Source organism: Streptomyces glomeratus, assembly GCF_021462825.1.
In the GTDB taxonomy this organism is placed as follows: domain Bacteria; phylum Actinomycetota; class Actinomycetes; order Streptomycetales; family Streptomycetaceae; genus Streptomyces; species Streptomyces glomeratus.
In genome coordinates this window covers 1-57,671 of record NZ_JAKEEB010000031.1, presented here as the reverse complement: position 1 = coordinate 57,671, position 57,671 = coordinate 1, and the positions used below count along the sequence as shown (strand labels likewise).

Annotated in this window: 50 protein-coding genes and 1 riboswitch (1 of these 51 running past the window's edge); of the genes, 36 read left to right on the top strand and 14 right to left on the bottom strand. The window is 71.0% G+C overall.

All coding sequences use genetic code 11. The features are described from left to right. From LZ604_RS27585 to LZ604_RS27575, 3 genes are all read left to right on the top strand, one after another. On the top strand, positions 1-796 hold the end of the coding sequence (locus tag LZ604_RS27585; RefSeq protein ID WP_234518307.1) for an AMP-dependent synthetase/ligase. 1,142 nt of this gene lie to the left of the window's left edge; the window shows 796 of its 1,938 coding nt (coding positions 1,143-1,938); its start codon lies beyond the left edge, outside the window; the stop codon is at positions 794-796. 111 nt (positions 797-907) lie between these two features. After that, on the top strand, positions 908-1,924 hold the full coding sequence (locus LZ604_RS27580) for a DUF1259 domain-containing protein (RefSeq protein WP_234518305.1): 1,017 nt from the start codon (positions 908-910) through the stop codon (positions 1,922-1,924). 47 nt (positions 1,925-1,971) lie between these two features. Then, positions 1,972-3,177: a cytochrome P450 gene (locus LZ604_RS27575; RefSeq protein WP_234518303.1), complete on the top strand. Its 1,206-nt coding sequence runs from the start codon at positions 1,972-1,974 to the stop codon at positions 3,175-3,177. Between the two features lie 26 nt (positions 3,178-3,203). On the opposite strand, the gene LZ604_RS35840 is transcribed toward LZ604_RS27575, so the two are convergent. Beyond that, positions 3,204-6,008 carry an AAA family ATPase gene (locus tag LZ604_RS35840; protein ID WP_267971896.1) on the bottom strand — a complete coding sequence of 935 codons (2,805 nt, stop codon included), beginning with the start codon at positions 6,006-6,008 and terminating at the stop codon, positions 3,204-3,206. A 185-nt stretch (positions 6,009-6,193) separates the two neighbouring features. Between LZ604_RS35840 and LZ604_RS27560 the strand changes: the two genes are divergently transcribed. Continuing rightward, positions 6,194-6,976 carry a hypothetical protein gene (locus LZ604_RS27560; protein WP_234518301.1) on the top strand — a complete coding sequence of 261 codons (783 nt, stop codon included), beginning with the start codon at positions 6,194-6,196 and terminating at the stop codon, positions 6,974-6,976. Between the two features lie 284 nt (positions 6,977-7,260). Here the strand turns inward: LZ604_RS27560 and LZ604_RS27555 are convergent, their stop codons facing one another. Continuing rightward, on the bottom strand, positions 7,261-7,464 hold the full coding sequence (locus LZ604_RS27555; RefSeq protein ID WP_043442843.1) for a cold-shock protein: 204 nt from the start codon (positions 7,462-7,464) through the stop codon (positions 7,261-7,263). A gap of 354 nt (positions 7,465-7,818) precedes the next feature. On the opposite strand from LZ604_RS27555, the gene LZ604_RS27550 reads away from it, so the two are divergent. The 6 genes from LZ604_RS27550 to LZ604_RS27525 all read left to right on the top strand — a co-directional run bounded on the left by LZ604_RS27550 (position 7,819) and on the right by LZ604_RS27525 (position 13,883). Beyond that, on the top strand, positions 7,819-8,667 hold the full coding sequence (locus LZ604_RS27550) for a menaquinone biosynthetic enzyme MqnA/MqnD family protein (RefSeq protein WP_234518300.1): 849 nt from the start codon (positions 7,819-7,821) through the stop codon (positions 8,665-8,667). 56 nt (positions 8,668-8,723) lie between these two features. Continuing rightward, complete coding sequence (locus tag LZ604_RS27545; protein WP_234518299.1) at positions 8,724-10,466, top strand: serine/threonine-protein kinase; 1,743 nt, start codon at positions 8,724-8,726, stop codon at positions 10,464-10,466. Positions 10,467-10,515: 49 nt separating this feature from the next. Beyond that, positions 10,516-11,241, top strand: a complete 726-nt coding sequence (locus LZ604_RS27540) for a prepilin peptidase (protein ID WP_234518298.1) — start codon at positions 10,516-10,518, stop codon at positions 11,239-11,241. A gap of 70 nt (positions 11,242-11,311) precedes the next feature. Continuing rightward, complete coding sequence (mqnC, locus tag LZ604_RS27535; protein WP_234518297.1) at positions 11,312-12,526, top strand: cyclic dehypoxanthinyl futalosine synthase; 1,215 nt, start codon at positions 11,312-11,314, stop codon at positions 12,524-12,526. A gap of 7 nt (positions 12,527-12,533) precedes the next feature. Further along, positions 12,534-13,139, top strand: a complete 606-nt coding sequence (locus tag LZ604_RS27530; RefSeq protein WP_234518296.1) for an amidohydrolase family protein — start codon at positions 12,534-12,536, stop codon at positions 13,137-13,139. A 48-nt stretch (positions 13,140-13,187) separates the two neighbouring features. After that, positions 13,188-13,883, top strand: coding sequence for a demethylmenaquinone methyltransferase (locus LZ604_RS27525; protein WP_234518295.1), 696 nt, complete (start codon positions 13,188-13,190; stop codon positions 13,881-13,883). A 74-nt stretch (positions 13,884-13,957) separates the two neighbouring features. Here LZ604_RS27525 and LZ604_RS27520 read toward each other — a convergent pair whose 3' ends face one another. Next, positions 13,958-14,296, bottom strand: a complete 339-nt coding sequence (locus LZ604_RS27520; RefSeq protein WP_234518294.1) for a PASTA domain-containing protein — start codon at positions 14,294-14,296, stop codon at positions 13,958-13,960. 93 nt (positions 14,297-14,389) lie between these two features. Beyond that, positions 14,390-14,896 carry a GNAT family N-acetyltransferase gene (locus LZ604_RS27515; protein ID WP_234518292.1) on the bottom strand — a complete coding sequence of 169 codons (507 nt, stop codon included), beginning with the start codon at positions 14,894-14,896 and terminating at the stop codon, positions 14,390-14,392. A 49-nt stretch (positions 14,897-14,945) separates the two neighbouring features. Here LZ604_RS27515 and LZ604_RS27510 point away from each other — a divergent pair, with 49 nt between their 5' ends. Continuing rightward, positions 14,946-16,280 carry a geranylgeranyl reductase family protein gene (locus LZ604_RS27510; RefSeq protein ID WP_234518290.1) on the top strand — a complete coding sequence of 445 codons (1,335 nt, stop codon included), beginning with the start codon at positions 14,946-14,948 and terminating at the stop codon, positions 16,278-16,280. A gap of 104 nt (positions 16,281-16,384) precedes the next feature. Further along, entirely contained in the window at positions 16,385-18,169 is a 1,785-nt protein-coding gene (locus tag LZ604_RS27505; protein WP_234518289.1) for a hydroxysqualene dehydroxylase, read from the top strand. A 164-nt stretch (positions 18,170-18,333) separates the two neighbouring features. Here LZ604_RS27505 and LZ604_RS27500 read toward each other — a convergent pair whose 3' ends face one another. Continuing rightward, entirely contained in the window at positions 18,334-19,143 is an 810-nt protein-coding gene (locus LZ604_RS27500) for a C40 family peptidase (protein ID WP_234518288.1), read from the bottom strand. Positions 19,144-19,924: 781 nt separating this feature from the next. Between LZ604_RS27500 and LZ604_RS27495 the strand changes: the two genes are divergently transcribed. Genes LZ604_RS27495 through nuoN form a run of 14 tightly spaced genes read left to right on the top strand, consistent with a single transcriptional unit; the run spans position 19,925 to position 36,080 of the window. Then, a complete protein-coding gene (locus tag LZ604_RS27495) occupies positions 19,925-20,284 on the top strand; it encodes an NADH-quinone oxidoreductase subunit A (protein WP_003992243.1) in 360 nt (119 codons plus the stop codon). 13 nt (positions 20,285-20,297) lie between these two features. Continuing rightward, positions 20,298-20,852, top strand: a complete 555-nt coding sequence (locus LZ604_RS27490; protein ID WP_023547484.1) for a NuoB/complex I 20 kDa subunit family protein — start codon at positions 20,298-20,300, stop codon at positions 20,850-20,852. After that, positions 20,849-21,661, top strand: a complete 813-nt coding sequence (locus LZ604_RS27485) for an NADH-quinone oxidoreductase subunit C (RefSeq protein ID WP_234518287.1) — start codon at positions 20,849-20,851, stop codon at positions 21,659-21,661. Before LZ604_RS27490 ends, LZ604_RS27485 begins: the two co-directional genes overlap by 4 nt. Then, entirely contained in the window at positions 21,658-22,989 is a 1,332-nt protein-coding gene (locus tag LZ604_RS27480; protein WP_234518286.1) for an NADH-quinone oxidoreductase subunit D, read from the top strand. The genes LZ604_RS27485 and LZ604_RS27480 overlap by 4 nt, the downstream gene beginning before the upstream one ends. After that, on the top strand, positions 22,986-23,921 hold the full coding sequence (gene nuoE / locus LZ604_RS27475) for an NADH-quinone oxidoreductase subunit NuoE (RefSeq protein WP_234518285.1): 936 nt from the start codon (positions 22,986-22,988) through the stop codon (positions 23,919-23,921). The genes LZ604_RS27480 and nuoE overlap by 4 nt, the downstream gene beginning before the upstream one ends. Positions 23,922-23,923: 2 nt before the next feature. Next, positions 23,924-25,273, top strand: coding sequence for an NADH-quinone oxidoreductase subunit NuoF (gene nuoF / locus LZ604_RS27470; RefSeq protein WP_234518284.1), 1,350 nt, complete (start codon positions 23,924-23,926; stop codon positions 25,271-25,273). Beyond that, a complete protein-coding gene (locus LZ604_RS27465) occupies positions 25,270-27,774 on the top strand; it encodes an NADH-quinone oxidoreductase subunit G (protein ID WP_234518283.1) in 2,505 nt (834 codons plus the stop codon). Before nuoF ends, LZ604_RS27465 begins: the two co-directional genes overlap by 4 nt. Next, positions 27,771-29,138, top strand: coding sequence for an NADH-quinone oxidoreductase subunit NuoH (gene nuoH / locus LZ604_RS27460; RefSeq protein ID WP_234518281.1), 1,368 nt, complete (start codon positions 27,771-27,773; stop codon positions 29,136-29,138). Before LZ604_RS27465 ends, nuoH begins: the two co-directional genes overlap by 4 nt. Next, a complete protein-coding gene (gene nuoI / locus LZ604_RS27455) occupies positions 29,131-29,760 on the top strand; it encodes an NADH-quinone oxidoreductase subunit NuoI (protein ID WP_234518280.1) in 630 nt (209 codons plus the stop codon). The genes nuoH and nuoI overlap by 8 nt, the downstream gene beginning before the upstream one ends. Then, positions 29,757-30,599, top strand: a complete 843-nt coding sequence (locus tag LZ604_RS27450; protein ID WP_234518279.1) for an NADH-quinone oxidoreductase subunit J — start codon at positions 29,757-29,759, stop codon at positions 30,597-30,599. The genes nuoI and LZ604_RS27450 overlap by 4 nt, the downstream gene beginning before the upstream one ends. Beyond that, positions 30,596-30,895, top strand: coding sequence for an NADH-quinone oxidoreductase subunit NuoK (nuoK, locus tag LZ604_RS27445; RefSeq protein ID WP_023547474.1), 300 nt, complete (start codon positions 30,596-30,598; stop codon positions 30,893-30,895). Before LZ604_RS27450 ends, nuoK begins: the two co-directional genes overlap by 4 nt. 15 nt (positions 30,896-30,910) lie before the next feature. Next, positions 30,911-32,857, top strand: coding sequence for an NADH-quinone oxidoreductase subunit L (nuoL, locus tag LZ604_RS27440; protein WP_234518277.1), 1,947 nt, complete (start codon positions 30,911-30,913; stop codon positions 32,855-32,857). Positions 32,858-32,862: 5 nt separating this feature from the next. Continuing rightward, positions 32,863-34,434 (top strand): NADH-quinone oxidoreductase subunit M, encoded by a 1,572-nt coding sequence (locus LZ604_RS27435; protein ID WP_234518276.1) that lies wholly within the window; start codon positions 32,863-32,865, stop codon positions 34,432-34,434. Next, positions 34,431-36,080 (top strand): NADH-quinone oxidoreductase subunit NuoN, encoded by a 1,650-nt coding sequence (gene nuoN / locus LZ604_RS27430; protein WP_234518275.1) that lies wholly within the window; start codon positions 34,431-34,433, stop codon positions 36,078-36,080. The genes LZ604_RS27435 and nuoN overlap by 4 nt, the downstream gene beginning before the upstream one ends. Before the next feature lie 67 nt (positions 36,081-36,147). Here the strand turns inward: nuoN and LZ604_RS27425 are convergent, their stop codons facing one another. Then, positions 36,148-36,750: a Uma2 family endonuclease gene (locus LZ604_RS27425; RefSeq protein ID WP_234518346.1), complete on the bottom strand. Its 603-nt coding sequence runs from the start codon at positions 36,748-36,750 to the stop codon at positions 36,148-36,150. Between the two features lie 199 nt (positions 36,751-36,949). Between LZ604_RS27425 and recQ the strand changes: the two genes are divergently transcribed. Beyond that, the gene (gene recQ, locus LZ604_RS27420; RefSeq protein ID WP_234518274.1) at positions 36,950-38,941 is read left to right on the top strand and encodes a DNA helicase RecQ; all 1,992 of its coding nucleotides are present in this window, start codon (positions 36,950-36,952) and stop codon (positions 38,939-38,941) included. A 43-nt stretch (positions 38,942-38,984) separates the two neighbouring features. Here the strand turns inward: recQ and LZ604_RS27415 are convergent, their stop codons facing one another. From LZ604_RS27415 to fahA, 4 genes are all read right to left on the bottom strand, one after another. Then, on the bottom strand, positions 38,985-39,617 hold the full coding sequence (locus tag LZ604_RS27415; protein WP_372482209.1) for a HEAT repeat domain-containing protein: 633 nt from the start codon (positions 39,615-39,617) through the stop codon (positions 38,985-38,987). Between the two features lie 355 nt (positions 39,618-39,972). Beyond that, positions 39,973-40,200, bottom strand: coding sequence for a 4Fe-4S dicluster domain-containing protein (locus tag LZ604_RS27410; RefSeq protein ID WP_234518273.1), 228 nt, complete (start codon positions 40,198-40,200; stop codon positions 39,973-39,975). Positions 40,201-40,233: 33 nt separating this feature from the next. Continuing rightward, a complete protein-coding gene (locus LZ604_RS27405) occupies positions 40,234-41,010 on the bottom strand; it encodes a GntR family transcriptional regulator (protein WP_234518272.1) in 777 nt (258 codons plus the stop codon). A gap of 254 nt (positions 41,011-41,264) precedes the next feature. After that, a complete protein-coding gene (gene fahA, locus LZ604_RS27400; RefSeq protein ID WP_234518271.1) occupies positions 41,265-42,479 on the bottom strand; it encodes a fumarylacetoacetase in 1,215 nt (404 codons plus the stop codon). A gap of 222 nt (positions 42,480-42,701) precedes the next feature. On the opposite strand from fahA, the gene LZ604_RS27395 reads away from it, so the two are divergent. The 3 genes from LZ604_RS27395 to LZ604_RS27385 all read left to right on the top strand — a co-directional run bounded on the left by LZ604_RS27395 (position 42,702) and on the right by LZ604_RS27385 (position 46,390). Beyond that, complete coding sequence (locus LZ604_RS27395) at positions 42,702-43,964, top strand: carboxylate--amine ligase (protein ID WP_234518270.1); 1,263 nt, start codon at positions 42,702-42,704, stop codon at positions 43,962-43,964. A 52-nt stretch (positions 43,965-44,016) separates the two neighbouring features. Continuing rightward, on the top strand, positions 44,017-45,219 hold the full coding sequence (locus tag LZ604_RS27390) for an FAD-dependent oxidoreductase (RefSeq protein WP_234518269.1): 1,203 nt from the start codon (positions 44,017-44,019) through the stop codon (positions 45,217-45,219). A gap of 301 nt (positions 45,220-45,520) precedes the next feature. Then, on the top strand, positions 45,521-46,390 hold the full coding sequence (locus LZ604_RS27385) for an HAD family hydrolase (RefSeq protein ID WP_234518267.1): 870 nt from the start codon (positions 45,521-45,523) through the stop codon (positions 46,388-46,390). Here the strand turns inward: LZ604_RS27385 and LZ604_RS27380 are convergent. Continuing rightward, positions 46,387-46,911: a transglycosylase SLT domain-containing protein gene (locus LZ604_RS27380; RefSeq protein ID WP_234518265.1), complete on the bottom strand. Its 525-nt coding sequence runs from the start codon at positions 46,909-46,911 to the stop codon at positions 46,387-46,389. The genes LZ604_RS27385 and LZ604_RS27380 overlap by 4 nt on opposite strands. A 2-nt stretch (positions 46,912-46,913) precedes the next feature. Beyond that, a riboswitch (cyclic di-AMP (ydaO/yuaA leader) is annotated at positions 46,914-47,115 on the bottom strand. 738 nt (positions 47,116-47,853) lie between these two features. Here LZ604_RS27380 and LZ604_RS27375 point away from each other — a divergent pair. From LZ604_RS27375 to LZ604_RS27360, 4 genes are all read left to right on the top strand, one after another. Continuing rightward, entirely contained in the window at positions 47,854-48,864 is a 1,011-nt protein-coding gene (locus LZ604_RS27375) for a polyprenyl synthetase family protein (RefSeq protein WP_234518263.1), read from the top strand. A 661-nt stretch (positions 48,865-49,525) separates the two neighbouring features. Further along, complete coding sequence (locus LZ604_RS27370) at positions 49,526-50,788, top strand: LolA family protein (protein WP_234518261.1); 1,263 nt, start codon at positions 49,526-49,528, stop codon at positions 50,786-50,788. A 37-nt stretch (positions 50,789-50,825) separates the two neighbouring features. Further along, positions 50,826-51,821, top strand: coding sequence for an ABC transporter ATP-binding protein (locus tag LZ604_RS27365; RefSeq protein ID WP_234518260.1), 996 nt, complete (start codon positions 50,826-50,828; stop codon positions 51,819-51,821). Further along, complete coding sequence (locus tag LZ604_RS27360) at positions 51,808-52,704, top strand: ABC transporter permease (RefSeq protein ID WP_234518259.1); 897 nt, start codon at positions 51,808-51,810, stop codon at positions 52,702-52,704. Before LZ604_RS27365 ends, LZ604_RS27360 begins: the two co-directional genes overlap by 14 nt. A gap of 93 nt (positions 52,705-52,797) precedes the next feature. Here LZ604_RS27360 and LZ604_RS27355 read toward each other — a convergent pair whose 3' ends face one another. After that, on the bottom strand, positions 52,798-53,388 hold the full coding sequence (locus LZ604_RS27355; RefSeq protein WP_234518258.1) for a flavodoxin family protein: 591 nt from the start codon (positions 53,386-53,388) through the stop codon (positions 52,798-52,800). A 267-nt stretch (positions 53,389-53,655) separates the two neighbouring features. On the opposite strand from LZ604_RS27355, the gene LZ604_RS27350 reads away from it, so the two are divergent. Next, positions 53,656-54,966: a hypothetical protein gene (locus LZ604_RS27350; protein ID WP_234518257.1), complete on the top strand. Its 1,311-nt coding sequence runs from the start codon at positions 53,656-53,658 to the stop codon at positions 54,964-54,966. 48 nt (positions 54,967-55,014) lie between these two features. On the opposite strand, the gene rarD is transcribed toward LZ604_RS27350, so the two are convergent. Together rarD and LZ604_RS27340 are read right to left on the bottom strand one after the other, a co-directional pair. Beyond that, a complete protein-coding gene (rarD, locus tag LZ604_RS27345; RefSeq protein ID WP_234518345.1) occupies positions 55,015-56,037 on the bottom strand; it encodes an EamA family transporter RarD in 1,023 nt (340 codons plus the stop codon). A 141-nt stretch (positions 56,038-56,178) separates the two neighbouring features. Next, positions 56,179-57,033: an SDR family oxidoreductase gene (locus LZ604_RS27340; RefSeq protein ID WP_234518256.1), complete on the bottom strand. Its 855-nt coding sequence runs from the start codon at positions 57,031-57,033 to the stop codon at positions 56,179-56,181. A 90-nt stretch (positions 57,034-57,123) separates the two neighbouring features. On the opposite strand from LZ604_RS27340, the gene LZ604_RS27335 reads away from it, so the two are divergent. Beyond that, positions 57,124-57,564 (top strand): winged helix-turn-helix transcriptional regulator, encoded by a 441-nt coding sequence (locus LZ604_RS27335; RefSeq protein ID WP_372482208.1) that lies wholly within the window; start codon positions 57,124-57,126, stop codon positions 57,562-57,564. Positions 57,565-57,671 lie beyond the last annotated feature (107 nt).

Below are 57,671 nucleotides of genomic sequence, written 5' to 3'. Positions count from 1 at the left end.
CCGCCGCATCCGCAACGCCCTGGGCGGCAGGGTCCGCCATGTCATCTGCGGCGGCTCCCCGCTGGGCCACCGCCTCGCCGCCTTCTACGCGGGCGCCGGCATAGGCATCTACGAGGGGTACGGCCTGACGGAGACGACCGGCGCCGCCACCGTGACCCCACCGCTCAGACCCCGGCTCGGCACGGTGGGCTGGCCGCTGCCCGGCACAAGGGTGCGCATCGCCGCGGACGGTGAGGTGCTGCTCTCCGGCGGCCAGGTCTTCCGCGGCTACTGGGACCCCCGCGCCGGCGGGGTGGTCCCGGCCGGCGCCGACGGCTGGTTCCCCACGGGTGACATCGGCCGCCTGGACGACGAGGGGTACCTCACGATCACGGGCAGGAAGAAGGAGATCCTGATCACCGCGGGCGGCAAGAACGTGGCCCCGGCGCCCCTGGAGAACTGGCTCCGCTCCCACCCCCTGATCTCCCAGTGCCTCGTCCTCGGCGACGGCCGCCCCTATGTCACCGCACTGATCACCCTGGACCCCGACGGGATCGCGCACTGGCGCCAGATGATCGGCAAGCACCCGGTGCCGCCGGAACTCCTCTGCCATGACGAGGAGTTGCACCGCGTCCTGCAACGCGCGGTGGACGAGGCGAACAAGCTGGTCTCCCGCCCCGAGTCCATCCGCCGCTTCGCGGTCCTTCCCGTGGACTTCACGGAGGAGGCGGGCCACCTGACCCCGTCGATGAAGCTCCGCCGGGAGACGATCCTGCGGGAATTCGCCCGGGAGGTGGAAGGGCTGTACGTGCCGTAGGAGCCCCTCACCCGATCCACCGACGACCGCTTAGCCCAGCTGGCCCCGGGCGGCGGCGCCGCTCGCCGGTCTGCTGGGGACTGCGTGCTTCCATCCCGTCAGGAGGCGCGCATGATGGCTGAGCACCGACCCGAAGAGTCCCACGCGGGCACAGGTACGTCACGGCGACGGATCGTGGCCGCGACCACCCTGGCGCCGCTGCTGGCCGGAGCGACCGCCGCCGCCTGCGCCAAGGCCACCGAGACGGCGAAGGGCCGGCTGCGGGAGCCGATTCGTCCCGTGCGCACCGTCCTGTCGGACTGGAAGGGCGTTGCCGGCACGCTCGGCCGGGCGGGCGACATGAAGCGGAACCTGATGTACCACACGGGTTTCCCCCGCCGGGATCTCACCGTCGTCTCCCGCGGCGTCCGCGTCGAACCCGCGCTCGCCCTGGCGTCGCACATGGCCTTCGTCCGCTATTCCGACGGCGGCACGATGGTGATGGGCGACATGGTGGTCACCGAGGGGGAGGTCCAGGGGTTCGCCGACGTCCTGCATCGGCAGGGCATCGAGCAGACCGCGCTCCACAAGCACCTGCTCTCCCAGAGCCCCGACGTCTGGTGGGTGCACGTCCACGGGCACGGCCGTGACCCGGTGGCCCTCGCCCGGGGCCTGCGCGCGGCGCTCGACCGCACCGGCACCCCGCCCCCGGGGCACGCCCCGCCTCCCGCCCGGCCGCGCCCGGTCGACCTGGACACCGCAGGCATCGACGCCGCCCTGGGCGTCAAGGGCAGCGTCGACGACGGGGTCTACAAAAGTCTCTTCGTCCGCCGGGAGACCGTCGTCGACGGCGATCTGGTGCTGCCCCCCGGCCTGGGCTCCACGACCGCGATCAACTGGCAGCCGCTGGGCGGCGGCCGGGCCGCCGTCAGCGGCGACTGCTGCCTGATCGCCGGGGAGGTCCAGGACGCCCTCGTCGCCCTGCGGCGGGCCGGGGCCGAACTCGTCGAACTCCACCACCACGGACTGCGGGACGAACCCCGCCTGTTCTTCGTCCACTTCTGGGCCGTCGGCGACGCCCTGAAACTCGCCCGGGGCCTGCGCGCCGCGGTGGCCGCCACCAACGTCAGGCCGCTGACCGAGGGCTGACGGCACACCACGGCACACCGAAGGCCGCTCGAAACGGAGACCGCACGATGACCCGAGGCAACGAACCCCTCCTGTGCCCGTTCGACTTCAGCGAGGGCCTGGAGTTCGATCCCTCGCTGGCGAAGCTCATGGCCCGCGACTCCCTCACCCGTATCCGGCTGCCGTACGGCGACGGTGACGCCTGGCTGGTCACCGGGTTCGAGGGGGTGCGGCAGGTGACCAGCGACCAGCGGTTCAGCCGGGCGGCGATCATCGGCACCGACTACCCCCGGCTGACGCCCGAGCCGATCGTCTCCCCGGAGTCGATCAATGTGATGGACCCACCGCACAGCAGCCGGCTGCGCCACCTCGCCTCCCAGGCGTTCTCCCAGCGGCAGGTGGAGCGGATGCGGCAGCGCATCACCCGGCTCGCGGACACCCTGCTCGACGAGATGGAGGCGCAGGGGCCGCCGGCGGACCTGGTCGAGCATCTGTCGAACCCGCTGCCCCGGCGCACCATCTTCGACGTCCTCGGCATCCCCGAGGAGGACTGGGAGCGGATGCAGGAGCACGTCCACCAGCTGCTCGCCACCGGTCCGGACAGCCGTGAGAGGGCCGCGGCCGCCAAGGCCGAGCTGCGGGCCTACTTCGGCGAACAGGTCGAACAGCGCCGGCGTGCCCCCGGCCCCGACCTGATCAGCGCGCTCGCCGCGGCGAGAGAGGGACAGGACGCGCTCGACGACCAGGAGCTCGCGGTCATGGCGCTGACGCTGGTGCTCAGCGGGCAGGACACGGCCACCTGCCAGATCAGCGACATCGCCTATCTGCTGCTGACCCGCCCCGCCCTGATGAAGCGTCTGCGCAGCCGGCCGGACACCCTTCCGGCCGTGCTGCACGAAGTCCTGCGCTACATCCCCTTCCGCAAGGGGGTCGGCATTCCCCGGGTGGCGCTGGAGGACGTGGAGATCGACGGCGTACGGATCCGGGCGGGCGACTACGTCCATGTGTCGTATCTGACGGCGAACCGCGACCCGGAGCGCTACCCCGACCCGGACGCCATCGACCCGGACCGCCCTGCCCTGCCCCATATGACCTTCGGCTGGGGCGGCCATCGGTGCATCGCCGTACCGATGGCCATGGCGGAACTGGAAGTGGCCGTCGGACGGCTCCTGGAACGCTTCCCGGAACTGCGGCTCGCGGTACCGCCGGGGGAGATCCGCTGGGACACGGAGACGATCCGCCGCTTCCCGCTGGAGCTGCCGGTGGAGTGGTAGCGGCGACCGCCCACCGCCGGGACGGCTCAGTCGAGCAGGCCGGAGGCCGTCAGCAGGCGGGTCAGATCGGTACGGGAGCGGACCTGCAACTTGCGGTAGATACGGGTGAGGTGCGCCTCCACCGTCTTGCGGGACACGAACAGCGACGCCGCCGCCTCCACGTTGTTCAGTCCCCGGGCCACCGCCCGCGACACCTGGAACTCCTGCGGTGTCAGCAGGGAGAGCGCGTCGCCCGCCGGCTGACGGCCGGCCGTCACCGTGCCGCCCGTGGCGGCCAGTTCGCTCGCCGCCCGCCGCGCCCAGGGCTCCGCTCCCAGCCGCTGGAAGCAGGCCAGGGCGGCCGTCAGGGGGGCGCGGGCGGCGGCCGGGCGGCGGTGGCGGCGCAGTACCTCCGCCTCGCACAGCTGGGTGCGGGCGAGGTCGAAGGGTCCCGTGGTGCGTCCGTGGGCGTCCAGCGCGTGGGCGAAGTGCGCCTCCGCCTCCTCGGCCGTGGCCGCCAGCAGGCCCCGGCAGCGGGCGGCGGCCGCCTCCGCCGATGCCAGGCCCGTCTCCCGGGCCCGCTCCTCCAGCCAGGCCGTCACCTCGTCGGCCCGGTCCGGGCGGCCGGCCCGCAGCTGTGCCTCCGCCAGGTCGGCCGCGAACGGGACGACCTCCGGATTGCCGATGCCCTGTTCCCGTGCCAGTGCGAGGGTCTGTTCCAGTTGGCCGGCGGCCGTCTCGTGGTCACCGTGGGTCAGGGCCGCCAGCCCGAGGACCGCCGTCAGATGGAACTCCTGGCAGCCGATGCCGTGTGTCCCGCACTCCCGGCGCGCGTGCGCCACATGTTCCTCCACGGCCACCCGGTCGCCGCGCAGCGCCTCCAGCCGGGCCAGGCCGTACAGGGTGTAGCTGACGCACGTGAGCTGGCCCAGCTCCTCCGCCCAGCGCAGGGACTCGGTCAGGTCACCGCGCGCCGAGGCCCACTGGCCGATGCGGGTCTCCAGCTCGCCGCGCACCGCCAGGGTGAAGGCCAGCACGCCCACCGCGCTGTGGCGGCGCGCCGACTCCACCGCCGTGTTGAGCAGCCGGCGCCCCCCGGTGAACTCCTCCGCCCTGCTCCACGCCTGCCCGGCGATGGCGTACACCGGCTGGTCGCGTACGGGGTCCCCGGCGCCGTCCCGGTCCGCGGCCCGAAGCATCGCCGTGCCCCGTGCCACCTGCCCGGCCATGACGAGCGCCGCGCCGAGCATGGTCTGGCTCAGCCAGCGGTCCCGCCCCCTCGGCGCGGCGAGCGCCACGGACTGCTCGGCGACCCTGATCGCCGCCGGGACATGCCCGTCCAGGCGGGCGGGGGCGGTCGCCTCGGCCAGCAGTACGCAGGCGCGCGCGGGATCGGTCGCGCGTACGGCGTCCGCGGCGTCCAGCAGCAGGCCGTACGCCCGGGCCGGCTCACCCTTCCAGGTGTACATGCGGCCCAGCAGGGCCTGGATGTCCGCGCGCACCGCCGCGTCGGGCGTGATCCGCAGGGCTTCCTCGCACCACGGCGGGCCGTACGGCGATCCGCTCAGCAGGGCGTCGGAGGCGGCGCGGTGCAGCCGCTCGGCGCGCACCGCGGGCTCGGGGGTCAGCTCGGCGGCACGGCGCCAGGCCAGCGCGGACTCCCCGTACGCGCTGCGGCGGCGCGCCTCCAGGGCCGCCTCGGCCAGCGCCGCCGCGGCCTCCTCGTCGGGGCCCGCGCTGGCCGCCGCCCGGTACCAGGCGTGCAACGCACCCGTGCTCACCGCCGCGAGGGCGTGGAAGGCGGCGAAGCGGTGGGCGAGCGGGGCCCGGGTGAGGACCAGCGGGCGCAGCACGGGGTGGTGGAAGTCCAGGCCGTCGAGGGTGGCCCGGACCAGGCCCGCCTGTTCCGCGGGGGACAGCGCCTCCAGGGACAGGCCCGCCGCCTCCAGGGCCTTGCGCAGGGTGCCGGCGGCCGTGGAGCGGCTCGCGGCGAGCACCGCCAGGGCCCGGCGCGCGCTGTCGGGAAGATCGTCCATCCGGGCCGCCCAGGCCCGTTCGAGATGGCGGCCCAGCGAGGGCGGGGCGGGCAGCGGCTGCTCCCCGCGCACCTGCTCCGGCGTGAGGCCGGACGCCATCTCGCGCAGGGCCAGGGGGTTGCCCCCGCTGATCCGTACGAGCTCGTCGAGGACCGCGGGGGCGACCCGACGGCCCGCCTCCGCCAGCAGCGCCGCGCACTCGGCCGCCGCGAGCCCGCCCACCTGCACGGCGGGGATGCTCCGGCGTTCGCCCGACTCGCCGTGGTCCTCCCGCGAGGTGAGGGAGAGCGCGACCCGTTCGCAGGACAGGCGGCGGGCGACGAACAGCAGGACTCGCTGGGAGGACGGGTCCACCCAGTGCAGGTCGTCGACCAGGACCACCACCGGGCGTCGGTCGCCCAGGGCGGCGAGCACGTTGAGGGCGCCCATGCAGGCCGCGTACGGATTGCCCGGGGACTGGCCGGACAGCGCGAGGGACCCCTCCAGGGCGGAGCGCTGGGCCTCCGGGAGATCCCTGAAAAGGGACGAATGCGGCATGAGCAGATCGCCCAGGACGGCGAACGGCAGAACGGTCTCGGTCTCGATGCCCCGGGCCCGCAGGACGGTCGCCCGCCGGCTCGCCTGTTCGGCCGCGTAGTCCAGCAGGGCCGTCTTGCCGATGCCGGGCTCACCCCACAGCAGCAGGGCCGCCCCACCGTCCGCACCCGCCACGAGCAGGTCGTCCATCAGTCCGCGCTCGCGCTCACGCCCGACGAAACCGGCCGGTGTCCGCTGCGCCGCCGTGCCCTCGACCCGCTGCGGAGATCCCCCTCGCATATGCCACCCCCTGGCGCCCGCCCGCCTCCATCATGAGGCACGACGGGTGGGTCAAGAAGGGTGAACGCGGACACAGGTGCAGGGACTTCCCCGAAGCGGGCGGAGCGGCGTGGGGCTTGAATGGTGCTCGCACCACACCGGAATGAGGCAGGCAGAGACGGATCGCGGAGCAGGGGGAAGGGCCGATGCCGACGGCATCAGCGGGAGCCGGACCGAGGCTCGACTCGATCGAGATCAAGGTGACGTTCTCGGATGCCGGCGCGGCCGCCGCGATCGGGACGCTGGCGCCGGACCACGGGGGAGCCCGGCGCCGCGTCTACTTCTGTGAGGCCCTCGCCCGCTCCCGGGTACCCGGTGAACTGCCGCTGTGGAATGCGGGGGTGATCCTGCGGCTGCGGGACGGGGGCGGGCGAGGCGGTGACGTCACGGCCAGGCTGCGGCCGTGCCGGCGGTCCCGGATCGGCGAACGGTGGCTGGATTTCCGGGCGCAGGGGCCGGATTCCTTCGGCCTGACGGGCGACTGGTCGGGGGAGCACCGGACGCTGTCGGCGTCCTTCACGACCGACTGCGGCAGTGACGCGGTCGAGGCCGTGGCGTCCGGTGCGCAGCCGCCGTCCTGGGCCCTGTCGGAGCGGCAGCGGGCGTTCCTGGCCGACTGCGCGGACGTGCCCCTTGGCTGCGAGCCGCTGAACGTGCTGGGGCCGGTGCACTCCGTGCGCTGGGACGGTGTACGCCTGGACCACCATGAGGTGACCGTGGAGAGCTGGACCCTGGACGGTCCGCGGCCCCTGCGCTGGCTGGAGGTCTCCGAGCGGGTGCCGCCCGAGGGGGCGGAGGTCGTCCAGGCGTCCCTGGGGGCCCTCCTGCGCAGACAGGGCCTGGATCCCGATCCGGGGGAGGGGCCGAAGACCCGGCGGGTCCTGGAGGCCCTGTCACTCGGAGCCCGCCCCGCGCGGCGGATCCTCTAGTCACCGAGCGGAGACGTGGGTGATCCCGCAGAGGCCACTGGGGCCGGTGGGGCCTGTGGGGTCGTCGGCGGGGTCACTGGGGCCGTGGGGCCGCCGAGGAACTTGCGGGGGCTGCGGGGGCCGGGTGGAAAGGGACCGCCGCAAAAAAGCAGGAGCCCCCTGCGCCGGTCGGCGCGCGGGGCTCCTTGGGTACTGCTTCCGTTCCGGATCAAGCATCGGACTCAATGGGCCGCAAGGCCGTGAGCCGGGCCTGGAACCGAAGGCCGAAACTCCGGGTCAGCGACTCAGATGGCCGTGACGTTCTCCGCCTGCGGGCCCTTCGGGCCCTGGGTCACGTCGAAGCTCACCTGCTGGTTCTCCTCAAGCGAGCGGAAGCCGTTCGCGTTGATCGCGGAGTAGTGGACGAAGACGTCGGGGCCGCCGCCTTCCTGGGCGATGAATCCAAAGCCCTTTTCGGCGTTGAACCACTTCACGGTTCCGGTAGCCATAAGCCCTCCTTGGGCCCAAAGGGTTGCCCTGCTCCAGAACCTGCAAGTGTGAAAACTGAAGCGCCGCACAACTGCATGTCTCTGAAAACGACGAGAGCCCGCGGTCACATGCTCCGCAGGCTCTGTACTGCAAGGAAACCAAACTGCAACTTGCGGGCGAGCCTAGCACGCGGGCAGCCGGAAGCAATAGAGGTCAAGATCACTTCACCCAAATGTTTGAACGGGTGTGAGCTGAACTGACGACACGGTGTCGCACGCTGGAAACGGGGGTTGACTCCAGCGGTCCGGGAGGTGTCCGAGCCGCCCGGGGACCCTGAAGCAAGCACCGTACCGCACGGGGTCTAGTCTCGCGATGTGGACAATTCCCGCACCCGGCCGCGCGTCGGCCACATTCAGTTCCTGAACTGCCTGCCCCTGTACTGGGGGCTCGCGAGAACCGGAACGCTCCTGGACCTGGAGCTGACCAAGGACACTCCCGAGAAGCTCAGCGAGCAGCTGGTGCGGGGCGATCTCGACATCGGCCCGATCACCCTGGTCGAGTTCCTCAGGAATGCCGACGACCTGGTCGCCTTCCCCGATATCGCGGTCGGCTGCGACGGCCCCGTGATGTCCTGCGTGATCGTCTCCCAGGTCCCGCTGGACCGGCTCGACGGCGCCCGCGTCGCCCTCGGCTCCACCTCGCGGACCTCCGTGCGCCTCGCCCAGCTGCTGCTCGCCGAGCGGTACGGGGTGACGCCGGACTACTACACGTGCCCGCCCGACCTCAGCCTGATGATGCAGGAGGCGGAGGCCGCGGTCCTGATCGGCGACGCCGCCCTGCGCGCCAACCTCCACGACGCCCCGCACTACGGCCTCGCCGTGCACGACCTCGGCACGCTGTGGAAGGAGTGGACGGGCCTGCCGTTCGTCTTCGCGGTGTGGGCCGCCCGCCGCGACTACCTGGAGCGCGAGCCGGACTCCACCCGGCGGGTGCACGAGGCGTTCCTGGCCTCCCGCAACCTGTCCCTGGAAGAGGTCGGCAAGGTCGCCGAACAGGCGGCCCGCTGGGAGGCCTTCGACGCGCAGGTGCTGGAGCGGTACTTCACGACGCTCGACTTCCGCTTCGGGGGCCCGCAGCTGGAGGCGGTCGCCGAGTTCGCCCGGCGGGTCGGGCCGACCACGGGCTTCCCGGCGGACGTGAAGGTCGACCTCCTGCAGCCGTAGCGGGCTCCCCGCGGGCACTACCCTGCTGGGAGGTCGTACGGGGGAGGAGTGGCGCCATGCAGCCGCTGGAGGCCGGAGAACCCACCGCGGTCGGGCCCTACCGACTGCTCGGCAGGCTCGGCTCGGGCGGGATGGGCCGTGTCTACCTCGGGCGCAGCGCGGGCGGGCGCACGGTCGCGGTCAAGGTCGTGCACCCGCACTTCGCGCTGGACGAGGAGTTCCGTGCCAGGTTCCGCCGCGAGGTGGAGGCCGCGCGGCGGGTCGGCGGGGCCTGGACCGCGCCCGTGCTCGACGCGGACCCCGAGGCGCCGGTGCCGTGGGTCGCGACCGGGTACGCGGCGGGGCCGTCCCTGGCCGCCGCGGTGACGGACGGCGGGCCGCTGCCCCCGCATTCGGTACGTGCGCTGGGAGCGGGCCTCGCGGAAGCGCTGACGGCGGTGCACGGTCTCGGCCTGGTGCACCGGGACGTGAAGCCGTCCAACGTCCTGCTGACCCTCGACGGCCCGCTTCTGATCGACTTCGGTATCGCCCGGGCGACGGACGGTACGGCGTCGCTGACCTCCACGGGCGTCTCGGTCGGCTCGCCCGGCTACATGTCGCCCGAGCAGATCCTCGGCAAGGGCGTCACCGGCGCGGCGGACGTCTTCTCGCTGGGCGCGGTGCTGGCGTATGCGGCCACCGGCCGGTCCCCGTTCCCCGGCGACTCCTCGGCCGCGCTGCTGTACAAGGTCGTCCACGAGGAACCGGAACTCGGCGGTCTCGACGGCGGGTTGCGGGAACTCGTGACCGCCTGCCTCGCCAAGGACCCGGCCGCCCGGCCCGCACCGCGGGAGGTGGCCGGCAGGCTCGCACCGCAGGGCGCGGCCCGTCTGGTGACCGGCGGCTGGCTGCCGGGCCCGCTGGTGGAACAGGTGAGCCGCAAGGCCGTACAGCTGCTGAACCTGGAGGCGTCGGAGCCTGGGCCGTCGGGGCCGGTGGACTTCAGCAGGGCCTCGCTGGGCGAGCCGCCCGCGCCGGCCACGGCCCCGGCGGGTTCGTCCTCCCCGGCGCGCGAAGTACCCGTGTCCGAGGGCGGGTTCGGCCCGCCGCCCTCCGGGGCCTTCGGCCCTCCGCCCGCCATGACCGTCCCTCCGGCCCCCGTCACCCCGGTCGCCCCCGTGCCCGAGGCGCGGCCCGAGGACGCCGTACCCGGCACCGCCGACGGTCCCGGAAAGCTCTCCCTGAGCGTCGCCGCGACGTCCGTGCCCGGCACCGCCGGCCGCGGCCGGCGCCTGAGCTGCACGGTCGCCCTCGCGGTCGCCGGAGCGCTGGCCGCGGTGACGGTCGGGTCGCACTTCGTCTTCGGGCTGTTCGACGGCGGCTCCTCCGGCGGGGGCAACGCCGCCGGAGCGGCTCCCAGCCCGCCGGCCCCCAGGGGCAGCGCGTCGCAGCCGGCGGCCGGGAAAGCCGCCGTGCCCCCCTTCTACCTCGGCACCTGGGAGGGTGACGCCCTCGCGCTCGGCGGCACGCTGCCCGCGGGCACGTTCCGTCTCACCATCCGCCAGGCGGCCGCCGGCGGTGAGATCGGCACCTTCCGGTCCACCGACCAGCTCGGCGGCGTCTGCGACGACGTGCTGTTCCTGAAGCGGGCCTCGGCGCGGCAGCTCGTCGCCACGAGCGTCGCCCGCAAGTCCAATCCCTCGACGTGTACGACCGGAAGCCACGAGGTCCGTCTGACCCCCGCCGGCGCGGACCTTCGGTACGAGACGGACAACGCGGATGCCGGGAACCCGACTTCGCGGATGGGGAAGGTCAAGTAGGCCGCGGGCAAGGCCAGTCGGAGTGTCCTTCGGCGCTTACCCTGAGCGCGTGGATCTGGACCTCTGGGTGGCCGCCGGTGCCGCGGCATGGGGTGCGGGCGCCGGTGTGCTGGTGCCCCGGGCCGCGTACCGGCTCTGCGTCGAGCCCGAGCAGCCGTGGCGGGACCGGTGTCCGGACGGGCACCCGATCGACGGGTGGGTGGGACGGGCCCGGTGCACCGACGGGCGGCCCTACGGCCCCAGGACCGCCCTTGTGTGCGCGGCCACCGCCCTGGTCTGCGGCGCCCTCGCCCTCGCCACCGGCGCCCGTCCCGAGCTCGCCGTCTGGCTGCTGCTCGCCCCGGCCGGTGTGCTGCTGACGCTCGTCGACTTCCGGGTCCGGCGGCTGCCGGACGTGCTCACCCTGCCGCTCGCGGCCGCCGCGCTGGTCCTGCTCGCGGTCGCCGCGGCCCTGCCCGGGCATGCGGGGCACTGGCGTACCGCGCTTCTCGGGGCCCTGGCGCTCGGCGGCGCGTACTGCGTGCTCTTCCTCGTCAACCCGAACGGCATGGGCTTCGGCGACGTCAAGCTCGCCCTCGGGCTCGGCGGGATGCTCGGCTGGTACGGCTGGCCGACCGTGGTCCTCGGCACCTTCGCCGGGTTCCTCTTCGGCGGGCTGTACGGGCTCGGGCTCGTCCTCGCGCGGCGGGCCGGGCGGCGCACCGCGATCCCCTTCGGGCCGTTCCTCATCGCCGGCGCCCTGGTGGGACTGCTGACCGGCGCGTACGCGGCCTGACGTCGGCCCGGGGAAACCCCTGGCGTAGGCTGGCTCGGTCTGTCCACAACCCTTACGAAAGGGACGCCCGGTGACCGAGAAGGCCGACCTCACGCCCATTGATGTCACAGCCGTCCTCGAACGTGCCGCAGCCGGTGGGCGGATCACTCCGGAGGAAGCGCTCGTCCTCTACCGGGACGCCCCGCTGCACGCGCTGGGCTCCGCCGCCGACGCCGTACGCCGCCGTAAGTACGCCGGTGTCGAGCACATCGCGACGTACATCATCGAGCGGAACATCAACTACACGAACGTCTGTGTGACGGCGTGCAGGTTCTGCGCCTTCTACGCGGCTCCCAAGGACACCGCCAAGGGCTGGACCCGGGACCTCGACGACATCCTGCGCCGGTGCGCCGAGACCGTCGAACTCGGCGGCACCCAGGTCATGTTCCAGGGCGGACACCACCCGGACTACGGCGTCGAGTACTACGAGAAGCACTTCCGCGCCATCAAGGAAGCCTTCCCGCAGCTGGTCATCCACAGTCTGGGGGCGTCCGAGGTCGAGCACATGGCCCGTATCTCGGGCGTCGGCGTGGAGGAGGCCATCACCCGGATCCACGCGGCCGGACTCGACTCCTTCGCCGGAGCCGGCGCCGAACTCCTGCCCGAGCGGCCCCGCAAGGCGATCGCGCCCCTGAAGGAGAGCGGCGAGCGCTGGCTGGAGATCATGGAGACCGCGCACAACCTGGGCGTCGAGTCCACGTCCACCATGCTCATGGGCACCGGCGAGACCAACGCCGAGCGCATCGAGCATCTGCGGATGATCCGTGACGTCCAGGACCGCACGGGCGGCTTCCGGGCCTTCATCCCGTACACCTACCAGCCCGAGAACAACCATCTGAAGGGCCGCACCCAGGCGACCCTCTTCGAGTACCTGCGGATGATCGCGATCGCCCGCCTCTTCCTGGACAACGTCCGGCACATCCAGGGCTCGTGGCTGACGACCGGCAAGGAGGTCGGCCAGCTGTCCCTGCACTACGGCGCGGACGACCTCGGCTCGATCATGCTGGAGGAGAACGTCGTCTCCTCGGCCGGGGCCAAGCACCGCTCCAACCGCCAGGAGATCATCGACCTGATCCGCAAGGCGGGACGGGTGCCGGCACAGCGCTCGACGACGTACGAGCACCTCGTCGTCCACGACGACCCGGCGAACGACCCCGTCGACGAGCGGGTCGTGTCCCACATCTCGTCGACGGCGATCGAGGGGGGCACGGCCCATCCCGAGCTGAAGCTGCTCGCCTCCAACTAGGGCCCGGATGCTGACGATCCACGTTGACTCCAGGGGCCGTGCGCTCGCCGTCCGGGGCGAGTGGATCGCGGACGCCGGGCCGCTGGAGGAGGTCGCCGCCGCGCATCCGCCGGCGCGCGTGCGGGAGTGGCCCGGCATCCTCACATCGGGGCTCGTCAACCTCCACGGCACCGAGCTGCTCGAGGAGGCGTACCACCCCGATCCGCGGGAGGCCGACCGGCTGGGCACCGAGCCGCTGACCGGGGACGCGCTGGCGGCGCTGGACCTGGACGACGTCCGCTGGGGTGCGAGTGCCCGGCGCGGTGTGCAGCGGATGCTGGCGCACGGCACGGTCGCGGCGGCCTGTGAGCCGCTGCGCAACCGTGCCGTCCAGGACGCCGTCCGGCGCACCGGACTCGGGATCGTGGGCCGGTTGGGGCGCCCCGCCGGTATTCCCTCCCTCGACCCGTGCGCCTGTGGCCTGCCGCTGGAGTTCCCGCCCGCGCGCGAGCGCGGCTCCGCGGCCCGCTTCGCCGTGTTCGACGTCGCGGACGAGGCGGAGCTGGCGGAGCGCGGATCCGGTACGTGCCTGGCGACCGTCGTGGCCGGCCGCCTGGTCTACCGCCGCCGCTGAACGCCCCGCTGCCATGACGCGGTGCCCCCTGCTGCCACAATGGGGACCGTGACCCGCGCATCCCTGGACAAGCAGCCGCACGAAGTCGCCTCGATGTTCGACGACGTGGCGGAACGGTACGACGTGACGAACGACCTGCTGTCGCTGGGCCAGGACCGGGTGTGGCGCAGGGAGGTCGCGAAGGCGGTCGACGCGCGCCCCGCGCAGAAGGTCCTGGACCTGGCGGCGGGCACGGCGACCTCGTCGCTGCCCTTCACCCGTGCCGGGGCCTATGTGGTGCCCTGCGACTTCTCGCTCGGGATGCTCCGGGTCGGCAAGCGGCGGCACCCCTGGATGCCGCTCACGGCGGGCGACGCCACGCGGCTGCCGTTCCGGGACGACGTCTTCGACGCCGTGACGATCTCCTTCGGGCTGCGCAATGTGCAGGACACCGACGCGGCGCTGCGCGAGCTGTACCGGGTGACCAAGCCGGGCGGTCGCGTCGTGATCTGCGAGTTCTCGCATCCCACGTGGGCGCCCTTCCGCACCGTCTACACCGAGTACCTGATGCGCGCGCTGCCGCCGGTGGCCCGCGCGGTGTCGTCCAACCCGGAGGCGTACGTCTACCTCGCCGAGTCCATCCGCGCCTGGCCCGACCAGCCGGCCCTCGCCGAACGGCTGCGCACGGCAGGCTGGTCCAGCGTGGCCTGGCGCAACCTGACCGGTGGCATCGTCGCGCTGCACCGGGGGTTCAAGACCGGCTGACCGGGAATTCCGGGGCGCTCGGGGACGGCTGACCGGACAGGCCGCCGATGCTCAGGGCCGGCCGGGGGCTGGGTTCACCTGAGCACCTCGAACGCGTCTCCCGGCTGGTCGAGTTCGCGGCGCATTCCGCCCGGCGGCTGAATGGGCAGCCGTGGCTCGCGGACCCCGGCTCCTCCGCCGCCCTCGCCCTCACCGAGGTCGAACCACACGGTGACCACGGCGCCGCGCGGCACCTCGGCGCCGGGCGGGGGATATTGGCGTACGACGTAGTCGACGACGGTGCGGTGGAAGTCCGGCCGGTCGGGAGCGGCGAGGGCCACGCCCTGCTTCTCGGCGGTCTCGCGGGCGTCCATCGCCATCAGACCGACCAGCCGCGGCACGCGCACTTCGGGTGTTTTGGGTGTTATAGGCACGGATGTCACCCCCAGCGGTACTGGAAGGGTAACCGGCTCACGGCGACCACCGGAAGCGTCGCGTCTCTTTCCGTGATAATCGACTACGCAGCGTCACCATTCCAGCCGGTAACAGTGCGCCTCCTGCTGCGACACCGGCGTGGTGAAGACCTCGGCGAGACTCATGCCCAGCCGCCGGGTGACCGCTATCGACCGGGCGTTACGGGCATTGACCATGGCCACCACGCCGCTCACCCCCGCCGCGCGCACCCGCTCCAGGGTCATCCGCGCGGCCGCCGTGACGTACCCCTTGCCCCAGTGCTCCCGCCCCAGCCGCCAGCCGATCTCGATCTCGCCCCGAGGCCCCCACTCCTGCGGCCACGGCTGGGCACCCGTGAAACCGATGACCCGACCGGATTCATCGAGCATGGTCCACAGGCAGAAGCCGTGCTCGGCGTCGTGCCGCCGCTGGCGGGCGGTGAGCTCCTCGTAGAAGGACAGCTCCGCGGACCTGCCGCCGTGGAACTCCATCACGTCCGGGTGGTCGAAGACCCGGTGCCAGGCGACGGCGTCCTCGTCGGTGGGAACGCGCAACCGTACTACGGGGAGAGCTCGGTTCACGGGGGGCAGCCCTTCAGCCGGGTGATCAATTCTGCTGCATAGACTGCCCATGTCCAGTGCCCGTCGGCACGTAGATTTCGAACCTGGGGGAGATCCCGCCGTGACCGAGCCCCTCTCCGACAACACCGCCGATGTGATCGTCGTGGGCGCGGGGCCAGCCGGCTCCACGACCGCGTACCACCTGGCCAGGGCCGGGCTCGACGTCCTCCTGCTGGAGAAGACCGAATTCCCCAGGGAGAAGGTCTGCGGCGACGGTCTCACCCCGCGCGCCGTCAAGCAGCTCGTGGCGATGGGCATCGACATCTCCGAGGAGGCCGGCTGGCTGCACAACAAGGGCCTGAGGATCGTCGGAGGCGGCGTGCGCCTCCAGCTGGACTGGCCGGAACTCGCCTCCTACCCGAACTACGGACTTGTCCGCAAACGCGACGACTTCGACGAGCAGCTGGCCCGGCAGGCGCAGAAGGCGGGCGCGCGCCTGTACGAACGCTGCAATGTCAGCGGCCCGGTCGTCGACGACCGCACCGGCCGCATCACCGGCGTCACCGCCAAGCTGGGCGAGGAGAAGCGCGAGGTCACCTTCCACGCGCCGCTCGTCGTCGCGGCGGACGGCAACTCCACCCGGCTCTCCCTGGCGATGGGCCTGCACCGGCGCGAGGACCGTCCGATGGGCGTCGCGGTCCGTACGTACTTCACCTCCCCGCGCCACGAGGACGACTACCTGGAGTCCTGGCTGGAGCTGTGGGACCGGCGCGGCGGCCAGGAGCGGCTGCTGCCGGGCTACGGCTGGATCTTCGGCATGGGCGACGGCACGAGCAATGTCGGCCTGGGCGTCCTCAACACCTCGGACTCCTTCAAGGAGCTGGACTGGCGCGAGGTGCTCAAGGCGTGGTGCGCCTCGATGCCCGAGGACTGGGGCTACACCCCCGAGAACATGACCGGCCCGATCCGCGGCGCCGCTCTCCCCATGGCCTTCAACCGCCAGCCGCACTACACCAAGGGCCTGCTGCTCGTCGGTGACGCGGGCGGACTGGTGAACCCCTTCAACGGTGAAGGCATCGCGTACGCCATGGAGTCGGGCCAGATCGCCGCGGACGTCATCGCCCAGGCCCTGGCCCGTGCCACCCCCGCCCAGCGCGAACTGGCCCTGCACAACTACCCGAAGATCCTCAAGGACACCTACGGCGGCTACTACACGCTGGGCCGCGCCTTCGTGAAGCTGATCGGCAACCCGAAGGTGATGAAGATCGCGGCGCAGCGCGGACTGACACACCCGATGCTGATGAAGTTCACGCTGAAGCTGCTGGCCAACCTGACGGACCCGACGGGCGGCGACGCGATGGACCGGATCATCAACGGCCTGTCGAAGGTGGCCCCGAAGGCGTAGCCGGAGCCGGCGTGCCGCGCCGGTGGGCGGTGGCGTGAGAGTGCTGTGGGTGACCCGTCCGTGACCTTCCGTCGCGCCGTGCCCTTCCGTACTCTTCCGTGCCCATGACAACCGAGCCTCTCGGAACCACCCGCAGACGCTTTCTCGCAGGAGCCGGAACAGCCGGGGCCCTCTCGTTATGGCCGGCCAGAGCCGCTGCCGCCGTCGGCAGGCGCGTCGCCGTCCTCGGCGGCGGTGTCTCCGGGCTCAGCGCCGCCCAGGAGCTCGCCGAACGCGGGTACGCCGTCACCGTCTACGAGTACTACGACGTGCTCGGCGGTAAGGCCCGCTCGATGGACGTCCCGGGAACCGGAACGGGCGGTCGCAAGCCGCTGCCCGGCGAACACGGCTTCCGCTTCTTCCCGGGCTTCTACCGGAACCTGCCGGACACCATGCGCCGCATCCCCTTCCCCGGCAACGCGAACGGCGTCCACGACAACCTCCGCAGCGGCACCGAGGCCCTCTTCGCACGCGAGGCGGGCCGCCCGGACCTGCACTTCCCGCTGCGCCGGCTCACCACCCCGCCGGCTCCCGGCGACATCACCTTGTCCTGGATCCGCGACCAGATCCTGTCCGTTCTGGACCTCGGCACCCGGCTGCCGGCGCACGAGGCCGCGTACTTCGCCGACCGCCTCCTCGTCCACCTCACCAGCTGCGACGCCCGCCGGGAGGACCAGTGGGAGAAGACCTCCTGGTGGGAGTTCGTCCGCGCCGAGGAGATGAGCGAGGAGTACCGCACGCTCCTCGGCATCGGACAGACCCGCAACCTCGTCGCCACCCGCGCGGAGGTCGCCTCCACCCGCACCGTCGGCCGCGTCATCATCGAGGCGCTGCTGCTGTGGGGCCTGCTCGGCCGCGGCATGGACGGCGACGCGGACATCGACCGGGTGCTCAACGCGCCGACGAGTGAGGCGTGGATCGATCCCTGGGCCGCCCACCTGCGCTCCCTCGGCGTGGAGTTCGTGCTCGGCACCGAGGTACGCGAGGTGCTGTACACGGGAGGGCGGGTCACCGGCGTACGGGTCCTCGACCGAGAGGGAGGCGCCGAACGCACCGTCACCGCCGACCACTACGTCCAGGCCATGCCCGTCGAGCACGCCCGCCGCACCTGGGGCGCCGCGCTGCGTGCCGCGGACCCGCAGCTCGCCCGGTGCGACGCGCTGGAGACGGACTGGATGACCGGTGTGCAGTTCTATCTGCGCACGCCCACGCCCGTCGTGCACGGGCACATCAACTGCCTCGACTCACCGTGGTCGGTGACGGGGATCGGGCAGGCGCAGTTCTGGGATGTACGGAACTTTTCAGAGGATTACGGCGACGGACGTGCCCACGACTGCGTCTCCGCGATCGTCTCGGAGTGGGACAAGCCCGGGATCCTGTACGGCAGGAAAGCCCGTGAGTGCACCCGGGAGGAGATCGTGGAGGAGTGCTGGGCGCAGCTGAAGGACGCCCTGAACGACTCCGGCAAGACGACGCTGACGGACGCCGACCGGCTGGGCTGGTTCATGGACCCGGCCGTGACCGGGCTGGGCGGGCCGGATCCGCAGAACCGCGAGCCGCTCCTGATCCACCCCACGGGCACGCTCTACAACCGTCCGTCGGCGAGGACCGCCGTTCGGAACTTCTTCCTCGCGGGTGATTACATCCGCACCGATGTCGACCTGGCGACCATGGAGGGCGCCAACGAGTCCGCGCGCCGGGCCGTCAACGCACTACTGGACGCGGACGGTTCGGGCGCCGAGCGCTGCCGGATCTGGGAGCTGTACCGCCCGCCGGAGCTGGAGCCCCTCAAACGCGTCGACGAGGTGCGCTATCGCCTCGGCCTGCCGAACACCTTCGACCTCGGGTGACGCGCGGGTGGGTGAAGGGGCGGCATGGGCCGGCGGTTACGCCCTTCGGGTGAGCCCGGGGAGGCGTTCGCCGGGGTGCGCCGGAATGTGACGGAATGCGCCGGAAGGGCCGCTGCCCCCGAGCGGCTGCGGCCCTTCTTCGGCGTGACTGCCGACGGATGTGTTCAGAGCACCCGGACCGCGCCGGTCGGCGGGTCGTACGACAGAGGCTTCTCCACGACACCGCTGGAGGGGTTCTGGGCGCCGACGAACATGCCGTCGCCGACGTACACCGCCACGTGGTACGCGCTGCCCGCGCTGCCCCAGTAGAGGATGTCGCCCGGCTGCAGATTGCTCAGCGAGACCTGGGTGCCGGCCGTCGACTGGTCCTGCGAGACGCGCGGCAGGCTGACGCCGATCTGCTTGAACGCGGTCTGCACGAGGCCCGAGCAGTCCCACGAGTTCGGACCGGTGCCCCCGGAGACGTATGCGTCGCCGAGCTGCGCCTTGACGAAGGCGATGACCGCGGCGGCGGAACCGGTGGCCGTGGACGTGCTCGTCGAGGTGCTGCCGGACGAGGACGGGGCGGACAGGACGGTCCGCTCGGCGCTGCGCGAGGCGGCGGCCGCCGTCTTGCGCGCGGCCTCGGCCTTCCGCTCGGCCTCCGCCGCCTTCTTCTTGGCCTGCGCGAGGTCCGCCTTGGCCTGCTTCGCGGCGTTTGCGGCGGCCGCGTCGCGTTCGGCCTGCAACTGGTAGTCGGCGGCGGCCTGCTGGGTAGCCTCCGCGGACTGCGCGACCTGCGTGGCCATGTCGGCCGTCAGGGTGGGCAGTTCGAGGGTCTGCGTCACAGGCTCGGCGGCGTTCGCCGAGGCCGACGCACCGGCTACGGCCAGCGTGCTGAGGACGCCACCCGCAACTCCGGCCCGCATCGCGATCGTCGACGCGCTGCGGTTGCGGGGCTTCCGGTGGCTGCGTATGTGAGCGGTGTGGGACATGAGTACAACGGGTATCAGGGGCTCCTCCATACCTTCAAGAAACGTGTGGTGCGCCACAGTTGTTCAATCGGTGCTCCAAACCCCGGGTGTGCCGCTCTTTATTGACGCCGTAACGGGCATTGCGGACACTGGTGATCAAGCCTGTGATCACGTGTTTTCGTCGTTACGTCCGGATTGCTCTGCGCCTATCACCGGTTACGGCGCATGGCCAAGCCCGCCTTTTGCGACCCCGCGCAGGTGTGGCGCAGGTCACGGAACGGTCACCGCAGGGGCGGCGTCTCGTGCGCGGATGGCGCCGCTCGGCGCTCGTGAACGCGCACACCTTCACGTATGACCACATCCGCCTCCGCTTGTGAACGTGTGCACGCGTCCACAGGCGACCCGCCCTTCCCTCTCAGGTGTGAACGAGTGCCCCTATCAAGAGATCCGGTCCGGCGCGAATTTGCCTTGAGAAGCTGATCTTTGATAGTGCGAGCCGCCTGCGACCAGCGAAGACGAGCGAAAATGTCACCTCTTGGTGATCGCTCGACTGCTTCGCGTACGAAGATCACCGCTCATCCGACTTCATGATCCTTCGCCGGGTGGTGGAGATCACAAAGTACGTGGGGACCCCCGTGTCGCAGATCACATACCCCCGGGCATAAGATGCGGGGCAGTTGGGCTTGTGACCTGCTTCACATGTCCGCGATCTTCGCCGGGGCCGGCGAGGCTCGTGGGGCTCGTGGGGCGATGTGAGCCCAGCGCGCCAGCAGTCAGTGCCGACTGAGAGGAGCGAGGAGCGGTGAACGCGTATGCGCCCATCCTCGTACTGGGAGCCCTCGGGGCAGGCTTTGCGATCTTCTCCGTGGTCATGGCCACGCTGATCGGTCCGAAGCGGTACAACCGCGCCAAGCTCGAGGCCTACGAGTGCGGCATCGAACCGACCCCCACGCCGGCCGGCGGCGGGCGCTTCCCGATCAAGTACTACCTGACGGCGATGCTCTTCATCGTCTTCGACATCGAGATCGTCTTCCTCTATCCGTGGGCCGTCACCTTCGACGCCCTCGGGATTTTCGGGCTCGTGGAGATGCTGCTCTTCGTGCTCACCGTCTTCGTCGCCTACGCGTACGTATGGCGGCGCGGCGGCCTGGAATGGGACTGAGGGGCCTTTAGTCATGGGACTCGAAGAAAAGCTGCCGAGCGGTTTCCTTCTGACCACCGTCGAGCAGGCCGCGGGCTGGGTGCGCAAGGCGTCGGTCTTCCCCGCCACATTCGGCCTCGCCTGCTGTGCCATCGAGATGATGACCACCGGCGCCGGCCGTTACGACCTGGCGCGCTTCGGCATGGAGGTCTTCCGCGGCTCGCCCCGGCAGGCGGACCTGATGATCGTCGCCGGCCGGGTCAGCCAGAAGATGGCGCCGGTCCTGCGGCAGGTGTACGACCAGATGCCGAACCCCAAGTGGGTGATCTCCATGGGGGTCTGTGCCTCCTCGGGCGGCATGTTCAACAACTACGCGATCGTCCAGGGCGTCGACCACATCGTCCCCGTCGACATCTATCTGCCCGGCTGCCCGCCGCGGCCGGAGATGCTGATGGACGCGATCCTCAAGCTGCACCACAAGATCCAGACCTCGAAGCTCGGCGTCAACGCCGAGGAGGCGGCCCGCGAGGCGGAGGAAGCGGCGCTCAAGGCCCTCCCGACGATCGAGATGAAGGGGCTGCTGCGATGAGCGATGCGAAGAGCGACGGCACGAGCACGCCGGGCAACGGACCGGACGGGCAGGGCAACGGCGTGAACGGGGCCGCGGCGAACGGCAACGGCGTCAACCCGGAGAAGGACCTCGGCGCCGCCAACCTGCCGGGCATGCGCGGCGACCACGGGGAGGAGATCCGCGTCCAGCGCGGCATGTTCGGCGCCAACAACGGCGGCGACACCTCCGGATACGGCGGACTGGTCCGCTCCATCCGGCTCCCGGGCGCGGCCACCCGCCCCTACGGCGGCTGGTTCGACGAGGTCGCCGACGAACTGGAGGGCGCCCTGGAGGAACAGGGACTCGTCCCCGAGAACGCCATCGAGAAGACGGTCGTCGACCGCGGCGAGCTGACCTTCCACATCGAGCGCGAGTACCTCGTCGCCGTCGCCCAGACCCTTCGCGACGACCCGGCGCTCCGCTTCGAACTGTGCACCGGCGTGAGCGGAGTGCACTACCTCGGCGACAAGGGCCGCGAACTGCACGCCGTCTACCACCTGCGCTCGATCACCCACAACCGGCTGATCCGCCTGGAGGTCAGCGCCCCCGACGCCGACCCGCACATCCCGTCGCTCGTCTCCGTCTATCCCACCAACGACTGGCACGAGCGCGAGACGTACGACTTCTTCGGCCTGGTCTTCGACGGCCACCCGGCGCTGACGCGGATCATGATGCCCGACGACTGGCAGGGGTTCCCGCAGCGCAAGGACTACCCCCTCGGCGGCATCCCCGTCGAGTACAAGGGCGCCCAGATCCCGGCTCCGGACCAGCGGAGGTCGTACTCATGAGCACGCAGACTCCGTCCTCCGCCTCCTCGCGCGAGACGACCGAGGGCACCGTCTACACGGTCACCGGCGGCGACTGGGACGAGGTCGTCCAGTCCGCGGCCCGCGCCGACGACGAGCGCCTCATCGTCAACATGGGCCCGCAGCACCCGTCCACGCACGGCGTGCTCAGGCTCATCCTGGAGATCGAGGGAGAGACCGTCACCGAGGCCCGCTGCGGCATCGGCTACCTCCACACCGGCATCGAGAAGAACCTCGAGTACCGCACGTGGACACAGGGCACCACGTTCGTGACGCGCATGGACTATCTGACGCCGTTCTTCAACGAGACGGCGTACTGCCTCGCGGTCGAGAGGCTTCTCGGCATCGAGGACCAGATCCCCGACCGCGCCACGCTCATCCGCGTGCTCCTGATGGAGCTGAACAGGATGTCGTCCCACCTGGTGTGCATCGCCACCGGCGGCATGGAGCTCGGCGCCACCACCATCATGATCTACGGCTTCCGCGACCGGGAACTGATCCTCGACATCTACGAGCTGATCACCGGCCTGCGGATGAACCACGCCTACATCCGCCCCGGCGGACTCGCCCAGGACCTGCCGCCGGGCGCGGTGGACCAGATCCGCGAGTTCGTGAAGAAGATGAAGAAGAACCTCCCGGAGTACGACAAGCTCGCCACCGGGAACCCCATCTTCAAGGCCCGGATGCAGGACATCGGCTACCTGGACCTGGCCGGCTGCATGGCCCTGGGCGCCACCGGCCCGATCCTGCGCTCCGCGGGCCTGCCGCACGACCTGCGCAAGGCACAGCCCTACTGCGGCTACGAGACCTACGACTTCGACGTCCCGACCGCCGACACCTGCGACGCCTACGGCCGCTTCCTCATCCGCCTGGAGGAGATGCGCCAGTCGCTCAGGATCATCGAGCAGTGCCTGGACCGGCTGGCGCCCGGCCCGGTCATGGTCGCCGACAGGAAGATCGCCTGGCCCGCCCAGCTCGCCCTGGGACCGGACGGGCTCGGCAACTCCCTCGATCACATCAAGAAGATCATGGGCACCTCCATGGAGGCCCTGATCCACCACTTCAAGCTGGTGACCGAGGGCTTCCGCGTCCCGCCGGGACAGGCGTACGCCGCGGTCGAGTCGCCCAAGGGCGAACTCGGCGTGCACGCCGTGTCCGACGGCGGCACGCGCCCCTACCGGGTCCACTTCCGCGACCCGTCCTTCACCAATCTGCAAGCCATGGCGGCGATGTGCGAGGGCGGCCAGGTCGCCGACGTGATCGTCGCCGTAGCGTCCATCGACCCCGTGATGGGAGGCGTCGACCGGTGACCACCAGTTCTTCGGAGCGGGGCGTCAGCCTGGGCATGCCCGAGCTGCCCGCGCCCGCCTACCCGGACGACGTCCGAGCGCGCCTGGAGCGGGACGCGCACGACATCGTCGGCCGCTACCCGGACTCCCGGTCCGCCCTCCTGCCGCTGCTGCACCTCGTGCAGTCGGAGGAGGGCCACGTCACCCGTACCGGGATGCGGTTCTGCGCAGACATCCTGGGCCTGACCACGGCCGAGGTCTCCGCGGTGGCCACCTTCTACACGATGTACCGGCGGGGACCCTCCGGTGACTACCAGGTGGGTGTCTGCACCAACACGCTGTGCGCCGTGATGGGCGGCGACGCGATCTTCGCCGCCCTCCAGGAGCACCTGGGCGTCGGCAACGGCGAGACCACCGAGGACGGCAAGGTCACCCTGGAGCACATCGAGTGCAACGCGGCCTGCGACTTCGCGCCGGTCCTGATGGTCAACTGGGAGTTCTTCGACAACCAGACGCCCGAGAGCGCCAAGCGCCTGGTCGACGACCTTCGGGCGGGACGGCAGGTCGACCCGACCCGCGGTGCCCCCTTGTGCACCTTCAAGGAGACCGCCCGGATGCTGGCCGGCTTCCCCGACGAACGGGAGGGGGCCGTGGAGGCGACCGGCAGCGCGGGCCCGGCCTCCCTGGTGGGGCTGCGGCTGGCCAAGGGAGAGACGGCCGCCGCGCGCGTCGTGCACCCGCGCGACGGCGGGCCGCACGACGAGCACCGGGACGGGGCGCCGGGGGACACGGCGGTGCACGAGCCGTCACCGGCCGAGCACCTCAGCTCGCACGACGCGCCGCAGGACACATCGGCCTCCGACCCCGCCCACCCGTCACCCACCAGCGCCCGTGACGGAGGGGATTCGTCCCACACCACCGATTCCGCTGGGCCCGTCGACGAGGAGGGGTAGTGATGACTTTGGCACCCCAGATCAACGAGACCAGCCCCGAGAAGCTCCTGGCACCCGTGCTGTCGGCCTTCTGGGACGAGGAGAAGTCCTGGACGCTGGACGTCTACCGGAGGCACGAGGGGTACGAGGGGCTCCGCAAGGCGCTCGCCATGTCGCCCGACGACGTGATCGCGTATGTCAAGGAATCCGGGCTGCGCGGCAGGGGCGGCGCGGGATTCCCGACGGGAATGAAGTGGCAGTTCATTCCCCAGGGTGATGGCAAGCCTCACTATCTTGTTGTCAACGCCGACGAGTCGGAGCCCGGAACCTGCAAGGACATTCCGCTCCTCTTCGCGAACCCGCACAGCCTCATCGAGGGCATCGTCATCGCGTGCTACGCCATCAGGTCGTCGCATGCCTTCATCTATCTGCGGGGTGAAGTGATCCCCGTACTGCGGCGGTTGCACTCGGCCGTACGCGAGGCGTACGAGGCGGGCTACCTCGGCGAGAACGTCCTCGGCAGCGGACTCGACCTCGAACTCACCGTGCACGCGGGCGCGGGCGCGTACATCTGCGGTGAGGAGACCGCACTGCTCGACTCGCTCGAAGGCCGCCGTGGCCAACCGCGGCTCCGTCCCCCCTTCCCTGCGGTCGCGGGCCTGTACGCGTGCCCGACTGTTGTGAACAACGTCGAGTCCATCGCCTCGGTTCCCGCGATCCTGCAGCGGGGCAAGGAATGGTTCCGGTCGATGGGGAGCGAGAAGTCCCCCGGCTTCACGCTCTACTCGCTCAGCGGCCATGTCGCCAGCCCCGGCCAGTACGAGGCCCCGCTCGGCATCACGCTCCGCCAGCTCCTCGACATGAGCGGCGGCATGCGGCCCGGCCACCGCCTGAAGTTCTGGACGCCCGGCGGCTCCTCGACGCCGATGTTCACCGACGAGCACCTCGACGTCCCGCTCGACTACGAGGCCGTGGGCGCCGCCGGCTCCATGCTCGGCACCAAGGCTCTTCAGTGCTTCGACGAGACGACCTGCGTGGTGCGGGCCGTCACCCGCTGGACCGAGTTCTACGCCCACGAGTCCTGCGGCAAGTGCACACCCTGCCGTGAAGGAACGTACTGGCTGGTGCAGTTGCTGCGGGACATTGAGGCGGGCAAGGGCACGATGGCCGACCTCGACAAGCTCGCCGACATCGCCGACAACATCAACGGCAAGTCCTTCTGCGCCCTCGGCGACGGCGCCGCCTCGCCGATCTTCTCCTCCCTCAAGTACTTCCGCGAGGAGTACGAGGAGCACATCACGGGCCGGGGCTGCCCCTTCGACCCGGCCAAGTCCACGGCCTGGGCGGACAAGCCCGCGGAGGTGACCGCATGACTGTGACCACCAGCGCTCCCTCGGGAGGGGGCCAGGCGGCGGTCCCGCCGGAGGACCTCGTCACGCTGACGATCGACGGCATCGAGATCAGCGTGCCCAAGGGCACCCTGGTCATCCGCGCCGCCGAACAGCTCGGCATCGAGATCCCCCGCTTCTGCGACCACCCCCTGCTGGACCCGGCCGGCGCCTGCCGCCAGTGCATCGTCGAGGTCGAGGGCCAGCGCAAGCCCATGGCGTCCTGCACGATCACCTGTACGGACGGGATGGTCGTGAAGACTCATCTCACCTCGCCCGTCGCCGAGAAGGCCCAGAAGGGTGTGATGGAGCTCCTGCTCATCAACCACCCGCTGGACTGCCCCGTCTGCGACAAGGGCGGCGAGTGCCCGCTGCAGAACCAGGCCATGTCGCACGGCCACGCCGAGTCCCGCTTCGAGGGCAGGAAGCGGACGTACGAGAAGCCCGTGCCGATCTCCACCCAGGTACTGCTCGACCGGGAGCGGTGCGTGCTGTGCGCCCGCTGCACCCGGTTCTCCAACCAGATCGCGGGCGACCCGATGATCGAGCTGCTCGAGCGGGGCGCGCTCCAGCAGGTCGGCACCGGCGAGGGCGACCCCTTCGAGTCGTACTTCTCCGGGAACACCATCCAGATCTGCCCGGTCGGCGCCCTCACGTCGGCGGCGTACCGCTTCCGCTCCCGCCCCTTCGACCTGGTCTCGTCGCCGTCGGTGTGCGAGCACTGCTCCGGCGGCTGCGCGACGCGCACGGACCACCGGCGCGGCAAGGTCATGCGGCGGCTCGCGGCCGACGACCCCGAGGTCAACGAGGAGTGGATCTGCGACAAGGGACGGTTCGCGTTCCGGTACGCGCAGATGAGGGACCGGCTCGACACCCCGCTGGTGCGGGGCGAGTCCGGGGAACTGGAGCCCGCCTCCTGGCCCCAGGCGCTGCAGGCCGCCGCCGAGGGGCTGCTCGCCGCGCGGGGCCGGGCCGGTGTGCTGACCGGTGGGCGGCTGACCGTCGAGGACGCCTACGCGTACAGCAAGTTCGCGCGCGTGGCGCTCGACACCAACGACATCGACTTCCGCGCGCGTGTGCACAGCGGCGAGGAGGCCGACTTCCTGGCCGCCAGGGTCGCGGGGCGCGGCCGTGACCTCGACGGCACCGGCGTCACCTACACCGCCCTGGAGAAGGCGCCCGCCGTCCTGCTCGTCGGGTTCGAGGCAGAGGAGGAGGCGCCCGGCGTCTTCCTGCGGCTGCGCAAGGCCTGGCGGGGGCACGGCCAGCAGGTGTTCGCCCTCGCCACGCACGCCACCCGGGGCCTGACGAAGGCCGGAGGCACCCTGCTGCCGGCCGCACCCGGCACCGAGACCGAGTGGCTGGACGCTCTGGCCGGCCGGGTCGGCCTGGAGGAGGACGGCGTACGGGCCGCCGAGGCCCTGCGCGCCGAGGGCGCGGTGATCGTCGTCGGTGAGCGCCTCGCCGACGTGGCGGGCGGACTCACCGCCGCCGTACGGACCGCGGCCGCCACCGGTGCGCGGCTGGTGTGGATCCCACGCCGGGCCGGGGAGCGCGGCGCGGTCGAGGCGGGCGCGCTGCCCACGCTGCTGCCCGGCGGGCGCCCGGCCACCGACCCGCGCGCGCGGGACGAGGTCGCCGCCGCCTGGGGCGTCGCCGATCTCCCGCAGCGTTACGGCCGGGACACGGGCCAGATCGTCGAGGCCGCGGTCTCCGGCGAACTGCGGGCCCTGGTGATCGCCGGTGTCGAGGTCGCCGACCTGCCCGATCCGGCACGCGCGCGTGAAGCGCTCTCCTCGGTGGGCTTCCTGGTCTCGCTGGAACTGCGTCCCGGTGAGGTCACCGAACACGCCGACGTGGTCCTGCCGGTCGCGGCGGTCGCAGAGAAGGCCGGCACCTTCCTCAACTGGGAGGGCCGGGCCCGCTTCTTCGAGGCGGCGCTCAAGCCCGACCAGATGACCCGGCCCCCGGCGCCGAGCGACGCGCGCGTGCTCCACATGCTCGCCGACGCCATGGACGTCCACCTGGGGCTGCCCGATCTGCGGACCGTGCGGACGGAGCTGGACCGGCTCGGCCCCTGGGAGGGACTGCGGGCCGCCAACCCCCTGGAGATCGGGGGCCAACTGCCCCGCCCTGCCACCGGGGAGGCGGTGCTCGCCGGTCACCGGCTGCTGCTCGACCAGGGACGTCTCCAGGAGGGCGACGAGGCGCTCGCCGGTACCCGCCACGCGGCACGCGCGCGGTTGTCCGCCGCCACCGCCGCCGAGGCCGGGGTCAAGGACGGCGACCTCCTGGCCGTCAGCGGCCCCTCGGGATCCGTGGAACTCCCGCTGCAGATCACCGAGATGCCGGACCGGGTGGTCTGGCTCCCGCTGAACTCCACCGGCGGGGGCGTCGCCTCCGACACCGGTGCGCTGCCCGGCAACCTCGTCCGCATCGGCCCGGCGACACCCGCCGCCGGGGACCCCAAGGAGGTGGAGGCGTGAGCCCGTACCTCGCCGCTGAAGACCTTTCCATGTTCGGCCGCGACCCCTGGTGGCTGATCGCGATCAAGGCGGTCTTCTGCTTCGCCTTCCTGATGGTGACCGTGCTGTTCTCCATCGTCTGGGAGCGCAAGGTCGTCGCCTGGATGCAGCTGCGCATCGGCCCGAACCGGCACGGCCCCTGGGGCATGCTCCAGTCGCTCGCCGACGGTGTGAAGCTGATGCTGAAGGAAGACCTCATCGTCAAGCGCGCCGACAAGGTGGTCTACCTTCTCGCGCCGATCGTCGCGGCCATCCCGGCCTTCATGGCGATCGCGGTGATCCCCTTCGGGCCCGCCGGCAACGAGATCTCGATCTTCGGCCACCGCACCGCGATGCAGCTCACCGACCTGCCGATCGCGATGCTGTACATCCTCGCGGTCGCCTCGGTCGGCATCTACGGCATCGTCCTCGCCGGCTGGAGCTCCGGGTCCACCTATCCGCTGCTCGGCGGCCTGCGTTCCTGCGCACAGATGATCTCGTACGAGATCGCCATGGGCGCCGCCTTCGCCTCCGTCTTCCTCTACTCCGGGTCGATGTCGACGTCGAGGATCGTCGAGCAGCAGCACGACCGCTGGTACATCCTGCTGCTGCCGGTCTCGTTCATCATCTACATCGTCACGATGGTCGGCGAGACCAACCGCGCCCCCTTCGACATGCCCGAGTCCGAGGGCGACCTGGTGGGCGGCTTCAACACCGAGTACTCGTCGATCAAGTTCGCGATGTTCATGCTCGCCGAGTACGTGAACATGGTGACGGTCTCCGCAGTGTCGACCACGCTCTTCCTCGGCGGCTGGCGGGCGCCCTGGCCGATCAGCGGCTTCTGGGCCGGGGCGAACCACGGCTGGTGGCCGCTGCTCTGGTTCGTCGTCAAGGTGCAGCTGCTGCTGTTCTTCTTCATCTGGCTGCGCGGCACGCTCCCGCGCGTCCGCTACGACCAGCTGATGAAGCTCGGCTGGAAGGTCCTCATCCCGGTCTCCGTGGTCTGGCTGATGCTCGTCGCGACAGTGCGGGCGCTGCGTAACGAGAACTACGGATTCTCCGACATCGCCCTGTATGTCGCCGGTGGCGTCCTCGCGCTGCTGCTGCTGTCGTTCCTCGTCGACCTGTTCCGCGCGAAGGACAAGGAGGCCGAGCGGCCCGCGGCGGCGGAGCCCGCCGTGTTCGACCCGATGGCGGGCGGCTTCCCCGTTCCGCCGCTGCCGGGGCAGACGCTGCCGCCCGTGCCGAGGCGCCGCTCGCGCCGGGAGCGGGAGCTGATTGTCAGTGGTGGGCCGGACACTGTCAGTGACGGATCTTCGGATGGAAAGGAGGCGTCCGATGGCTGAGGATCCCAAGGAGACCAAGCCCGGTTTCCAGAACCCCGTGGCCGGCTTCGGCGTGACCTTCAAGGCCATGTTCAAGAAGCGGCTGACCGAGCAGTACCCGGAGCAGAAGAAGACCACGGCCCCGCGGTTCCACGGACGGCACCAGCTCAACCGCCATCCGGACGGCCTGGAGAAGTGCGTCGGCTGCGAGCTGTGCGCCTGGGCCTGCCCCGCCGACGCGATCTACGTGGAGGGCGCGGACAACACCGACGAGGAGCGCTACTCCCCGGGCGAGCGCTACGGGCGGGTTTACCAGATCAACTACGCCCGCTGCATCCTGTGCGGCCTGTGCATCGAGGCGTGCCCCACGCGCGCGCTCACGATGACGAACGAGTTCGAGCTGGCCGACTCCAGCCGCGCCAACCTGATCTACACCAAGGAGCAGCTGCTCGCCGGCCTCGACGACGGCATGGTCGACACGCCGCACGCCATCTACCCGGGGACGGACGAGCAGGACTACTACCGGGGCCTGGTGACGGAGGCGGCGCCCGGCACGGTGCGTCAGGTCGCCGTCTCCACGGGAGAACGGGATCAATCGGCAGGCCCTTCGGGCGCGGCGGAAGAACAGGGGGCGGACGCATGAGCCCGCAACTCGCCGCTTACACGACCTCCACCGGAGAGGCCTTCCAGTTCTGGGTCCTCGGCACGGTCGCGGTGATCGGCGCCCTGTGCACCGTCTTCATGAAGAAGGCCGTGCACAGCGCGCTCTGCCTGGCCGGCACCATGATCGTCCTGGCGGTGTTCTACCTCGCCAACGGCGCCTACTTCCTCGGCATCGTCCAGATCGTCGTCTACACCGGCGCGATCATGATGCTGTTCCTGTTCGTGGTGATGCTGGTCGGAGTCACCGCGGCGGACTCCCTGAAAGAGACCATCAAGGGCCAGCGCTGGCTGGCCCTTCTGTGCGGGGTCGGCTTCGGCGTCCTGCTGCTCGCGGGCATCGCCAACGCGTCCCTGAAGGACTTCGACGGCCTGGGCAAGGCGAACGCGAACGGCAATGTGGAGGGTCTCGCGGCCCTCATCTTCACCAAGTACGTCTTCGCCTTCGAAATCACCGGCGCCCTGCTCATCACGGCCGCGGTCGGCGCCATGGTGCTCACCCACCGCGAGCGCACCGAGCGGGCCAGGACCCAGCGGGAGCTGTCCGAGCAGCGCGTGCGGGAGGGCAAGCACGTCCCGCCGCTGCCGGCCCCCGGCGTCTACGCCCGGCACAACGCGGTGGACATCGCGGGCCTCCTCCCGGACGGCACCGCGTCCGAGCTGACCGTGAGCAAGACGCTCCGGGACCGCGGTCAGATCCGTGACGTGTCCGACGAGGCCATCAGCGATCTGAAGGCACTGGAGCAGCGCGCAGCCGAGCGCCTGGAGCGGGGCGAGGACGAGCGGCCGGCGCTCAAGAGGAGCGAGGAGGCGTCGAAGTGAACCCGGTCAACTACCTGTACCTCGCCGCGCTGTTGTTCACGATCGGCGCCACCGGTGTGCTGATCCGGCGGAACGCGATCGTGGTGTTCATGTGCATCGAGCTGATGCTGAACGCCTGCAACCTCGCGTTCGTCACCTTCTCCCGGATGCACGGCAATCTCGACGGCCAGATCATCGCCTTCTTCACGATGGTCGTCGCCGCAGCGGAGGTCGTGGTCGGGCTCGCGATCATCGTGTCGCTGTTCCGTACCCGCCATTCGGCCTCGGTCGACGACGCCAGCCTGATGAAGCTGTAAGGGGTCGGAAGAATCGTGGAGAACCTGATTGCGCTGCTGATCGCGGCGCCCCTGCTCGGAGCGGCCGTCCTGCTGTGCGGCGGCAGAAGGCTGGATGCGGTCGGTCACTGGATCGGCACCGTGCTGGCCGCCGCCTCCTTCGTCCTCGGCGTCGTCCTCTTCACCGGCATGCTGGGGAAGGCCGCCGACCACCGGACCCTGACGCAGCACCTGTTCAGCTGGATCCCGGTGGGCGGCTTCCAGGCCGACGTCACCTTCCGGCTCGACCAGCTGTCGATGACGTTCGTCCTGCTGATCACCGGTGTCGGCTCGCTCATCCACCTGTACTCGGTCGGGTACATGGAACACGACGAGCGCCGGCGCCGCTTCTTCGGCTATCTGAACCTGTTCCTCGCGGCGATGCTGCTGCTCGTCCTCGCCGACAACTACCTTCTGCTGTACGTCGGCTGGGAGGGCGTCGGTCTGGCCTCCTATCTGCTGATCGGCTTCTGGCAGCACAAGCCCAGCGCGGCGACGGCGGCGAAGAAGGCATTCCTCGTCAACCGCGTCGGCGACATGGGCCTGTCGATCGCGATCATGCTGATGTTCACGACGTTCGGGACCTTCGCCTTCGGGCCGGTCTTCGCGGACGTGGACAGGACGGGCCAGGGCAAGCTCACCGCCATCGGTCTGATGCTGCTGCTCGCCGCCTGCGGCAAGTCCGCGCAGGTACCGCTGCAGTCCTGGCTCGGCGACGCGATGGAGGGCCCGACCCCGGTCTCGGCCCTCATCCACGCCGCGACCATGGTGACCGCCGGCGTGTACCTGATCGTCCGCTCCGGCGCGATCTTCAACGCCGCGCCCGACGCACAGCTGGCCGTCACCGTGGTCGGCGCGGTCACGCTCCTGTTCGGTGCGATCGTCGGTTGCGCCAAGGACGACATCAAGAAGGCGCTGGCCGGTTCGACCATGTCGCAGATCGGCTACATGGTGCTGGCTGCCGGCCTCGGCCCCATCGGCTATGTCTTCGCGATCATGCACCTGGTGACGCACGGCTTCTTCAAGGCCGGGCTGTTCCTCGGCGCCGGCTCGGTCATGCACGGCATGAACGACGAGGTCGACATGCGCAGATACGGCGGGCTGAGGAAGTACATGCCGGTCACGTTCGTCACCTTCGGCCTCGGCTACCTCGCCATCATCGGCTTCCCGGGCCTGTCCGGCTTCTTCTCCAAGGACAAGATCATCGAGGCGGCGTTCGCCAAGGGCGGCACCGAGGGCTGGATCCTCGGCGGCGCGGCCCTGCTGGGCGCGGCCATCACGGCGTACTACATGACCCGCGTGATGCTGATGACGTTCTTCGGCGAGGAGCGGTGGCGCAACGCCCCGACCCCGTCCCCGGCCGAGCCCAGCGTGGAGCCCGCGGCCGAGACCCGGGGCGAGCACGCGGAACCGCATCCGCACGAGTCGCCGGGGGTCATGACGATCCCGATGATCGTGCTGGCCTTCGGGTCGGTGTTCGCGGGAGGTCTCTTCTCGGTCGGCGACCGCTTCCTGCGCTGGCTGGAGCCCGTCACCGGGCACTCGGAGGGCCACTCGCCGGTCAGCGCACTGACGGTCACCGCCTCCACCCTGGTGCTGCTCGTCGTGGGTGCCGGCATCGCCTACGCCCAGTACGGCCGCCGTCCGGTGCCGGCCGTCGCCCCGCGCGGGTCGCTGCTCACCCGGGCCGCCCGGCGCGACCTTCTGCAGGACGACTTCAACCATGTCGTCCTGGTGCGCGGCGGAGAGCACCTCACCCGGTCCCTGGTGTACGTGGACCACACCTTGGTCGACGGCGTCGTCAACGGCACGGCCGCCTCGGTCGGCGGTCTGTCCGGCCGGCTGCGCCGACTGCAGAACGGCTACGCACGGTCGTACGCCGTCTCGATGTTCGGCGGTGCGGCGGTGCTCGTCGCCCTGACCCTGCTGATGAGGGCGGTCTGATAGCGATGTCCTTTCCTCTTCTGACAGCGACGGCGGTGCTCCCGGCCGTGGGGGCGATCGCCACGGCCGCGGTCCCGGCCGCGCAGCGCACCGCAGCCAAGTGGCTGGCGCTGGTCGTCTCACTCGCCACGCTCGCGCTTGCCGCGGTGGTCGCCTTCCGCTTCGCACCGGGCGGCGCGCGCTACCAGTTCACCGAATCGCATGCCTGGATCAAGGACTTCGGGGTGCGGTACGAGCTGGGGGTGGACGGCATCGCGGTGGCGCTGATCGCGCTGACCGCACTGCTGATCCCGTTCGTGATCCTCGCGGGCTGGCACGACGCCGATCCGATGGAGACCGGAAGCCGCCGCTGGCGCCCGACACAGGGCTTCTTCGCCCTGATCCTCGCCGTCGAGGCGATGGTGATCCTCTCCTTCGAGGCCACCGACGTCTTCCTCTTCTACATCTTCTTCGAAGCCATGCTCATCCCGATGTACTTCCTCATCGGCGGCTTCGGGGACCACGCCCACGAGCACGGCGAGCAGGCGGCGTCCACGCAACGCTCGTACGCCGCCGTGAAGTTCCTCCTCTACAACCTGGTCGGCGGCCTGATCATGCTGGCCGCGGTGATCGGCCTCTATGTGCAGGCGGGGAACTTCTCGCTCCCGGAGATCGTGCAGGCACGGGCGAACGGCTCGCTGCACATGGCGACCGGCACGGAACGCTGGCTCTTCCTCGGCTTCTTCTTCGCCTTCGCGGTGAAGGCGCCGCTGTGGCCGCTGCACACCTGGCTGCCCAACGCCATGGGCGAGGCCACCGCCCCGGTGGCCGTCCTGATCACGGCGGTCGTCGACAAGGTGGGCACGTTCGCGATGCTGCGCTTCTGCCTCCAGCTGTTCCCGGAGGCGAGCAAGTGGGCGACGCCCGTCATCCTCGTCCTGGCGCTCATCAGCATCATCTACGGGGCACTGCTCGCGGTCGGCCAGCGGGACATCAAGCGGCTGGTGGCATACGCCTCGATCTCGCACTTCGGCTTCATCATCCTGGGAATCTTCGCGATGACGACCCAGGGCCAGTCCGGCGCGACGCTGTACATGGTGAACCACGGGATCTCCACCGCCGCCCTGATGCTGGTGGCGGGCTTCCTGATCTCGCGCCGCGGCTCGCGTCTGATCGCCGACTACGGAGGCGTCCAGAAGGTGGCGCCGGTGCTCGCCGGCACCTTCCTGATCGGCGGCCTGGCCACGCTGTCCCTGCCGGGACTCGCGCCCTTCGTCAGTGAGTTCCTGGTCCTGGTCGGCACGTTCACGCGCCATCCGGCGATCGGCATCATCGCCACCTTCGGCATCGTCCTCGCCGCGCTGTACACCCTGGTCCTCTACCAGAGGACGATGACGGGCCCGGTGAAGACGGAGGTCGCCGCCATGCCGGACCTGCGCGTGCGCGAGCTGCTCGTGATCGCCCCGCTGATCGCCCTGCTGATCTTCCTGGGCGTCTATCCGAAGCCCGTCGCCGACATCGTCAACCCGGCGGTCCGGCACACCATGTCCGACGTACACCAGACCGATCCCAAGCCCGAGGTGGAGGCGGCCAAATGAGCGCAGCAGCCGTCCACAGCCTGTGGACAACCGCGGCCGACCCGATCTCGAAGATCCAGGCGCCGAAGATCGAATACGGGCAGTTGTCGCCGACCTTGATCGTCATCGGCGCGGCGCTCGTCGGAGTGCTGATCGAGGCGTTCGTCCCGCGCGCCTCCCGCTACTACGCGCAGGTGTTCGTCTCGGTCGTCGCGCTCGCCGCCGCTTTCGCCGCGGTCGTGGCGCTCGCGGCCGACGGCTACGGCACCACCAAGGCGCACATCGCGGCGATGGGAGCGATCGCGGTCGACGGTCCGTCCCTGTTCCTGCAAGGCACGATCCTGCTGGCCGGCCTGCTCGGCGTGTTCACCTTCGCCGAGCGGCGCCTGGACCCGGCCGCGCACGGCAACCGGGTCGACTCGTTCGCCGCGCAGGCCGCGTCGGTACCGGGCAGCGACAGCGAGAAGGCCGCCGTGAAGGCCGGCTTCACCACCACCGAGGCGTTCCCGCTGCTGCTGTTCGCGGTCGGCGGCATGCTCGTCTTCCCCTCGGCCAACGACCTGCTGACTCTCTTCGTGGCCCTGGAGGTCTTCTCCCTGCCGCTGTACCTGCTGTGCGCCCTGGCCCGCCGTAAGCGGCTCATGTCGCAGGAGGCCGCGGTCAAGTACTTCCTGCTCGGCGCGTTCGCCTCCGCGTTCACCCTGTTCGGCATCGCGCTGCTGTACGGGTACTCCGGCTCGGTGTCGTACGCCACGATCGCCCAGGTCGTCGACGGCACGGTCACGAACGTCGACCCGGCGCTCGCGAACACCATGGGCAACGACGCGCTGCTGCTGGTCGGGACCGCACTGATCGGGATGGGCCTGCTGTTCAAGGTGGCCGCGGTGCCGTTCCACATGTGGACGCCGGACGTGTACCAGGGTGCGCCGACCCCGGTGACCGGCTTCATGGCGGCGGCGACCAAGGTGGCGGCGTTCGGTGCGCTGCTGCGGCTGCTGTACGTCGTCCTGCCGGGCATGCGCTGGGACTGGCGGCCGGTGATGTGGGCGGTCGCGATCGTCACCATGCTGGGCGGCGCGATCGTCGCGATCACACAGACCGACATCAAGCGTCTGCTCGCCTACTCGTCGATCGCGCACGCGGGCTTCATCCTCGCGGGTGTCATCGCGACATCGAAGGACGGCGTGTCGTCCGTCCTGTTCTACCTGGCCGCGTACTCCTTCGTGACGATCGGCGCCTTCGCCGTCGTGACGCTGGTCCGCGACGCGGGCGGCGAGGCGACGCACCTGTCCAAGTGGGCGGGGCTCGGACGCAGGTCGCCGCTGGTTGCGGCCGTGTTCGCGGTGTTCCTGCTGGCCTTCGCGGGTATCCCGCTGACTTCCGGGTTCGCCGGGAAGTTCGCGGTGTTCAAGGCGGCGGCGGAGGGCGGGGCGATCCCGCTGGTCGTGATCGGTGTGATCTCGTCCGCGATCGCCGCGTTCTTCTACATCCGCGTGATCGTCCTGATGTTCTTCAGCGAACCGCGCCCCGAGGGCCCGACGGTCGCGGTGCCCTCGCCGCTGACGATGACGGCGATCGCGGTGGGCGTGGCGGTCACGGTGGTGCTGGGTGTGGCGCCCCAGTACTTCCTGGATCTGGCGAGTCAGGCGGGGGTCTTCGTGCGCTGACGAGCCCTCGCCGCATACGACGGCCCGGTGCCCGCTCGGGGGGTGCCGGGCCGTTCTGCGCGCGGTCCTACGGGTTCGGCGCGCGGCGCGCCTTGATCTGGGTGAGGTCAAGGTCCACGGGGAACGGGACGTCCACCTTCATACGCTCCCGGAAGATACCCACGCTGGTGTACGCGCCGGTCGTGTGCTCCAGCTCGAAGGCGTGCACCGCGGCACGGCCCTTCTCGTTCTCGACCCGCCAGTAGTGGGGGATCTTGGCCCGGGCGTACTTCACGGGCTTGGTCTCGCGGTCGCGGGAGACGGAGTCCTCCGAGACGACCTGGATGGCCAGGACGACGGCAGCCGCCGGGAACCGGGTCTGCTGCAGGTCGTCCACCACGTCCTCACGCACGACGACCACGTCCGGCTCTGGCCTGTTCTGACGGTCGATGTCGATGGTGAACTCGCGAACGACCTCAAGGTCAGCGGGCGCCACGGACTGGAGCTGCCAGTTGAAGAAGTCGACCGCGCGTGCGTGAAAGACGGTCTGCGGACCCACGAAGACCAGGCTCCCGTCGATCAGTTCCGTATGCGGAGGCAGATTCGGAAGCCGGTCCAGGTCGTCGGCGGTCCAGCCGCCCTCCGGCGGGATCGGCCAGTCGGATGCGGACGCCCTCGGTACGACGCTCATCAGTGCTCCCATGGGACGGAGTCTCGCCGGTGCATTCAGACTATCGGCGGGAAACGGGCAGGTCTCCCACGTACGTGTGAGCGACTGCCGTGTCCTTGACCTGGGGTGCACGCCGCGGCCTGTGGATAACTCCGGGCCTGTCGGCGCGGCCCCCTATCGTGGACGTCGTGGTCGAGGGACGACACACGGGGGACGGGCGATGGACGGGACGGCTGTGATGACCGAGGCGGGCGTGATGCCGGCGCCGAACGGCGGGAGCGAGGCGCGAGCCACGCTGCACCGGGTCTTCGGGTACGAGACCTTCCGCGACGAGCAGGAAGAGATCATCGAGCATGTGGTGGCCGGCGGCGACGCGGTCGTCCTCATGCCGACCGGCGGCGGCAAGTCGCTGTGCTACCAGATCCCGGCCCTGGTCAGACCCGGCACCGGCGTGGTGGTCTCGCCGCTGATCGCGCTGATGCAGGACCAGGTGGACGCGCTGCGGGCGCTCGGCGTGCGCGCCGGGTTCGTCAACTCCACGCAGGACTTCGACGAGCGGCGTGTGATGGAGGCGGAGTTCCTGGCCGGTGAGCTCGACCTGCTCTATCTGGCCCCGGAGCGGCTCCGTCTGGAGTCCACCCTCGACCTGCTCTCCCGCGGCAAGATCTCGCTGTTCGCGATCGACGAGGCGCACTGCGTGTCCCAGTGGGGCCACGACTTCCGTCCCGACTACCTGTCCCTGTCCGTGCTCGGTGAGCGCTGGCCGGATGTGCCCCGGATCGCCCTCACCGCGACGGCGACGCACGCCACGCACCAGGAGATCACCCAGCGGCTGAACATGCCGGGGGCCCGTCACTTCGTGGCGAGCTTCGACCGGCCCAACATCCAGTACCGGATCGTCCCGAAGGCCGACCCCAAGAAGCAGCTGCTGTCGTTCCTGCGCGAGGAGTACCCGGGCGAGGCAGGCATCGTCTACTGCCTTTCACGCAATTCGGTGGAGAAGACGGCGGAGTTCCTGACCCGCAACGGCATCGACGCGGTGCCGTACCACGCGGGCCTGGACGCGGGCACGCGAGCGGCGCACCAGTCCCGCTTCCTGCGCGAGGACGGGCTGGTCGTCGTCGCGACCATCGCGTTCGGGATGGGCATCGACAAGCCGGACGTACGGTTCGTCGCGCATCTGGACCTGCCGAAGTCGGTCGAGGGCTACTACCAGGAGACGGGCCGGGCGGGCCGCGACGGACTGCCGTCCACGGCCTGGATGGCGTACGGGCTGAACGACGTCATACAACAGCGCAAGCTGATCCAGTCCGGAGAGGGCGACGAGTCGTTCCGCCGCCGGGCCCAGGCGCACCTGGATGCCATGCTGGCGCTGTGCGAGACCGCGCAGTGCCGCCGTGGCCGGCTGCTCGCCTACTTCGGACAGGACTTCGAGACGGGCGGCTGCGGCAACTGCGACACGTGTCTGGTGCCGCCGGAGACCTGGGACGGCACCATCGCGGCCCAGAAGGTGCTGTCCACGGTGTGGAGACTGGACCGGGAACGCCGGCAGAAGTTCGGGGCGGTGCAGATCGTCGACATTCTGCTGGGGCGGCGCACGGCCAAGGTCATCCAGTTCGACCACGACCAGCTGTCGGTGTTCGGTATCGGCGAGGAGCTGACCGAGGGCGAATGGCGGGGTGTCATCCGCCAGTTGCTGGCACAGGGCCTGCTCGCGGTCGAGGGTGAGTACGGGACGCTGGTGCTGACCGAGGCCAGTGGGACGGTGCTGCGGCGGGAGCGCGAGGTGCCCCTGCGCAAGGAGCCCCCCAAGCCCGTGGTCGCGCGGTCCGCGGCCCCGAAGGGCGAGCGTGCACCGAAGGCAGCGGCCGAGCTACCGCCGGAGCTTCTGCCCGTCTTCGAGGCCCTGCGCTCCTGGCGCGCGGCCCAGGCGAAGGAACAGGGCGTCCCGGCATACGTGATCTTCCACGACGCGACGCTCCGCGAGATCGCTGCGGTTCGCCCGAAGACGGTGGCGGAGCTCGCCACGATCAGCGGAGTGGGAGAGAAGAAACTCGCGACGTACGGGGAGGGCGTGCTCGGAGTGCTGGCCGCTCTGGACGGCGGTCCCGTGGACGGCGGTTCGGTGGACGGCGGTTCGGTGCCGGACGAGGCCCAGGACCCGGAGTGGCCGGAGCCCGAGGACGAGCCCGAGCCGGAGGACTGGATATAGGTACGGCCGGGGAGCGCCGCCGTCTCTCCCCGGCCGGAGGCGGCTACAGCGCCCGCCCCGCATAGGCCCGGACGTCGGCGTCCGAGTCCGTGACCGCGGTGGCCAGCGCCGCGCGGGCCTCCTCGTCGGCCGGTGCGTGCCGGGCCAGCGCCAGTACCGCCGCCTTGCGGACGTCGGCGTTGGCGTCCCCGAGCGTCTTGGCCAGTGCGGGCACCGCCACCTCGGCGTCCGCGGCGGACAGCGCGGTGGCGGCACCGGCCCGCACCTGCCAGGCGGTATCCGCCAGCGCCCGCACGGCCCGGGCCGCCGAAGCGCTCGCGCACCCGGCGGAGGCGAGCGCCTCCGAGGCGGCGGCGCGGACGAGCACATCGGGGTCCTTGATCAGCTCCTCCAGCGTTCCGCCGGCCGAGGCGGCCCCCGCCAGGTTCCCGAGGGCCTTGGCCACGGCGACCCGGACCTCGCGGGAGGGATCGGCCGCCGCCCGGCCCAGCGCCTCGGCCGCGTCGACCGACACGAGGGCGCGGACGGCCTCGATGCGGACGGTGGTGTCGGAGTCGGTGAGGGCGCCGGCGAACAGTTCGGCGTCGCCGAGGCGCAGCGCGCGCAGTACGACGAGGACGGCGGCCCGTACCACCGGCTCGGGTTCGGACAGGGCCTCGACGAGGCCGTGGCGCAAGGGTGGTTCGGGCGGCAGCGTCTCGACCAGTTCGCGCAGCCTGAGCTTCAGGTAGACCGGGCCCCGGTCGGAGGCGACCTCCGCCGCGAAGCGGCCGGCCGTCCTGCTCGGCCGACTGGGCCGCTGGGCACGGGGGCGGGGACGGTGTCCCGCATGCGGGGGGGGAGGGGGGAGTCCGCCGCGGCGTAGGACGTCCGCGGCAGCCAGCGCGTCAGCCGGCGGCCCAGGAGTTCCACCGCCGTGGAGGTCACCCAGCCGAGCACGCCTGGGACTGGTAGCCCACGATGACGGTCACCGTGGAACCTGCGTCCGCCCGCGCACCCGTGCCACAGGCGGCCAGCGGAGTTCGCGCCTCTCAGCGGAGCAGATAGGGCATGTCGACCGTGACCGCTCCGGTGGGACAGCGGGCCGCGCACGGTCCGCAGTACCAGCACTCGTCGACGTGCATGTAGGCCTTGCCGCTGCTCTCGTCGATGGCGAGGGAGTCCAGCGGGCACATGTCGACGCACAGGGTGCAGCCGTCGATGCACTTCGACTCGTCGATGGTCACGGGCACATCGGCCCGCTGGGGCACCAAGGGCATGGCTGTCTCCGGGAAGATCGAGCAGGGGCGTTGTCACAGGGACCGGCGCAGCAGGCCGCTCATCGTGATGCGGTCGCCGCGGAAGCGGATGAACTCCAGATCGACGGGGCGGCCGTCGACCAGGTGGGTGAGGCGTTCCAGCATCAGGAGGGCGGCGCCGCGCGGGGCCTGGAGCACGGCGGCGGAGTGGGCGTCCGCGTTCACCGCCTCCAGGGTGATCTCGGCATGGCCGAGGCTGCGGCCGGTGACGGCTTCCAGCAGGCGGAAGACGTCGGTGTTCTCCAGATCGGCGCCGAGCAGCCGGGTACCGATGTCGAGCGGGATGTAGGTGAGGTCGAGGGAGAGGGGGAGACCGCCCAGACTGCGCAGGCGTTCGATGCAGAGGACGTCGGCGCCGGGCGGCACCTGGAGCCGTTCGGCGACGGGCGCCGGTGCGGGGGCGGGGGCCATCGTGCGGACCTCGTTGGTCACCCGGCCGTGTTCGCGCAGGGTCTCCGCGAGGCCCATCAGCCGGTCGAGCCCGTGGGGGTACTTCCGGGCCACGACGACCGTGCCGACCCCGGGGAGCCGGTCGACCAGGCCCTCGGTGCGCAGCAGGTCCAGAGCCTGGCGAACGGTGTTGCGGGAGGCGCGGTAGTCGGTGCCGAGGATCGTCTCGTGGGGCACCGTGCCGTCCGGGAACCCGCCGGTGAGGATCTGGTGGCGGAGCAGGTCTGCCAGCTGCCGGGCCCGGTCCGCGCGCAGGCGACGCCGTCTGGCGGCGACGGTGGTCGCGCCGTGGCCGGCGTGGTCTCGGATGCGGTCGGGCATGTTCCGGACCTTAGCGACAGGGCGCGGGGAGTGGTGTTGCCGCAGTATTGCGCCATTTCGTGGTGCGTCACACTGGGGCCTGGCCTGCGCTTTTGCCAACAGCGGCGAAAGATCTGCCACTGTCCGGCCGGCGTGCGGCACGTCCCGTACGGCCCCGCCGAGGCGGCGGCGCCGACGTCACCGCCGCCGCCCCGCTCGCGTCCGCACTGCCGGGCGGCGACCGGGCCGGTGAGCGGACCGGCCCGGCGGGGGCCTCAGCTGCCCGGCACCACCCGGCCCGTCACCTCACCGAGACCCACCCGCGTCCCGTTCGGGCCCGGCGCCCACGCGGTCAGCGTCACGACGTCCCCGTCCTCCAGGAAGGTCCGCTTTCCGTCCGGGAGTTCGAGCGGGTCCCGGCCGTTCCAGGTCAGCTCGAGGAGCGAGCCGCGCTCGCGCTCCGCCGGGCCGCTCACCGTGCCCGAGCCGTACAGATCGCCGGTGCGCAGCGAGGCCCCGTTCACCGTCATGTGCGCCAACTGCTGGGCAGCCGTCCAGTACATGGTCGAGAACGGCGGCTCGGAGACCACATGACCGTTGATCGCGACGGAGATGCGCAGGTCGTAGCCCGAGGGCTCCTCGTGTGCGTCCTCCAGATACGGCAGCAGCGGGTGCGTGCGCTCCGGCGGCGTCACCCGCGCCTCCTCCAGGGCGTCCAGCGGAGTGACCCATGCCGAGACGGAGGTGGCGAACGACTTGCCGAGGAACGGTCCGAGCGGCACGTACTCCCAGGCCTGGATGTCCCGCGCCGACCAGTCGTTGAGCAGGCAGAGCCCGAACACATGGTCGCGGAAGGCCGACAGCGGCACGGGCCGGCCCATCTTTGAGGGCACGCCCACCACGAATCCCACCTCCGCCTCGATGTCCAGGCGGACCGAGGGGCCGAAGACCGGTGCCGGGTCCGTGGGCGCCTTGCGCTGCCCCTGGGGACGTACGACGTCCGTGCCGGACACCACCACCGTTCCCGCCCTGCCGTGATAGCCGATCGGCAGATGCTTCCAGTTGGGGGTAAGGGAGTCCGCCGCGTCCGGGCGGAAGATCCGACCGACGTTGCGGGAGTGGTTCTCGGAGGCGTAGAAGTCGACGTAGTCCGCGACCTCGAAGGGCAGGTGCAGGGTCACCTCGGAGAGCGGGAGCAGCAGGGGCTCGATGGTCTCCCGGTGCGCGGGCACCGTCACCCACGCCGTCAGCGCCCGGCGCACGTCCGACCAAGCGGTGCGACCGGCGGCCAGCAGGGGCCCCAGGGAGGGCCGGGCCAGCAGGGAGGTGTACGGGGAGCCGAGCGCCTGTGCGGCCGCGCCCGCGTCGAGCACGTGGTCGCCCAGGCGGACGCCGACCCTCCGCTCGACGGAGCCGATCGGCGAGAACACGCCGTAGGGCAGGTTGTGCGGTCCGAAGGGGTCGCCCTCGGCGACGTCGAAGGGGGGCATGGGATGCTGCCTCGCTTTCGTGCACGTCAGGTGTGCGGTGCATGGGGTTGTGTTCCATGTGGTCGCCGCACACGTTACGGGTGAGTTCCGTGTCTTGGGCAGTGTCTAAAGAGTTCGCAATGTCCGAATAGGCCTTGTCGGAGTACCCAATTCCGGCTTAGCGTCCTTTGGGGACACGGACGGGGTGGGTCCGGTCCATAGGGGGGACACGTGGGGGGACCCGTGGCCAGGAGCACCGGCGCGCCGTTCGACGCGGACCGTGAGGTGCCGGGGCTCATCGTGAAATTCGGCGACTACCCGCTGCACCACGGCGGGGTCGGGGCCATCCGCAGCCTGGGCCGGCTCGGAATACCGATGTACGCGATCACCGAGGACCGTTACACGCCGGCTGCGGTCTCCCGCTATCTGCGGCGCGCCTTCGTGTGGCCGACCACCGGGACGGAGGAACCGGAACGGCTCGTGGAGGGGCTGTTGCGCATCGGACGCCGCATCGGCCGGCCGACGGTGCTCATCCCCACCGACGAGGAGGCCGCCGTCCTGATCGCCGAGCACCAGGACGTCCTCGCCGGCCCCTTCCTGTTCCCGAAGGTGGACGCCAAGCTGCCGCGCCGCCTCGCCAGCAAGCAGGGCCTGCACGAGCTGTGCGTGGAACACGGCATCCCGAGCCCCCAGGCCGCCTTCCCGCAGTCGTACGACGACATCGTGCGCTTCGCCGAGAAGGCCCGCTTCCCGCTCGTGGCCAAGAACCGCGAGGCGTTCGTACGCCGTGAACGGCCCGCCGTGAACGGCACGACCCGGATCACCACCCCCGAGGGGCTGCTCACGCTGGCCCGGGACTGGGGCGAGCGCCCCGGTGTGATTCTCCAGGAGTACCTGCCGCGGGAGGAGGCCGAGGACTGGATCGTGCACGCGTACTTCGCCCAGGACTCCACCCCGCTCGCCCTGTTCACCGGCGTCAAGGTCCGTTCCTGGCCGCCGCACGCCGGTATGACGGCGAACGCGTACGTCGTCGACAACCCGGAACTCGCGGACCTCGCCGCACGTTTCATCAAGCAGATCGGCTTCACCGGCATCGTCGACCTGGACCTGCGCTTCGACCGTCGTGACGGCCGGTACAAACTGCTCGACTTCAACCCGCGCATGGGCGCCCAGTTCCGCCTCTTCGAGAACGAGGCGGGGGTGGACGTCGTCCGCGCCATGCATCTGGACCTGACCGGCCGCACGGTCCCGGAGGGGGAACAGCGCGCGGGTCACCGGTACATCGTGGAGAACATCGACCTGCCCGCCCTGCTCGCCTACCGGCGCAGCGGCTACACGACGCCGCACGCGCCGGCCCGCGCGAGCGGTACGGAGCTGGCCTGGTTCGCGGGTGACGACCCGCGGCCGTTCTTCACGATGATCGCGCGCTTCGTGCGGCCGGGCGCGAAGCACCTCTATCAGCTGTGGCGGACCAACCGCCGCGGCTCCACAACGAGTACGCGCTAGCGCGTACGGCTCCACCACGAAGTAGGCATGTCGCGTCCTGGGGAGGGACTTCGTGATTCAACCGGTAGCAGTCATCGGTGCCGGGCCGTTCGGTCTGTCCACCGCCGCCCATCTGCGGGCGCGTGGTATCGCGGTACGCGTCTTCGGCGAGCCCATGGTGAGCTGGCGCGACCACATGCCCGAGGGCATGCTCCTGAAGTCGACCCCCGTCGCCTCGAACATCGACGCCCCCCAGCGCGGCCACACCCTGGCCGACTACTGCGACGCGGCGGGCATCGCCCGGCTGGTGACCGACGAGGACATCATCCCGGTCGAGACGTTCATCGCCTACGGCGAGTGGTTCCAGCAGCAACTGGTGCCCAAGCTGGAGCGCGTCAAGGTCGTCTCGGTGGACCGTCGGCAGGGCGGCGGCTTCGAACTGAAGCTGGACTCCGGCGAGCAGTTCGCGGCGCGGGCGGTCGTGGTGGCCACCGGGCTGTCGGGCCTGGCCCACCTCCCACCGGAGCTGGCCGCCGCCGCGGCGGACGGCCCCACCCCCACGGGGCCGGTCTCCCACAGCTCCCAGCACCATGACCTGACCCGCTTCTCCGGCAAGGAGCTGCTGGTCATCGGCGCGGGACAGTCCGCCCTGGAGACGGCGGCGCTCGCGGCCGAGGCCGGCGCGCAGGTGCGGGTGATCTCGCGGGGCCAGGGCAAGGTGGCCTTCGGCGCGCCCCCCTGGGATCAGCCGAAGCTCCGGCCCGAATCGCCCTTCGGCCGAGCCTGGTCGCTGTGGGCGCTGAGCTACTACCCGCACCCGTACCGGTTCCTCCCGGCCCGGACCCGTCACTACCTGGTCCGCCGGGTCCTCGGCCCGCTGGGCGCGTGGTGGCTGCGTGACCGCTTCCAGAGCAAGGTGCAGGTGCGCGAGGTCGTTGCCGTGGTCGGCGCGGCCGCGCCGGACGGCAGCCCCGTCCTGACGGTCCGGACGCACACGGGCCACACGGAGGAACTCACCGCGGACCATGTGATCGCCGCCACGGGCTACCGCGTGGACATAGCGGCGATGGACTTCCTGGGCCACGAACTGCGCACGGAACTGGCGGTGAGCCGGGGCACTCCGCGGCTCGGCCCGGGTTATGTGTCCTCCGTCCCGGGCCTGTACTTCACGGGCCTGCCCGCGGCGGCCTCGTACGGGCCGGTGATGCGCTTCGTGTGCGGCACGGAATTCGCCTCACCCCGGCTGGCGAAGCACCTGGCGGCGGCACACGGCTGAGGCGGCCGGGCCGGGGTTTCGGCCGGGGCTACGGATCGGCGACCACGGTTCAGCGATGAGCGATCAGCTCAGCGGCCGGCGATCGGCTCGGCGGTCGGCGATCGGCGATCAAGAGGGGGCGCGGCACCGTCGCGCCCCCGGGCCCCGGCCGGTTCACGCCGGGGCCGGACGCCGTCCGTCGTGTTCCGGACAGTGCGCGGCAACTACGGTGTGACGCTACGGGAGTTCGGTGGACGCGGGACACCGGACGTCCTCCGGTTCGCGCCGAGTCGGCGGGGCGTTCCATCCGTATTCTCTGATCATGGCCGCACCCTTCGCATATTCACTCATCGCCACTGACTTGGACGGAACGCTGTTGCGTGACGACGACACGCTCTCCGACCGGTCCAGGGCCGCCCTGGCGCGGGCCTCGGAGGCAGGCGCACAGCACCTCGTCGTGACGGGGCGTCCGGCGCCAAGGGTGCGGCCGCTGCTCGACGACCTCGGCAGTAAGGGGCTCGCGGTGTGCGGGCAGGGCGCGCAGGTGTACGACGCCGGCGCGAACCGGCTGCTGTTCTCCGTCACCCTGGACCGGGAGTTGGCCGAGACCGCGCTCGGCAAGATCGAGGCAGAGGTGGGGCAGGTGTACGCGGCCGTCGACCAGGACGGGGTGGACGGGCTCACGCTCATCGAACCCGGCTACCGGATGCCGCACCCCACGCTGCCCGCGGTACGGGTCGAGCGGCGCGACGACCTGTGGTGCGAGCCGATCAGCAAGGTGCTGCTGCGCCATCACGCCCTGTCGGACGACGAGTTGGCGACGGCAGCCCGCGCGGCGGTCGGTTCCCTCGCGACGGTCACCATGTCCGGGCCCGGCACCGTGGAACTCCAGCCGTGCGGCATCACCAAGGCGACCGGGCTCGCACTGGCCGCAGACCACCTGGGCCTCGGCCCGTCGGAGACCATCGCCTTCGGGGACATGCCCAATGACATCCCGATGTTCGCGTGGGCCGCGCACGGGGTGGCCATGGCCAACGCCCACCCCGAACTCAAGGCCGTGGCGGACGAGATCACCATGTCGAACGAGGACGACGGCATCGCCGTCGTCCTCGAACGACTCTTCGGCGGCCACCGGACACCGGCCGACATCATCGGCGGCCGGGAGTCCGTCGGCCATGAGGAGGGGTATTAGTACGCGCTGTTGACGTTGTCGATCGAGCCGTAGCGGTGGGCGGCGTAGTTGCACGCGGCCGTGATGTTCGCCACCGGGTCGTACGGGTCGAACGCCGTGCCGGGCACGTGGTACGCGGCGAAGGTCGGGTCGATGATCTGCAGCAGACCCTTCGACGGAATGCCCTTACGGGCGTTGGAGTCCCACAGGTTGATGGCCTTGGGGTTGCCGGACGACTCGCGCATCACGTTGCGGTAGATGCCGTTGTACGTGCCGGGGATGCCGTGCTGGGCCATGACCTCCAGCGACTGGCGGATCCAGCTGTCGAGGGTGGCGCCGCGGGTGGTCAAGGTCTTGGCCGCGGCGACGCGGGCGGCGGTGGCCATCGCCGGGCTACCGGTCGCGGCGGAAGCGCTGGTTGCTCCCATGACCGGCAGGGCGAGAACGGCGGCACCCGACCCCGCGAGTGCGAGGGCACGGGTGAGACGGGCGGCCTTGGAGCCGCGGTCCCGACGGCATGCGGGCAGGGCGAAAGCGGGCATGTCGCATTCCTCTCCAACGCCTGCGAGGTGAGCTGTCGGGTTCGGGCGGGGAGGTGCCCGGCCGTGTCCTCGATGTCGAGGCCACGGCTTCACCCCTAGCCGTTCCGGCGCGGTGTCCGAATCGGCGGCTTACCTGGGTCCCCCGCTCCTGCCGTCGTGGTCGATGGGCGTCCGAGCGGCGGCAGGATTCGGCGTTCCGCTCGGGTCGAGGGGAAGGTATGCGAGAGCACATGTCGGGAACAAGCGGTCAAGTCACAGTCCTTCCGAATTGACCTTGAAGAGGGGGAATAGGGAAACTGATCCGAATTGTTGGGTGGAGTTCAAGTTCCCATGAGCAAAGGGATAGTTGACGGGGGGTGCGCGATGTCTCGCCTGTCGTGGACGTGAGCCATTTCACTCCCGTCCCCCCGGCCGCCATCGATGCTTAATGACATAAGTGGCTTATTCGGGCAAAGAGGGCACCTTTTGCGTGTTGCGGCCACCCGGCGGGGGAGTTCTCTGGGTGCGGGCATGCCGCGCGGGGGGCATGGGCGGCCGTATGGGGGAAGGCTGGGAGTCCAGGGCTCCGGCTTCCATGGCGCATGAGTGACGCCTTGAGGTCGTCGAGTGCGGGGAGGAGTGCCTTCGGGTGCTCTCGGGCCGGAGTGAGGGGGTTGGTTCCGGTCGCGAGGGGTGTTTGTCGGTTATGTCAGGGAATGCATGTTCGTATCAGACGATCAAGAACATGCCGCTCGTGATCCGATACCGCCCGGCCTGGAACAGTGGGCGCTCGTGGTGATCGAAACGTGACCGGATACGCTGACTTGAGGGATGACGGCGACAGATCGACAAACTGTATGAGCCACGTCGACGGGCGACGTCATCGACCAAGTGACCGTCCATGAGACCGACCGTGTGATCGTCAGCAGACATCAGCAGACATCAGCAGACAGGAGACCCCACGTGACCGTCGTCGGGCCGTTCGGGCTGAGCGTGCGGGACCAGGCTCTGGAGGCCGATGTCCAGGCCGGATTGGCCGCTGTCGAGGAGGGGCTGCTCGAGGCCACCAAGAGTGAGGTGCCGTTCATCACGGAGGCCGCGCAGCACCTGGTGCGTGCGGGCGGGAAGCGGTTCCGGCCGCTGCTGGTGATGCTCGCGGCGCAGTTCGGCGACCCGTACGCGCCGGGCATCGTGCCCTCGGCCGTGGTCGTGGAGCTGACCCACCTCGCCACGCTGTACCACGACGACGTGATGGACGAGGCCGAGGTGCGGCGCGGGGTGGACAGCGCGAACACCCGCTGGGGCAACTCGGTCGCGGTCCTCACGGGTGACTTCCTGTTCGCGAGGGCGTCGCACATCCTGGCCGATCTCGGTCCGGAGGCGGTCCGGATCCAGGCCGAGGCGTTCGAGCGGCTGGTCACGGGACAGATCCTGGAGACGGCGGGTCCGCGGGACGGCCGTGACCCGGTGGAGCACTACCTCGACGTCCTCGGCGGCAAGACCGGCTCGCTGGTGGCCGTGGCGTGCCGCTTCGGGGCGATGATGTCGGGGGCCGACGAGACGGTCGTGGACGTGCTCACGCAGTACGGCGAGCGGCTGGGCGTGGCGTTCCAGCTGGCCGACGACGTCCTGGACATCGCGTCGGACTCGCATGAGTCCGGGAAGACGCCGGGGACGGACCTGCGTGAGGGCATTCCCACCCTCCCGGTCCTGCGGCTGCGTGAGCGTGTGGAGCGCATGGGGCTGCCCGAGGACATCGCCCTGTGCGAGCTTCTGGACTCCGACCTCACGGACGACGCCCGGCATGCCGAGGCCCTCGCCCGCCTGCGCGCCCACCCTGCTCTGGAGCTGGCGCGCCGCGACACGGTCCGCTATGTGGAGGACGCCCGCTCGGGCCTGGCCCCGCTGCCGGACTGCGGCGCGAAGGCCGCCCTGATGGAGCTGTGCGACGCGGTGGTGCACCGGGCGGGCTGAGGCGCCGCTCATGCTGTGCCGTCACGGATGGGGCCTCCGGCTGCCGCCTCGCGTTTGTGAATCAGGTCACATGGCCGGGCTCGACTCCATGCCGCGGCGCCGCCGGTCGCCGGGCCGTCGCTCCGGCCGCCGCCCCGGACGGCCGCGCGCACCCCGGCACGGATCATGCCGGGCGTACCGTACCGATCATGCCGGGCGTACCGTACCGATCATGCCGTGCGCGCCGCACCGATCACGCCGTGCGCGCCACGCTGATCACGCCGGGCGCGCCACGCTAGATCACGCCGGGCGCGCCGCACTGACCAGGGGGGCAAGGAGGCGTCTTCTCCCTACGACCCCCGCGCCTCCGCGAACCTCGGGCCCCGGACTCCGGCCTCCTGGACTCGGGGCCCCGGCCTCCTGGACTCCCGGGTCCCGGCCCCGCAGTCGGAGCCCCCACCCTGGCCCCCCGACCCCGGACCCCTACGGGTCGGAGTAGTCGCCGCCCCGCCGTGTCATACCCCAGGATTACGCGGAGTTGAGTCCGCGGGCTGACGTTTCTTCGGGGCCGCTTTGGTCAGATGGGTAAACCACCTCACAGGAGTTCGGGTGAGAATGGCGGCACAGGGGTGGACCAGGGCACGCACGGTAGGCCGCCGCCGATGACGGAGGTAAGGCACACATGGCACCGTACGAATCCGACGGCAGCACGCCCGCCGGCGAGGCCGAGGACGTACGCGACGGGCGGCGCACGGCCGCACGGTACGTCGTCCCGGTCGCGGTGGTGGGGGTGGCGGCCGCGACCATTGGGCTCGTCCCGGCGTTCGCCGGATCCGGCGACCCGGACCTGCCGAAGATCAGCGCCCAGCAGCTCATCGAGAAGATCGCCAAGTCGGACGTCCAGCAGATGTCCGGCACGATGAAGATCAGCACGGACCTGGGCCTGCCCAACCTGGGCGGCCTGGAGAGCAGCCTCGCCTCGGGCGCGCTCTCGCAGGGTGGGGGCGACAAGGGCGGCTCGGCCGCGGACCCGAGCTCCAAGCTGCTGGAGCTGGCCTCCGGCACGCACACCCTGCGCATCGCCGCCGACGGCCAGGACAAGCAGAAGATCTCGCTCATCGAGAAGGCCGCCGAATACAGCGTCATCCGCAGCGGCGACCAGGTGTGGGCCTACGACAGCGCGTCGAACCAGGCGTACCACGCGACCGGCGCGGGCGACGACAAGGGTGCGAAGGCGGCGCCCGAGGACATGCCGACCACGCCGAAGGACTTCGCCGCGGAGGCCCTGAAGGCCGCCGACAAGACGACGTCGGTGACGGTCGACGGCACCGCGCAGGTCGCGGGCCGCGACGCGTACAAGCTGCTCATCAAGCCCCGGCAGTCGGGTACGACGGTCGGCGCCATCAGCATCGCGGTGGACGCCAAGACCGGGCTGCCGCTGAAGTTCACCCTGACCCCGGCGTCGGGCGGCGCGGCCGTCGTCGACGCGGGCTTCACCCAGGTGTCGTTCACCAGGCCGGCCGCGTCGACGTTCGACTTCACGCCGCCCAAGGGCACGAAGGTCACCCAGGGCGACGACCTGAAGGACGGGAGCAAGGCGCGGACCCATGGCGCCGAGAAGCCGGCCTGGGGCGACGGGAAGGCGCCGCACGGCCCCGAGAAGACGGCACCCGGCACCGAGCCCAGGACCATCGGCGAGGGCTGGAACTCGATCGTCGTCCTCGACACCGGCAGCAAGGGGGGCATGCCCTCGGACACCTCGTCCAAGGACGGCGCGGTCGCCGGATTCCTGGGTTCCCTCGGCGACCACGTCAAGGGCAAGTTCGGTTCGGGCACGGTGTTCTCCACGCGCCTGGTCAACGCCCTGATGACGGACGACGGCAAGGTGTACGCGGGCGCGGTCACCAAGGACGCGCTGGTGAAGGCGGCCGACGCGGGCAAGTAGACCCCGCACGGCACGGACGGCTGGAGCAGGAGAGTCCATGGAGGAACTGTCCGCCGCGGAAGCGGAGTCGCAGGACTCCCGGGCGGCGGTGAGCGACCCGCAGGTCCCGGTCATCGCCACCCATGCCCTCACCAAGCGCTACCGCGGCGGGCAGCTTGCCGTGGACGGACTCGACCTGACCGTCCCGGCTGGCAGCGTCTTCGGCTTCCTCGGGCCGAACGGCTCGGGCAAGACCACCACCATCCGCATGCTGATGGGCCTGATCGAGCCCACCTCGGGCACGGCGCGCGTGCTGGGGCGGTCCATGCCCCGCGGCTCCCGCGCCGTGCTCCCGCAGGTCGGTGCCCTCATCGAGGGGCCGGCGCTCTACGGATTCCTCTCCGGCCGCGACAACCTCCTGCGCTACGACGCCGCCGACCCCACCGCCGACCCGCGCACCCGGGGCGCGCGCGTCCAGGCCGCGCTGGACCGCGTGGGTCTGGCGGCGGCGGCCGGCAAGAAGGCGAAGGCCTACTCCCTGGGGATGAAGCAGCGTCTCGGTCTCGCGGCCGCCCTGCTCCAGCCCCGCCGGCTCCTCGTCCTGGACGAGCCGACCAATGGCCTCGACCCCCAGGGCATGCGCGAGATCCGCTCGCTCATCAGAGAACTGGCGTCCGACGGCACCACCGTCTTCCTCTCCTCCCATCTGCTCGACGAGATCGAACAGGTATGTACCCACGCCGCGGTGATGGCGCAGGGACGGCTGATCGCGCAGGGCGCGGTGGCGGACCTGGCGGCCGGGGCGCGCGGACGTCTCGTCGTGACCACCCCGGACGTGACGGAGGCGGCCCGCGTCCTGAAGGAGGGGGGCGTCGCCGACGTGGTCATCGGGGAGGACCGGGTGACGGGCGAACCCCCGGAGGGCGAACCGGCGGACCTGAACGCCGCGCTGGTCACAGCCGGGGTCCGTGTGCGGGGTTTCGGTGTCGAACGGGCCTCCCTGGAGGACGCGTTCGTGGCGCTGACGGGAGAGGGCTTCGATGTCGCAGGCTGAGTGGGCGGGGCCGGGCCGGATCCCGGGCGCGCGGCGTCAGAGCCCGCTGTGGGCCTTCGGGCTGCTGCGCAGCGAGCTGGTGACGACCCTGCGGCGCTGGCGTACGCTCGCGCTGCTGGCCGTGCTGGCGGCCGTGCCGATCCTGGTCGGGATCGCCGTCAAGATGGAGACGGGGGACGGCTCCGGCTCCGGCGGACGGGGCGGGGATGGCGGCCCCGCGTTCATCGCGCAGATCACCAACAACGGCCTGTTCCTGGTCTTCACGGCGCTCGCCGTGACGCTCCCGTTCTTCCTGCCGATGGCGGTCGGTGTCATCGCGGGCGACGCGATCGCGGGCGAGGCAAACTCCGGCACCCTGCGGTACCTCCTGGTCGCCCCCGCGGGCCGGACTCGCCTCCTCCTCGTCAAGTACGCGACCACGATGGCCTTCTGCCTCATCGCCACCCTCGTCGTCGCCGTCTCGGCGCTCGCGATGGGTGCTCTGCTCTTCCCGCTGGGCGGCCTGACGACGATCTCGGGCACCCGCATCAGCCTCGCCGACGGCCTGGGCCGCGCCCTGCTCATCGCGCTGGTCGTCGCCGCGTCCCTGATCGGCCTGGCGGCCCTGGGGCTGTTCGTCTCCACCCTCACCAACAGCGGGATCGCGGCGATGGCGACCACGGTGGGCTTGGTGATCACCGTGCAGATCCTCGACCAGATCCCGCAACTGCACGCGCTCCAGCCGTACGTCTTCCCCCACTACTGGCTGTCCTTCGCGGACCTCATGCGCGACCCGGTCTACTGGGACGACCTGGTGCGCAACCTCGGCCTTCAGGCCCTGTACGCGGCGGTCTTCGGCTCGGCGGCCTGGGCGCGCTTCACGACGAAGGACGTCACCGCCTGAGCGGACGAGGACGTCCCCGCCTGAGCGGACGAGGACCTCACCGCCTGAAGAAGGGCGTCACGGCCCGCGTGCCCGGGCGGTGACGCCCCCGGATCACACCAGCGCCGTCTCGTACGGGAAGCGGGCGAGAGGCGCTTCGCGTCCGAAGAACGTCCTGGCACGGTCCAGGGCCTCCGTGTCCCGCAGTACGTCCCCGGGCTTGCTGCCGTTGCCGAGGAGCACCCCGCCGAAGCGCATGCCCATATACGCGGCCGAGTTGTTGAGCGTGCCGACGAGGGGTTCGGCGACCTCTTGTTCCTGGTGGGCGAGCGCGGTGACGCCCCACAGCGTGCGGCCCGCCATCGCCTTCTTGAAGTCGAGACCGGGAACGCGCAGCCAGCCCGACCAGTGGTCCAGGTAGCGCTTGGTGTGGGCGGACACCGAGTACCAGTACAGCGGTGACGCGATCACGATGTCCGTCGCCGCGAGCGTGGCGTCGAGCAGCAGCGCCACGTTGCCCTCGGCGGGGCGCACATGGTCGCTGTCGTGCCGCAGGTCCGCGAAGTCGGGCAGCGGGTGTTCGGCCAGGCTGATCCACTGTTGCTCGACGTCGCCGGGCAGGTGCTCGGCGGCCCGTCGCGCGAGCAGTTCGGTGTTGCCGTCGCTACGGGCGCTGCCGAGGACGAAGAGGTATCGGCGACTCATGGGGTCCCTCGAGTGGATGGCGTGGCAGGAGAACAGTATGCAGACACATTAAATGCATGTGCAATAAATGGCAAGGACGGCTTGGGACAGGCCTGTGACGGTGTGGTGACGTCGGAAGCGTATGGCGGCTGGAGACTTCGAGGAGGTCGATCCGGTACCGTCGCCGGGCCGACCCGAGTGAGGGGAACGATGTCTCGACTCAGCCGCGCACACGACCGGGGCCGCTCCGCTGCCGGGCCCGCTTCCACGGAGGGAACGGAATCCGCGGTGACGCCGATCGAGGTCCATGTACCGGCGTGCGCGCGGGACGGAGGCGCGGGCGCCGATGCCGCGACCGGGGCGACCGTCGGCGGGATGCCGGTGGTGGCGGCACCGGGGGAGTCGGTCCAGCAGGCCGTCCTGAACCACCTCCACCGTCTCGCTCTCGCCGCGGGCCGCCCTGTCGTCGCGGACGTCCATGACGAGCGGATCGGGTATGTGATGCCGGTCAGGGTGCTGGTGGACGGGTCCAGCGAGTTCACGGGGGAGCCGATGCGGACGGGCAGGCCCAAGGCGCAGGCTCCCGCGCCGGCCCAAGCTCCCGCGCCGGCCCAAGCGCCCCCAGCGGCCGAGAAGTCCGAGCCCGGCTTGCTCTCCTCCGTGGTGGATGCCCCCGTATCTCTCGGAGGTGCCGTCGCGGCCTTCGTGCTGCGGGCGGAGCCCGAACAGGACCCCCTGATCAGTGCCACATCGGGGCCGGCTCAGGTGTGGCCGGGGGCCGATGCCGCTCCGGGTACGGTCCAGGCCCCTACGGGAACCTTCGGCCCCCCACCGGTGACCGCGGAGCCCGCCCCCGTGTGGCCGGCGCCGGCGACCGGGCCGGACGAGCCGCAGACACCGGGACCCGACTTCGAGGTCGGCCCCGACTTCGGCCTTCGCCCCGCCTTCGAGCCCGGTCCCAATCCGTACTCCACACCCGAGTGGAAGCCCGCCCCGGCCCCGCGGACCGTCGCCGTGGCCGAGGCCCGGGAGAAGGCCACGGAGCCGCCGGTACGCGAGTTCGCCATCGCCGAGGCCGTGCTCGCGTCCGACACGGGGTGCGCACCGCCGGGTGCCACGGGCGGCCCCCTGGCCGAAACCCTGGCCCGGATCAGCGAGGCCGTGAAGCAGGGCCGGATCGCGGAGGCCGACGGCATGGCCGAGCGGACCGTCGCGGAGGCCTCCCAGGCCCTGGGCGCCGACCACTCCGATGTACTGCGCCTGCGCGAGCTCACCGCGTACATCGCCTATCTGGCCGACGACCCGCTGCGCTCGTTCCGCCTCTCGCTCGACCTGGCCCGGATCCGCCACCGTCTGTACGAGCCGCGCAGCGCGTACGGCGATGTGCAGAGCGCGGCCGCCGCCTGGCGTGCCGTCCGGGATCCGCTCCAGGGCCTGCACCTCGGCCGGGACCTCATCGACGTGTGGAGCGAACTCGCCGCCGGGCCGGGACCCGCCGCGGACGATCCCGACCGGCTGGAGCGCGCCCGTAGCCGTATGGGCCGCCTCGCCGACCGCGCCCGCGCGACCACTGAGGGACAGCCGTCCCACGCCCGATGACCCGGGGGCCGGCAGCCCCCAGGCCCAGGCGGCAGACGATGTCGCGGACTACGGCCTGGCGTCCACCGGATCGGGACCGGTCGCGGTCGCGACGCCGTCCGGCTTGCGCGGCGGGTTCACCGTCCCGGTGGCCGCGAGGGCGGCGCCCACCGTGACGGACCCGCTCCTGAGCGCGCGTGCCGCCGCGCGGGCCGTGCGCAGGGCGTCGCCGGTCAGCAGCGTCAGCGCGAGCCAGACCAGCGCGAAGCCCGCCCACCGCTCGGGCGGCATCGCCTCATGGAAGTAGAGGATGCCCAGCAGGAACTGGAAGACCGGCGCCAGATACTGCAGCAGACCGAGCGTGGACAGCGGCACCCGTATCGCGGCGGCGCCGAAGCAGACGAGGGGGAGCGCGGTGACCACGCCGGTGGCGGCGAGCAGCGCCCCGTGTCCGGCGCCGTGGGTGGCGAACGTCGCCTCGCCGTTCGCCGACAGCCACACCAGATACCCCAGCGCGGGCACGAACTGCACGGCGGTCTCCGCGGCCAGCGACTCCAGACCGCCCAGGCCGATCTTCTTCTTCACCAGCCCGTATGTGGCGAAGGAGAAGGCGAGGCACAGGGAGATCCACGGCGGCCGGCCGTACCCGATCGTCAGTACGAGCACGGCGGCGAAGCCGACGGCGACCGCCGCCCACTGGACCGGCCGCAGCCGCTCCTTCAGAAGGACCACGCCCATCGCGATGGTGACGAGCGGGTTGATGAAGTAGCCGAGCGAGGCCTCGACCACATGGCCGCTGTTCACGGCCCAGATGTACACGCCCCAGTTGACGGTGATGACCGCCGCGGCGACCGTGATCAGCACCAGCTTGCGGGGCTGCCGCAGCAGCTCGCCCGCCCAGGCCCAGCGCCGCATCACCAGCAGCGCCAGCGCCACCAGGGCCAGGGACCACACCATCCGATGGGCGAGGATCTCCATCGCCCCGGCGGGTTTCAGCAGCGGCCAGAAAAGGGGCACGAGCCCCCACATCCCGTACGCCGCGAAGCCGTTCAGCAGACCTGTCCGCCGTTCACTCTTCGACTTCCCGGCCACGGGACCCTCCCTGTTCTCGCGCGACTGCTCCGGTGCAGCATCCATGAAGGTAACCCGAGCGCCCCCGCCCGTCATACCCGTATCGCCATACGCTCATGACAGGCGCGGCGGGACGTGGTGATCGAGGGCCCGCAGGCCGGTTCAGCCCTCGAGCGCGGCCTTGATCGACTCGGCGACCGGGGTGGTCGGGCGGCCGGCCAGGCGGGAGAGGTCGCCGGTGGTGACGGCCAGCTCGCCCCTCTCGATGGAGACCTCCACGCCGGCCAGGATCTCGGCGAGGGGCCCGGGCAGCCCGGCGCCGGTGAGGATGCCGGCGTAGGTGTCCACGGGGACGGGGTTGTACGCGATCTCCTTGCCGGTCTGCCTGCCCACCTCGGCGGCGTACTCGGCGAAGCTCCACGCGGTGTCGCCGCTCAGCTCGTACGTGGCGTTCTCGTGGCCCTCGCCGGTCAGCACCGCGACGGCGGCGGCCGCGTAGTCGGCGCGGGAGGCGGAGGCGACCCGGCCCTCGCCGGCGGCCTGGACGACCGCGCCGTGCTCCAGGACGGGAGTGAGGTTCTCGGTGTAGTTCTCGTGGTACCAGCCGTTGCGCAGCAGCACGTACGGCACACCCGAGTCCACGATCAGCTGCTCGGTGGCCCGGTGGTCGTCGGCCAGGGCGGCCGTCACGCTGCCGGGGGCGCTGGTGTAGGCGAACAGTGCGACTCGGGCCTCCCTGGCGGCGTCGAGGACCACCTTGTGCTGACCGACCCGGCCCTTGTCGAACTCGTTGCCGGAGATCAGCAGCACCTTGTCGCCGGCCGCGAAGAGGCCGTCGAAGGTCTCCGGAGCGTTGTAGTCGGCGACCGCGATCCGCACACCGCGGTCCGCGAGGTCGGATGCCTTCTCGGCGTTGCGGACGACCGCGGTGATCCGCTCGGCCGGAACCTTCTCCAGCAACTGCTCCACCACATGGCGGCCGAGGTGTCCGGTGGCTCCGGTGACGACGATGCTCATGACGGAATCTCCTTGGGGGTTGGCTTTGACGCTTACCCTAGGAGTGGCGCTAACTGATGGAAAGTACCCACTTTGAAGTAAGGTACTGGCATGTTGGTAAGTGCCTCGAACGCCTCCGCCGCCCCGGCGGCCCGCGGTGGGGACGCCGACGCGGCGATGTGTCCCTACCGCCTTGTCCTGGAGCACGTGACCAGTCGATGGGGCGTCCTCGTCCTGATCGAGCTGCTGGGCGGCCCCCACCGCTTCAGCGAGCTGCGGCGGGCGATCGGGCGGGTCGCCCGCATCAGCGAGAAGATGCTCACCCAGACCCTCCAGACCCTGGAGCGGGACGGCCTTGTGCACCGTGACGCCAAGCCGGTGATCCCGCCGAGGGTGGACTACTCCCTGACCGACCTGGGCCGCGAGGCGGCCGACCAGGTGCGTGCGCTGGCGCTGTGGACACAGGAGCGCATGCCCGACGTCGAACGCGCCCGCCGGACATACGACGAGGCCCGGACGCACAGCGCCCGGGCCTCGTCGAACCGCACATGACCCCGCCGGGGGTCCGGCCTGCTAGCCGACCACCGTCCAGGTGTCGCCGCCGGTGAGGAGGGCGGCGAGGTCGCCCTTGCCGTGTTGTTCGATGGCGGTGTCGAGTT

Coding starts and splice junctions, on each gene's coding strand:
- LZ604_RS27580 (WP_234518305.1), top strand. CDS start 908: ATGATGGCTGAGCACCGACCCGAAGAGTCCCACGCGGGCACAGGTACG.
- LZ604_RS27575 (WP_234518303.1), top strand. CDS start 1,972: ATGACCCGAGGCAACGAACCCCTCCTGTGCCCGTTCGACTTCAGCGAG.
- LZ604_RS35840 (WP_267971896.1), bottom strand. CDS start 6,008: ATGCGAGGGGGATCTCCGCAGCGGGTCGAGGGCACGGCGGCGCAGCGG.
- LZ604_RS27560 (WP_234518301.1), top strand. CDS start 6,194: ATGCCGACGGCATCAGCGGGAGCCGGACCGAGGCTCGACTCGATCGAG.
- LZ604_RS27555 (WP_043442843.1), bottom strand. CDS start 7,464: ATGGCTACCGGAACCGTGAAGTGGTTCAACGCCGAAAAGGGCTTTGGA.
- LZ604_RS27545 (WP_234518299.1), top strand. CDS start 8,724: ATGCAGCCGCTGGAGGCCGGAGAACCCACCGCGGTCGGGCCCTACCGA.
- LZ604_RS27530 (WP_234518296.1), top strand. CDS start 12,534: ATGCTGACGATCCACGTTGACTCCAGGGGCCGTGCGCTCGCCGTCCGG.
- LZ604_RS27510 (WP_234518290.1), top strand. CDS start 14,946: ATGTCCAGTGCCCGTCGGCACGTAGATTTCGAACCTGGGGGAGATCCC.
- LZ604_RS27505 (WP_234518289.1), top strand. CDS start 16,385: ATGACAACCGAGCCTCTCGGAACCACCCGCAGACGCTTTCTCGCAGGA.
- LZ604_RS27500 (WP_234518288.1), bottom strand. CDS start 19,143: ATGTCCCACACCGCTCACATACGCAGCCACCGGAAGCCCCGCAACCGC.
- LZ604_RS27490 (WP_023547484.1), top strand. CDS start 20,298: ATGGGACTCGAAGAAAAGCTGCCGAGCGGTTTCCTTCTGACCACCGTC.
- LZ604_RS27485 (WP_234518287.1), top strand. CDS start 20,849: ATGAGCGATGCGAAGAGCGACGGCACGAGCACGCCGGGCAACGGACCG.
- LZ604_RS27480 (WP_234518286.1), top strand. CDS start 21,658: ATGAGCACGCAGACTCCGTCCTCCGCCTCCTCGCGCGAGACGACCGAG.
- nuoF (WP_234518284.1), top strand. CDS start 23,924: ATGACTTTGGCACCCCAGATCAACGAGACCAGCCCCGAGAAGCTCCTG.
- LZ604_RS27465 (WP_234518283.1), top strand. CDS start 25,270: ATGACTGTGACCACCAGCGCTCCCTCGGGAGGGGGCCAGGCGGCGGTC.
- nuoI (WP_234518280.1), top strand. CDS start 29,131: ATGGCTGAGGATCCCAAGGAGACCAAGCCCGGTTTCCAGAACCCCGTG.
- LZ604_RS27450 (WP_234518279.1), top strand. CDS start 29,757: ATGAGCCCGCAACTCGCCGCTTACACGACCTCCACCGGAGAGGCCTTC.
- LZ604_RS27435 (WP_234518276.1), top strand. CDS start 32,863: ATGTCCTTTCCTCTTCTGACAGCGACGGCGGTGCTCCCGGCCGTGGGG.
- nuoN (WP_234518275.1), top strand. CDS start 34,431: ATGAGCGCAGCAGCCGTCCACAGCCTGTGGACAACCGCGGCCGACCCG.
- LZ604_RS27425 (WP_234518346.1), bottom strand. CDS start 36,750: ATGAGCGTCGTACCGAGGGCGTCCGCATCCGACTGGCCGATCCCGCCG.
- recQ (WP_234518274.1), top strand. CDS start 36,950: ATGGACGGGACGGCTGTGATGACCGAGGCGGGCGTGATGCCGGCGCCG.
- LZ604_RS27410 (WP_234518273.1), bottom strand. CDS start 40,200: ATGCCCTTGGTGCCCCAGCGGGCCGATGTGCCCGTGACCATCGACGAG.
- LZ604_RS27405 (WP_234518272.1), bottom strand. CDS start 41,010: ATGCCCGACCGCATCCGAGACCACGCCGGCCACGGCGCGACCACCGTC.
- fahA (WP_234518271.1), bottom strand. CDS start 42,479: ATGCCCCCCTTCGACGTCGCCGAGGGCGACCCCTTCGGACCGCACAAC.
- LZ604_RS27385 (WP_234518267.1), top strand. CDS start 45,521: ATGGCCGCACCCTTCGCATATTCACTCATCGCCACTGACTTGGACGGA.
- LZ604_RS27380 (WP_234518265.1), bottom strand. CDS start 46,911: ATGCCCGCTTTCGCCCTGCCCGCATGCCGTCGGGACCGCGGCTCCAAG.
- LZ604_RS27370 (WP_234518261.1), top strand. CDS start 49,526: ATGGCACCGTACGAATCCGACGGCAGCACGCCCGCCGGCGAGGCCGAG.
- LZ604_RS27365 (WP_234518260.1), top strand. CDS start 50,826: ATGGAGGAACTGTCCGCCGCGGAAGCGGAGTCGCAGGACTCCCGGGCG.
- LZ604_RS27360 (WP_234518259.1), top strand. CDS start 51,808: ATGTCGCAGGCTGAGTGGGCGGGGCCGGGCCGGATCCCGGGCGCGCGG.
- LZ604_RS27355 (WP_234518258.1), bottom strand. CDS start 53,388: ATGAGTCGCCGATACCTCTTCGTCCTCGGCAGCGCCCGTAGCGACGGC.
- LZ604_RS27340 (WP_234518256.1), bottom strand. CDS start 57,033: ATGAGCATCGTCGTCACCGGAGCCACCGGACACCTCGGCCGCCATGTG.
- LZ604_RS27335 (WP_372482208.1), top strand. CDS start 57,124: ATGTTGGTAAGTGCCTCGAACGCCTCCGCCGCCCCGGCGGCCCGCGGT.